The sequence below is a fragment of the Collinsella sp. AM13-34 genome (genome assembly GCF_003473055.1).
GTDB lineage: Bacteria > Actinomycetota > Coriobacteriia > Coriobacteriales > Coriobacteriaceae > Collinsella.
The window spans coordinates 55,640-110,260 of record NZ_QRLE01000009.1 but is presented as its reverse complement, the minus strand read 5'-3'; the positions used below and the strand labels follow the sequence as shown (position 1 = coordinate 110,260).

General features: G+C 61.2%; 43 protein-coding genes and 4 tRNA genes. 41 read left to right on the top strand and 6 right to left on the bottom strand.

What is annotated here, in order from left to right:
* Positions 1-151: 151 nt before the first annotated feature.
* Both DW151_RS05465 and DW151_RS05460 read left to right on the top strand, forming a co-directional pair.
* The gene (locus tag DW151_RS05465; RefSeq protein ID WP_117736408.1) at positions 152-730 is read left to right on the top strand and encodes a xanthine phosphoribosyltransferase; all 579 of its coding nucleotides are present in this window, start codon (positions 152-154) and stop codon (positions 728-730) included.
* 83 nt (positions 731-813) lie between these two features.
* On the top strand, positions 814-1,194 hold the full coding sequence (locus tag DW151_RS05460) for a peptide chain release factor-like protein (protein WP_369834930.1): 381 nt from the start codon (positions 814-816) through the stop codon (positions 1,192-1,194).
* Positions 1,195-1,215: 21 nt separating this feature from the next.
* Here DW151_RS05460 and DW151_RS05455 read toward each other — a convergent pair whose 3' ends face one another.
* Positions 1,216-2,178, bottom strand: a complete 963-nt coding sequence (locus tag DW151_RS05455; RefSeq protein ID WP_117736409.1) for a diacylglycerol kinase family protein — start codon at positions 2,176-2,178, stop codon at positions 1,216-1,218.
* Between the two features lie 86 nt (positions 2,179-2,264).
* The gene (locus DW151_RS05450) at positions 2,265-3,686 is read right to left on the bottom strand and encodes a chloride channel protein (RefSeq protein WP_199410995.1); all 1,422 of its coding nucleotides are present in this window, start codon (positions 3,684-3,686) and stop codon (positions 2,265-2,267) included.
* Between the two features lie 211 nt (positions 3,687-3,897).
* On the opposite strand from DW151_RS05450, the gene glp reads away from it, so the two are divergent.
* The 25 genes from glp to DW151_RS05330 all read left to right on the top strand — a co-directional run bounded on the left by glp (position 3,898) and on the right by DW151_RS05330 (position 33,218).
* A complete protein-coding gene (glp, locus tag DW151_RS05445) occupies positions 3,898-5,160 on the top strand; it encodes a gephyrin-like molybdotransferase Glp (RefSeq protein ID WP_118328548.1) in 1,263 nt (420 codons plus the stop codon).
* 10 nt (positions 5,161-5,170) lie between these two features.
* On the top strand, positions 5,171-5,650 hold the full coding sequence (locus tag DW151_RS05440; protein WP_117736410.1) for a molybdenum cofactor biosynthesis protein B: 480 nt from the start codon (positions 5,171-5,173) through the stop codon (positions 5,648-5,650).
* A gap of 202 nt (positions 5,651-5,852) precedes the next feature.
* The gene (gene modA, locus DW151_RS05435; RefSeq protein ID WP_117736411.1) at positions 5,853-6,725 is read left to right on the top strand and encodes a molybdate ABC transporter substrate-binding protein; all 873 of its coding nucleotides are present in this window, start codon (positions 5,853-5,855) and stop codon (positions 6,723-6,725) included.
* A 68-nt stretch (positions 6,726-6,793) separates the two neighbouring features.
* Entirely contained in the window at positions 6,794-8,236 is a 1,443-nt protein-coding gene (modB, locus tag DW151_RS05430; RefSeq protein ID WP_233540376.1) for a molybdate ABC transporter permease subunit, read from the top strand.
* A gap of 3 nt (positions 8,237-8,239) precedes the next feature.
* Positions 8,240-9,310: a sulfate/molybdate ABC transporter ATP-binding protein gene (locus DW151_RS05425; protein ID WP_117757034.1), complete on the top strand. Its 1,071-nt coding sequence runs from the start codon at positions 8,240-8,242 to the stop codon at positions 9,308-9,310.
* Positions 9,311-9,437: 127 nt separating this feature from the next.
* Positions 9,438-10,487, top strand: coding sequence for a selenide, water dikinase SelD (gene selD, locus DW151_RS05420; protein ID WP_118328458.1), 1,050 nt, complete (start codon positions 9,438-9,440; stop codon positions 10,485-10,487).
* A 59-nt stretch (positions 10,488-10,546) separates the two neighbouring features.
* Positions 10,547-11,173 (top strand): sulfurtransferase-like selenium metabolism protein YedF, encoded by a 627-nt coding sequence (gene yedF / locus DW151_RS05415; RefSeq protein ID WP_118206188.1) that lies wholly within the window; start codon positions 10,547-10,549, stop codon positions 11,171-11,173.
* 19 nt (positions 11,174-11,192) lie between these two features.
* Complete coding sequence (locus DW151_RS05410; protein ID WP_118206187.1) at positions 11,193-11,444, top strand: DUF3343 domain-containing protein; 252 nt, start codon at positions 11,193-11,195, stop codon at positions 11,442-11,444.
* Positions 11,441-12,580, top strand: coding sequence for an aminotransferase class V-fold PLP-dependent enzyme (locus DW151_RS05405; RefSeq protein WP_118206186.1), 1,140 nt, complete (start codon positions 11,441-11,443; stop codon positions 12,578-12,580). The genes DW151_RS05410 and DW151_RS05405 overlap by 4 nt, the downstream gene beginning before the upstream one ends.
* Before the next feature lie 67 nt (positions 12,581-12,647).
* The gene (gene brnQ / locus DW151_RS05400) at positions 12,648-14,006 is read left to right on the top strand and encodes a branched-chain amino acid transport system II carrier protein (RefSeq protein WP_118328459.1); all 1,359 of its coding nucleotides are present in this window, start codon (positions 12,648-12,650) and stop codon (positions 14,004-14,006) included.
* 91 nt (positions 14,007-14,097) lie between these two features.
* Positions 14,098-14,174 (top strand) — tRNA-Pro (locus DW151_RS05395).
* Positions 14,175-14,180: 6 nt separating this feature from the next.
* Positions 14,181-14,254: transfer RNA gene (locus tag DW151_RS05390), tRNA-Gly, on the top strand.
* 308 nt (positions 14,255-14,562) lie between these two features.
* A complete protein-coding gene (locus tag DW151_RS05385) occupies positions 14,563-15,399 on the top strand; it encodes a formate/nitrite transporter family protein (protein WP_117779326.1) in 837 nt (278 codons plus the stop codon).
* Between the two features lie 184 nt (positions 15,400-15,583).
* The gene (gene selA, locus DW151_RS05380; RefSeq protein WP_158571657.1) at positions 15,584-17,041 is read left to right on the top strand and encodes an L-seryl-tRNA(Sec) selenium transferase; all 1,458 of its coding nucleotides are present in this window, start codon (positions 15,584-15,586) and stop codon (positions 17,039-17,041) included.
* Positions 17,038-19,008 (top strand): selenocysteine-specific translation elongation factor, encoded by a 1,971-nt coding sequence (selB, locus tag DW151_RS05375; protein WP_118334807.1) that lies wholly within the window; start codon positions 17,038-17,040, stop codon positions 19,006-19,008. Before selA ends, selB begins: the two co-directional genes overlap by 4 nt.
* 214 nt (positions 19,009-19,222) lie before the next feature.
* Positions 19,223-19,319, top strand: a tRNA-Sec gene (locus DW151_RS10570).
* 262 nt (positions 19,320-19,581) lie between these two features.
* A complete protein-coding gene (gene gdhA / locus DW151_RS05370; RefSeq protein WP_118334805.1) occupies positions 19,582-20,937 on the top strand; it encodes an NADP-specific glutamate dehydrogenase in 1,356 nt (451 codons plus the stop codon).
* Positions 20,938-21,089: 152 nt separating this feature from the next.
* The gene (locus DW151_RS05365; protein ID WP_118334804.1) at positions 21,090-22,004 is read left to right on the top strand and encodes a xanthine dehydrogenase family protein subunit M; all 915 of its coding nucleotides are present in this window, start codon (positions 21,090-21,092) and stop codon (positions 22,002-22,004) included.
* Positions 22,004-24,835 carry a molybdopterin cofactor-binding domain-containing protein gene (locus tag DW151_RS05360; protein WP_118334802.1) on the top strand — a complete coding sequence of 944 codons (2,832 nt, stop codon included), beginning with the start codon at positions 22,004-22,006 and terminating at the stop codon, positions 24,833-24,835. The genes DW151_RS05365 and DW151_RS05360 overlap by 1 nt, the downstream gene beginning before the upstream one ends.
* Positions 24,836-24,975: 140 nt before the next feature.
* Positions 24,976-25,059: transfer RNA gene (locus DW151_RS05355), tRNA-Leu, on the top strand.
* A gap of 88 nt (positions 25,060-25,147) precedes the next feature.
* Positions 25,148-26,449 carry a trigger factor gene (gene tig / locus DW151_RS05350; protein WP_233543356.1) on the top strand — a complete coding sequence of 434 codons (1,302 nt, stop codon included), beginning with the start codon at positions 25,148-25,150 and terminating at the stop codon, positions 26,447-26,449.
* A gap of 162 nt (positions 26,450-26,611) precedes the next feature.
* Complete coding sequence (locus DW151_RS05345) at positions 26,612-27,232, top strand: ATP-dependent Clp protease proteolytic subunit (protein WP_022095182.1); 621 nt, start codon at positions 26,612-26,614, stop codon at positions 27,230-27,232.
* A gap of 1 nt (position 27,233) precedes the next feature.
* Positions 27,234-28,646, top strand: a complete 1,413-nt coding sequence (gene clpX, locus DW151_RS05340) for an ATP-dependent Clp protease ATP-binding subunit ClpX (RefSeq protein WP_118334799.1) — start codon at positions 27,234-27,236, stop codon at positions 28,644-28,646.
* A 284-nt stretch (positions 28,647-28,930) separates the two neighbouring features.
* Entirely contained in the window at positions 28,931-31,627 is a 2,697-nt protein-coding gene (locus tag DW151_RS05335) for a valine--tRNA ligase (protein ID WP_117736426.1), read from the top strand.
* A 247-nt stretch (positions 31,628-31,874) separates the two neighbouring features.
* Entirely contained in the window at positions 31,875-33,218 is a 1,344-nt protein-coding gene (locus DW151_RS05330) for a folylpolyglutamate synthase/dihydrofolate synthase family protein (RefSeq protein WP_118334798.1), read from the top strand.
* Between the two features lie 240 nt (positions 33,219-33,458).
* On the opposite strand, the gene DW151_RS05325 is transcribed toward DW151_RS05330, so the two are convergent.
* The 4 genes from DW151_RS05325 to DW151_RS05310 form a co-directional block, all read right to left on the bottom strand.
* Positions 33,459-34,547 (bottom strand): Xaa-Pro peptidase family protein, encoded by a 1,089-nt coding sequence (locus DW151_RS05325; protein ID WP_118334796.1) that lies wholly within the window; start codon positions 34,545-34,547, stop codon positions 33,459-33,461.
* 467 nt (positions 34,548-35,014) lie between these two features.
* Positions 35,015-35,413: a DUF1667 domain-containing protein gene (locus DW151_RS05320; protein WP_089571652.1), complete on the bottom strand. Its 399-nt coding sequence runs from the start codon at positions 35,411-35,413 to the stop codon at positions 35,015-35,017.
* 3 nt (positions 35,414-35,416) lie between these two features.
* Positions 35,417-36,754 carry an NAD(P)/FAD-dependent oxidoreductase gene (locus tag DW151_RS05315; protein WP_370448020.1) on the bottom strand — a complete coding sequence of 446 codons (1,338 nt, stop codon included), beginning with the start codon at positions 36,752-36,754 and terminating at the stop codon, positions 35,417-35,419.
* Positions 36,755-36,770: 16 nt separating this feature from the next.
* Complete coding sequence (locus DW151_RS05310) at positions 36,771-38,234, bottom strand: NAD(P)/FAD-dependent oxidoreductase (RefSeq protein ID WP_089571654.1); 1,464 nt, start codon at positions 38,232-38,234, stop codon at positions 36,771-36,773.
* 706 nt (positions 38,235-38,940) lie between these two features.
* On the opposite strand from DW151_RS05310, the gene DW151_RS05305 reads away from it, so the two are divergent.
* The 14 genes from DW151_RS05305 (at position 38,941) to DW151_RS05240 (ending at position 54,100) form a co-directional block, all read left to right on the top strand.
* The gene (locus DW151_RS05305; RefSeq protein WP_055251579.1) at positions 38,941-39,372 is read left to right on the top strand and encodes a zinc ribbon domain-containing protein; all 432 of its coding nucleotides are present in this window, start codon (positions 38,941-38,943) and stop codon (positions 39,370-39,372) included.
* 223 nt (positions 39,373-39,595) lie between these two features.
* A complete protein-coding gene (gene thrS / locus DW151_RS05300) occupies positions 39,596-41,359 on the top strand; it encodes a threonine--tRNA ligase (RefSeq protein ID WP_117757052.1) in 1,764 nt (587 codons plus the stop codon).
* A 323-nt stretch (positions 41,360-41,682) separates the two neighbouring features.
* On the top strand, positions 41,683-42,273 hold the full coding sequence (locus DW151_RS05295) for a hypothetical protein (protein WP_117847613.1): 591 nt from the start codon (positions 41,683-41,685) through the stop codon (positions 42,271-42,273).
* Between the two features lie 88 nt (positions 42,274-42,361).
* On the top strand, positions 42,362-43,162 hold the full coding sequence (locus DW151_RS05290; RefSeq protein ID WP_199410718.1) for a sugar transferase: 801 nt from the start codon (positions 42,362-42,364) through the stop codon (positions 43,160-43,162).
* A gap of 3 nt (positions 43,163-43,165) precedes the next feature.
* Positions 43,166-44,083, top strand: coding sequence for a glycosyltransferase family 2 protein (locus tag DW151_RS05285; RefSeq protein ID WP_117564578.1), 918 nt, complete (start codon positions 43,166-43,168; stop codon positions 44,081-44,083).
* Positions 44,084-44,126: 43 nt separating this feature from the next.
* Positions 44,127-45,398 (top strand): nucleotide sugar dehydrogenase, encoded by a 1,272-nt coding sequence (locus DW151_RS05280; protein ID WP_271807643.1) that lies wholly within the window; start codon positions 44,127-44,129, stop codon positions 45,396-45,398.
* A 5-nt stretch (positions 45,399-45,403) separates the two neighbouring features.
* A complete protein-coding gene (locus DW151_RS05275; protein ID WP_117638202.1) occupies positions 45,404-46,696 on the top strand; it encodes a glycosyltransferase in 1,293 nt (430 codons plus the stop codon).
* On the top strand, positions 46,693-47,643 hold the full coding sequence (locus DW151_RS05270) for a D-glucuronyl C5-epimerase family protein (protein ID WP_117855790.1): 951 nt from the start codon (positions 46,693-46,695) through the stop codon (positions 47,641-47,643). The genes DW151_RS05275 and DW151_RS05270 overlap by 4 nt, the downstream gene beginning before the upstream one ends.
* Positions 47,640-48,743 carry a glycosyltransferase family 1 protein gene (locus DW151_RS05265; protein WP_118334793.1) on the top strand — a complete coding sequence of 368 codons (1,104 nt, stop codon included), beginning with the start codon at positions 47,640-47,642 and terminating at the stop codon, positions 48,741-48,743. The genes DW151_RS05270 and DW151_RS05265 overlap by 4 nt, the downstream gene beginning before the upstream one ends.
* Positions 48,740-49,828, top strand: a complete 1,089-nt coding sequence (locus DW151_RS05260; protein WP_117638204.1) for an EpsG family protein — start codon at positions 48,740-48,742, stop codon at positions 49,826-49,828. Before DW151_RS05265 ends, DW151_RS05260 begins: the two co-directional genes overlap by 4 nt.
* 143 nt (positions 49,829-49,971) lie before the next feature.
* Complete coding sequence (locus DW151_RS05255; protein ID WP_117564573.1) at positions 49,972-50,919, top strand: ATP-grasp fold amidoligase family protein; 948 nt, start codon at positions 49,972-49,974, stop codon at positions 50,917-50,919.
* Positions 50,920-51,003: 84 nt separating this feature from the next.
* Positions 51,004-52,470, top strand: coding sequence for a lipopolysaccharide biosynthesis protein (locus tag DW151_RS05250; protein WP_117564572.1), 1,467 nt, complete (start codon positions 51,004-51,006; stop codon positions 52,468-52,470).
* Between the two features lie 66 nt (positions 52,471-52,536).
* Complete coding sequence (locus tag DW151_RS05245) at positions 52,537-53,577, top strand: NAD-dependent epimerase/dehydratase family protein (protein ID WP_117638206.1); 1,041 nt, start codon at positions 52,537-52,539, stop codon at positions 53,575-53,577.
* A 151-nt stretch (positions 53,578-53,728) separates the two neighbouring features.
* Complete coding sequence (locus DW151_RS05240; protein WP_117564570.1) at positions 53,729-54,100, top strand: serine O-acetyltransferase; 372 nt, start codon at positions 53,729-53,731, stop codon at positions 54,098-54,100.
* Positions 54,101-54,621 lie beyond the last annotated feature (521 nt).

Here is a 54,621-nt window from a genome sequence, read left to right as displayed (position 1 = left end):
GGAAGGGCCGCGTAGCGGTCCAAGAAATCGTCCGCAGTCCCGGTTTGTGGTGCGATGTGGCTTGTGGGACGGGCGGGGGTCGGTCCGTGGTAGACTATCGAACAACGTTTATTAATCGCGCGGTATCGTTGCCGCGAGAAGGGGTTGCGCCATGCAGGAGCTTGAGGATCGTATTCGCCATGACGGCATCGTAAAGGCCGGTAACGTCCTTAAGGTTGATGCCTTCCTCAACCACCAGTGCGACGTTGAGCTGTTCGACCATATGGGCGCCGAGTGGGCCCGTCTGTTCAAGGATGTCGAGATCAACAAGATCCTGACGATCGAGGCCTCGGGCATTGGCATGGCTTGCATTGCCGCTCAGCACTTTGGCGGCGTGCCGGTGGTCTTTGCCAAGAAGGCACAGTCCATCAACCTCGACGGCGAGCAGTACGCTACGACCATCTACTCCTTTACCAAGCAGAAGGAGTACCCCGTCATCGTGGGCAAGCGCTTCCTTTCCGAGGGCGATAAGGTCCTGATTATCGACGACTTCCTGGCCAACGGCTGTGCGCTCGAGGGTCTTATCAAGATCTGCGAGGCTGCGGGTGCCGAGGTGTCCGGCATTGGCATTGCGGTGGAGAAGGGCTTCCAGGGCGGTGGCGATAAGCTCCGCGAGCGCGGCTTCCGCGTTGAGAGCCTGGCCCGTATCGCCGATATGGACTGCGATAACGGCGAGATCACCTTCGCCTAAGCGCGCGACACAAGCGATTGGTATGCGATGTGACAAAGGGACTGTCCCTTTGTCACATTTTTTGTATGAGGGGAGGTGTTGATATGGACGAGAACAAGATGGGATGGCGCGAGTATACGCGCTATGCCGAGATGTCGGCCGAGGAGCTGGCGCGTGATTGCGAGGTCCAGGTGTTTCGCGCGACGGGTCCGGGCGGCCAGGGCGTGAACACGACGGACTCGGCGGTGCGCATGAAGCATATCCCTTCGGGGATTACCGTGACGGCGCGCGAGAGCCGCAGCCAGTTCCAGAATCGCGCGAGCTGCCTGCGCAAACTACGCGCCGAGCTCGAGCGTCGCGGGCGTCCACCGCGCCGACGCGTAAAGACCAAGGTGCCCCAGCGCTCCCGCCAGCGTAGACTCAACGACAAGCACTTCAACGCCATCAAAAAGGCCAACCGCCGCAAGCCGAGCAGTGACGAGTAGTCGATTGCCCCGCTGGCCTTGCTAGCGGGTAGGGTGCCAAACTTGGAGGGCGCTGCCGAGGACGTCGACCTCGATGCGCGAGGCGTCAACGGGCTCGCCGTCGGCCTGGATGGGGTAGTCGGGCTCCTCAAAAGTTAGCTCGGCATGGCGGCAGCGGCGCATGCGAACCGGTGGCAACTTGGTATGGTGGCCGTCCTTGGCCGAAAGGAACATAGGCAGGGCTACCGCGCGAGGGACGGGGCCGCAGGCGTAGCAGACGTCGAGCATGCCGTCGCAGGGGTCGGCATCGGGGCAGATGCGATAGCCCGAGCCATAGGTAGGACCAAGCTGAATCGCCATGATGATCGCCCTCACGCGCTCGGCGGGCGCGCCGTCAAAGCTGACTGTCATGGGGTAGTTGCGGTAGCGCAGGCCAAACTGCTCAAGTCCCGAAAGGGTGTAGAGCGGCGCGCCCGTCAAGCCGGTCTTTTTGCGCAGCTCAGTGGTGCCCAGGCCGATGGCGGCATCGATGCCGACCGAAAGCGTCTGGTCGTAGTACTCAACGGTAGCCTCGCCGCTGCCGCTCGCAGGGCTCCACGAGCGAATGCGCCCGATGTCCTGACGCTGCAGCTCGCAGGTGAGCAGCGCGCCATAATCCTTGCCGGAGAAATCGTTGATGCCGAGCGTCTGGGCAAAATCATTGCCGGAGCCCACGGGCAGGACGGCAAGAGCGGGGCGGGCGTCCTCCTTTTGCGTCATAAGCCCGTTGACGACCTCGTGAATCACGCCGTCGCCGCCGAGTGCGATAACGGTGCGATAGCCCTGAGCCTGTGCGGCCAGCTCCTTGGCGTGTCCCATACGCTCGGTCAACACCAGGTCAAACTGGGATGCGCGTGCAGTCATGTCCAAAAAGCGTTGCAGGCGCTCGGCAACTTCGCGTGCCGCACCCGACTGGGCGGCTGGGTTGGCGATGATGAGCGTGCGACCAAAATCAGTTGCGTGCATGGGGCGACTCCCGGCGTGTGACATGACAGTGCGGTCGCGCTCAGGTCGAATTAGCCCCGATTGTGGCTGCACGGCGATAATTACATCTACTCTATCAGGTCGTTGTGGCGCTCGATAGCATCCGCTACCGTACCTCCCTCATCCACAATAAGCGAGCGGCGCTTGGGTGAGATGATGCGCTGGGCGGGGTACACGCCGCGGTGTCCGCCGGTTAGGTAGCTGATAAAGGCCACGATGACAAAGAACCCGGCGGCCGTGCCGTGGAACAGGTCGATGGCCATCATGCAGGTGGTGATGGGCACGTTGAGGCCGGCGCAGAACACGCCGAGCATGCCGAGAGCCGCCATAAAGCTCGGGTCGAGTCCAGCGAGGCAGCCAATCCATCCGCCGAGCGCCGCACCGATGCCAAACAGGGGCGTGACCTCGCCGCCTTGGAAGCCCGCGCCCAGGGTAAGCGCTGTGACGACCAACTTGATGGCTGCGTCCGCCAGGGTGGTGTTGCCTGCAAATCCGGCGCCGGAAAGCCACGTGGAAAGGCCGGCGTAGTCCCAGGCGTCAAGGAGGGCATAGGCGGCCAAAACCACGAGTGCGCCCACGAGTGCGCGAGTAAGGTAATTGGTGATAAAGCGACCGTAAAGGCTTTTGACGGTTCGAACCGACCAGGCAAAGAGGCGTGCCGTCAGACCGAAGATAATTGCGCTGATAACAACGATGACAACCGTCCGCGGTGTCATGTTGGGAACGCTGGCGATGACATTCGCCTCGTACTCGGTTCCCAAGGCAAGTGACGTAAAGTAGCCGGTAAACGAGGCGACCAGGCAGTAGATGCCCGCGGTGTAGTCGATCTTGCCGATAAAGCACATCTCCATGCCAAAGAAAGCTCCAGCAAGGGGCGAGCCGAATACGGCGCCAAAGGCCGACGAGATGCCGGCGAGCATGAGGTCGTGGTGGTCATGTTTTTTGAGGTGGGCGAGGTTCGAGATGTTGCTGGCGATGGTGCCGCCAATCTGCACCGCGGCCCCCTCGCGACCGGCAGATCCGCCCGTTAGGTGCGTGAGCGTGGAGCAGACGAAGGTGAGAACGGCCATGCGCATATGGATGAGGCGTGTGCCCAGAGCGGAGTCGATGACCAGGTTGTTACCGCGTTTGGCGGCAAGGCCGTGGTTTTTGTACACCCATGCGGTGGCAACGCCCACAACGGGAAGCAAGGCGTAGACCCATGCATGGTGCTCGCGATAGTCGGTCGCGATATTCAGCGAGGTCAAAAACGCCCAGGCGGCAACGCCCATGGCGAGCGAGACGATGACGACGAGTGCGAGCAACTTGGCGCTCGCGAGTAGGTTGCGGGCGTTGCGGCGCGTGTCGGCAGCCAAGAGATGCTCGGAGCGGGTGAGCTGATGCCTGCCGGCCATGATGACGTCGTTAAGGGAGAAAAAGCCGCCGTCGTCGAGCGACTGGGAATGATCCTGCGCCTCGTTAGCGCTTTCGGGTTTGTCGGTAAAAGCCATACGTTCCTCTTCTTGATTGCAACACGAGCATTATAGAACGTGCCAAACGTGACAAACCGGCTGGTTGGTTTTGGTTCTGTTTCGCCGTCCGTTACCGACAGGTGTATTCGTGGGCACGGGCCGTGTCGCCGTCGTGCGGCGGGGGATTATACTGAGATAAACATAAAGAATCGGCGCCCGTGATGTGCGCCGTTGCATGCTAGAGGTGTATATGGCAGAGAAACTCATTCCGTTGGAGGACGCACAGGCGATCGTCTTGTCGCACGTGAATCGCACCGAAGTTGTCGAGATTCCCGTGTGGCAGGCTGCCGGTCTTCCCTTGGCAGAGGACGCGGTGGCCGATATCGACATCTCGCCGTTTGCTAACAGCGCTATGGACGGATATGCCGTGCGCTCGGCGGATTTGGCGCAGGGATCTGGCGAGGCGCCGGTGACGCTCGACGTTATCGGACACGAGGCCGCGGGCCATGTGTTTGAGGGCACAATTGGCGCGGGCGAGACGGTCCGCATCATGACGGGCGCACCGGTACCCGAAGGTGCCGATGCCGTGGTGAAGTATGAGATCGTCGATGTGCTCGTCGGTGACGGCAACGAGGGTTCGCGTGTGAGGTTCTCGGCGCCTGCCAAGGTAGGGGAGAACGTTCGCTCTGCCGCCGAGGAGGCCCATGCCGGCGATGTTGTGATGCACGCCGGCGAGGTCGTGGCTCCGGCGGGCGCCGGCTTGTTGGCGAGCGCCGGGTATGCGAGCGTGAAGGTCCATGCCGCTCCGCGCGTGGGCATTATCTCGCTGGGCACGGAGCTGGTCGCGCCGAGCGAGCTGCCGGCACGCGGGCAGATTCGCGATTCCAATTCCTCGGCGTTAATGGCCGAGGTGCTCGATGCTGGGGCCGACCCAGTGTTCTACGGCATTGCGCCCGACGACGAGCGGGCGATTGCCGAGCTGGTGCACCGCGCCGCGCAAGAGTGCGATTTTGTCATTACGAGCGGTGGCGCCTCGGCTGGCGACTATGACTACGTGACGGCGCTGGTTCGGCGCGAGGGCGAGGTGCTGTTCGATCGCATTTCGTTGCGTCCCGGCAAAGCCATTACGTTTGGCCTGCTCGGCGGCAAGCCCAATCTGGGGCTTTCGGGCAACCCCGCGGCGGCATACGTGGGCTTTGAGATGCTCGCCCGCCCGGCGATTCGCAAGATGCGCGGCTTTGCCGAGGGTGCGCGTCCCGTGCAGCAGGCGGTTCTTACCCACGGCGTGAAGAAGCGACAGGACCGACGCTTCTATGATCGCGCCACGGTTGCGCGCGATACGCAGACGGGTGAGCTTACGGTCACCGAGGCGCACAGCCAGAACTCGGCGCTGCTCGGAACCATGCAGCGTGCGAACTGCCTGTTGCGCATCAACGAGGGTCCGTGCGATCTTGAGCCGGGCGACGTCGTGGATGTCGTCCGTGTCGATCTGCCCGAGGGCGCCGTGCTGTAGGAGGAATGCTATGGAGTTGAAGATTTCGATCGTGACGTGCTCGGATACGCGCGATCTTGCCCAGGACGAAGCAGGCGCTGTGCTCGAGGAGCTCATCGCGGCGCAGGGCTGGATGGTTGCCTCGCATACGGTGGTGCATGACGATGTTGACGAGATCGGTGCTGCCATTGTGGCTGCGGCCGACGATTGCCAGGCCAACGTGGTCATCACCTGCGGCGGCACGGGGCTTTCGATGCGCGACGTGACGCCCGAGGCGACGCGTGCCGTCTGCGACCGCGATGTGCCGGGTATTGCCGAGGCGATCCGTGCATACTCTATGACCAAGACGCGCCGTGCCATGCTTTCGCGCGCCGTGTGCATGCAGCGTGGGGCTGCGCTTGTCATCAACTTTCCGGGATCCACGAAGGCGGCTCGCGAAAGCTGGGAGGCCGTGAGCGACCAGCTGGAGCACGCGGCCCACATGACGGCGGGCGGTGGACACGCTCGCTAAACTGCTTGCCTGTAGCGGAGTGACCTTATGGGTCGCTCCGCTTTTTTAAGCGGCGACAACGCGAGCGTCTTGCGGCTATCGGTATAAGAAATTATCAAACGATAATTTCTTATCACAAGCATTATTCGCGCTAAAGTATAATTCAATTACAGGATAAAGCCCGCGGCGGGGTGCCCGGGCGTAGCGCTCGAAAGGGTTGAACATGTTCGATATGGTTTCTCGCCGCGGATTCGTCTCGCTTTCTGCTGTCGCCGCTGCCGGCCTTGGCCTTGCTGGCTGCTCGGGCAACAAGACGTCTGAGCCGGCCGGCTCCGATGCGGGTTCTGCCAAGACTTCTTTCAAGAAGGCCGTCGGGCTGCAGGTGTTCGCCGCCAACTCGCTCGAGAAGGCTCTGCCCGAGGTTCAGAAGCTCTACACCGAGCAGACGGGTACCACCTTTGCCGACACGCAGTTTAAGGCGTCCGGCGACCTTGTCGAGCAGATGCGCGCCGGCGCCGCGGTTGACGTGCTCATCACGGCCTCCAAGGGCACTATGGACGACGCCGAGGCCGCCGAGCTCGTCGACGCCGACACGCGTGAGGACATGTTCGTCAACGACCTCGTGATTATTCGTGCCGAGGGCTCCGACACCAAGGTCGAGGCCATCGCCGACGTCGCGAACCTGGACGGCAAGATTGCCGTCGGCGACGCTAAGACCGTTCCCGCCGGCAAGTATGCCAACCAAGCGCTGGCTTCTGTTGGGCTCTACACCGGTACCGAGGGCGACGACGGCGAGTATGCACCCGAGCTCGCCGACAAGGTGGCCCTGGCCGACAAGGTCGGCACCGCCGCAGCTTACGTCTCTACGGGCGACTGCGTGGCCGGCTTTGTCTACAGCTCCGACATCTTCCGCTACGACGGCATCGAGGAGGCCTTCGTGTGCCCCGAGGATTCGCACAAGCCCATCGTGTATCCGGGTGCCGTTGCCGAGAGCTCCGAGCACGCCGACGAGGCCAAGGCGTTCATCGACTTCTGTCTGACCAACAAGAAGGCGCAGAAGATTTGGGCTAAGTACGGATTTGAGCTTTCCGCGTAGTGCGGCTTGGAGCGATAATCCCATCGTTTTGTCTTTTGCCCTGTCCTCGTCTTTCCTTGGAGCGTTTCGTGCGTAATAGATTTCGCATTCTTGTCGCCTGTGCTTTGACGCTCGCGCTTTGCTGGGTGCCGGGATGGGCGTTTGCCGGTGGTACTGAGGGCGGGGCCCAGGTTGCCGTGACCGCCAAGGGGCTTTCTTATGGGCTCGATGGTTTTGAACGGTTAGCCAAGGGGACCGCCCGTGTCATGGAGGGCCAGCCCGAGGGCTATCGGTTTCCCGTTGAAGGGGACACGGACCTCATAGTGGCGCCTGCTGCCGATCGCGTTGTGGTGTGGGTATCGCCCAAGGCGGTCGAGAAGTATGGATTGGATCCGCAGGACAACGAGTGCGCATCGGGTCTCAAGGCTCTCGTCTGCGAGCTTGACGGCGCAAACTGCATGGGAGGCGCACGGCTGGAAGACATGGATCTTCCTTGGTATGCCACGACGGAAGCGGCGTTTAATGTCGGTGGGTATACCTATGCCTTTGATGAGCGCGGTGCGAATGGGGACCGCTATGTGGTCATCGCATCAGCCTCGGGTGATGCCAAGGGCGGCGCGCGTTGGCTTGATAGCGCTCAAATCGTGGAAGCATCATCCGTTGTGATGCAAGATGAACAGGAGCCCTTGGCGTCCCTTGTCGCCTTTTTGACCGGCATCGACTATCGCCCGCTTTGGGTGTCTATCAAAACGAGTGGCCTTGCCCTGGTGATTGCCTTTGCGCTGGGCCTGTTTGCCGCATGGAAGACTATGGGCACGACGAGCCGCGTGAAGGGCCTGCTCGACTCGGCCTTTACCATCCCCATGGTGCTGCCTCCCACGGTGTGCGGCTTTCTGCTCCTCATGCTGTTTGGCCGCTCGACCGGGGTTGGCCAGTGGCTTATCGCGCACGGCATCTCGATCGTCTTTACCTGGCCAGCGGCGGTGATATCTGCCGTGGTGGTGTCGTTTCCCCTGGTCTACCGTACGGCGCTCGGCGCCTTTGAGAGCCTGGACACGCAGATGCTCGACGCCGCGCGAACCCTGGGGTGGTCCGAGCGCCGTATCTTTGCCAAGCTTATGATGCCACTCGGCTGGCCCTCGATCGCCGCCGGTACGGTGCTCGCCTTTGCCCGTGCGATGGGTGAGTTCGGTTGCACCCTCTTCTTTGCGGGTAACTATGCCGGTATTACGCAGACCATCCCCATCGCTATCTACTTTGAGTGGATGGGTGGCAACATCTCAGTTGCCCTCTTTTGGGTTGTCGTCGTGATTGCGTTTAGTTTCCTGGTCATCCTGTTTATCAACATGTACACCGCGCATTCGCAAAAGTATCGCGAGCGGGGCCTTTCCCGTGCGGAGCGCAAGCGGGCCAAAGAACTCGCCGATACGGCCGATTCGCTCGACCCGGTGGGCGGCGATGCCCTGCGTATCGATCGCGAGGCGCTGGCCGAGCTCATGCGCGATGATGCCACTCTGCAGGGAGGTCGATAGGCCATGTCGATCGTTCTGGATATCAAAAAGCGCTATCCCGGGTTTACGCTCGATATGCAGCTTGAGGCTGGAGAGGAGCGCGTGGCGCTGCTGGGCGCCTCGGGGTGCGGCAAGAGCTGTACGCTACGCTGCATTGCCGGTGTGGAGACGCCCGACGAGGGCAAGATCGTCGTCAACGGCGTGACCTTTTTTGATTCGGCGGCGGGCATCAACCTATCGCCCCAGGAGCGTAAATGCGCCCTGCTGTTCCAAAACTATCAGCTGTTTCCCAATATGACGGTGGCCGATAACGTGTGCGCCGGCGTACAGGATGCGGGTGACGTCGCTGCACGCAAAAAGCTCGCCGAGCGCTATCTGGGCATTTTTGGTCTGGCCGATTTTGCCGACCGCTATCCCGCACGCCTCTCGGGTGGTCAGCAGCAGCGCGTGGCGCTTGCGCGCATGGTGGCGGCACACCCGGGCATTTTTATGTTCGACGAGCCCATGAGCGCGCTCGATGCCTACCTTAAGAGCGCGCTCGAGCAGAACATGCTCGACCTGTTCGACGTGTGCAACCGCACCGTGCTCTACGTGAGCCACGATATCGACGAAGCGTGTCGCCTGTGCCAGCGCATTTGCGTGATGCATAACGGGCATGTGGAGGAGATCGGCTCCGTCGAAGATGTGGTCCGCCGGCCGCAAACCTTGGCCGCGCTGCGCTTGACGGGCTGCAAGAACACAAGCCGGGCGTGCAAGATCGGCGACGAAGAAGTTGAGGCTCTCGACTGGGGCATGACCTTTAATGTGGGTCGCGAGGTTCCTGATGATGTGGCGTACCTGGGGATTCGCGCAAGTTACTTCCATGTTGACAACCGTGCCGAGCGGGGTCGTAACAGCTACGACTTACACGTGGCCCGGGTGAGCGATTCGCGCTTTGAGCGGCTGGTGCTGTTGGACGTGCCACGTGTCGATGCACCCACGCGTCTGCAGTGGAAGGTCAACAAGGTGAGCGTGGCTTCCGACGAGCTGCCGCAGGCCGACGAGACCCTGCGCATGCACTTCGATGCCAAGAGAATTCATCTGGTTTGTCGATAAATGTGACAAGGGGACAGTCCCTTTGTCCCTTCTGCTGCGTCGCGTAGGGGTTGCGATACGCCGTCCGCTCGCGGCGCCACCATGCGTATACTGGGAGGAAAAGATTGACCTATGAGAGGAGGGATCGATGGCTGACGATTTCATCAAGCTCACGCAGATGACCGCTGCCTCTGGTTGAGCCGCTAAGTTGGCTCCTGGAGCCCTCGCCCAGGTCCTGGGCGACTTACCCAATGTGCATAACGACAACCTGCTCGTGGGGTTCGATACCTCCGACGATGCGAGCGTCTTTCGCGTTGGCGACAACTTGGGCCTCGTGCAGTCCATCGACTTCTTCCCGCCGATGGTCGATGACCCGTTTCTGTTTGGCCAGATCGCCGCGGCCAACTCGCTGTCGGACATCTACGCTATGGGCGGGCGGCCGAGTCATGCCATGAACCTGCTCTGCATACCCAGCTGCCTGGGTGTTGAGGCTGCTGGCCAGATTCTGGCGGGTGGCGCCGACAAGTGCGTCGAGGCTGGCTGCACCATCGCGGGCGGCCACACCATCAACGACGACGAGCCCAAGTACGGCCTGTCCGTGAGCGGCTTTGTCGCGCTCGATCGCATGCTCGCCAACAGCGGCGCGCACGTGGGCGATGTCCTGCTGCTGACCAAGGCGGTCGGCTCGGGCATCATCACCACGGCCATTAAGGGCGAGCTCATTGAGCAGGACGAGGCTAGCCCGATGTTTGACTCGATGCGCACCCTCAACGAGGCACCGATTCGTCTGGCCGAGGGGCTTGAGCTTCACGGTTGCACGGATGTCACAGGCTTTGGCCTGATTGGGCATGCGTGTGAGATGGCCGAGGGCTCGGGTGTGCAGATTGAGCTTGCGTCAGGGGCCGTACCGCTCTTTGACCAGGTGCTCGATATGGCGCGTCTGGGCATTATCCCTGCCGGCGCCTACCGCAACCAGGACTTCTTTGGCCCGCGCGTGGCGGCCGACGATGACCTGGAGCCGGGCATGCTGGATGCGCTGTACGATCCGCAGACCTCGGGCGGCCTGCTCATCGCAGCGCCTGCTGCCGATGTGGATGAGCTCGCCCGCCGCCTGCATGCCGAAGGTCGCGTTGCCGCCACAATCGGCCGCGTGTGCGAGGCGGTGCCGGGTGGTCCTGCCGTTCACGTTGTGCATTAAGGAAAACCGTTTATGCGACCGTCTACTGTTCTGGGCGGTCCCTTTTGAAAGGATTTGCTATGTCTACCAAAATTGAAGTCAATGCCATGGGCGATGCCTGCCCGCTGCCCGTCGTCAAGACGCTCAAAGCTCTGAAGCAGCTTGATGGCGAGGGTGCTGTGGTGACCTCGGTCGACAACGAGACCGCCGTCAAGAACATCTCCAAGATGGCGCAGGAGAAAGGCTGCACGGCCTCGGTCGAGAAGGTTTCTGACGCCGAGTGGCACGTGACCGTGGCGACCTCTGGCGCCGTTGCCGTGGCCGATCCCGAGCAGGATGGCGCTGCCTTCTGTGATGCCAGCGCCGGCAAGGGCAAGCTCGTCATTTCCGTCTACACCGACTGCATGGGCCGTGGCGACGACGTGCTGGGCCACAAGCTCATGAAGGCGTTTATCTTTGCCGTGACGCAGCAGGAGGAGCTGCCCGCGACCATGCTGTTCTACAACGGCGGCGCCAAGCTCACCGTCGAGGGCTCGCCGGTGCTCGACGACCTGAAGGGCCTGGCCGAGCAGGGTGTCGAGATTCTCACCTGCGGTACCTGCCTCGACCACTTTGGCATTAAGGACCAGCTCGCGGTGGGCGAGGTCACGAACATGTACGTGATCGTGGAGAAGATGGAGCAGGCCGTGCGCGTCGTGCGCCCGTAGCGTATTGGTTGGAGTTGCCATGAGGGAGAAGCGCCCGGCGCTTGTCATCACGTTTCCCACCACGGCGTCCGCCATGGGCTGCGAGTCCCTGTGCATTGAGCGCGGCCTTCCCGGGCGAACGATTCCCGTGCCCGGGGAGGTCGCTGCCGGCTGCGGTCTGGCGTGGAAGGCGTTGCCTGCCGATGAGGAACTGCTGCGCGGCGAACTCGCCGAGGCGGGTGTTCCCACCGAGGGCTATACCGTGATTGATATGTGGGAGGTCGTGCGATGATCTACCTGGATAACGCGGCGACGACCATGCATAAGCCGCAGACGGTCATCGATGCCGTGACGCAGGCGATGTGCTCGCTTGGCAATGCCGGGCGCGGCGCCACGTCGGGTGCCCTCGATGCCGCTCGTACGATTCATGGCTGCCGTGCCAAGCTCGCGCGCCTTTTGGGTTGCCCGAGGGCGGACCATGTGTGCTTTACGCCCAACTCCACGGCGGCGCTCAACACCGCCATCAATGGCGTAGTGCGCCCCGGCGACCGCGTGGTCACGACGGTACTCGAGCACAACTCCGTGCTGCGTCCGCTCAACCGCCTGTCGGCTGAGCAGGGCGTGACGGTTGAGCATGCGGGTTGCGACGTGAACGGCGCGCTCGATTACGACGAGCTCGAGCGGCTGGTCACGCCGAGCACACGTGCCGTGGTGGTGACGCACGCCTCCAATGTGACCGGCAACGCGGTCGACATCGCGCGCGTGGCGGCCATGGCCCATGCTGCCGGTGCGCTGGTGATCGTCGATGCCTCGCAATCTGCCGGCACGGCGCATATCGATATGCAGACCATGGGGCTCGACATGGTGTGCTTTACCGGCCACAAGGGGCTCATGGGACCTCAAGGCACCGGCGGCCTGGCCGTGGCGGAGGGCATTGATGTGGCTCCCTGGGCCATGGGCGGCACGGGCGTGCACAGCTTCGATGCGCTGCAGCCGCGGGAGTGGCCCACGCGCCTTGAGGCGGGCACGCTCAACGGTCACGGTATCGCCGGCCTTTCTGCCGGCCTCGACTTTATCGAGGCCCAGGGCGGGGTGGAGGCGATTTCGGCTCACGAGCGCGCGCTCGCCGAACGCTTCCTCGCCGGCGTTCGTGAGATTCCGGAAATCAAGCTCTACGGTGCCTTCGACCAGCCAGCACGCTCGGCGATCGTCTCGCTCAACGTGGGCGATATCGATTCGGCCGAGATCTCGGATGCGCTCATGCAAGGGTGGGGGATTGCGACGCGCCCCGGCGCCCACTGCGCTCCGCTCATGCACCGCGCGTTGGGGACCGAGCGCCAGGGTGTCGTTCGCTTCTCGTTTGGGTATTTCAACACAGACGAGGAAGTTGACGCCGCGATTGAAGCTTTGCGCGATTTAGCTTGCTAAAGCGTATATACTTGCGGGACGGGTCTTTTGCCCGTCCCGTTTTTGTTTTGACTCGAAAGGTGGTCCCATGGCTTCATCCGCTCCGCGCGGTCTGCGCTCCGACCATGTCGTCACCGTCGGCATCGCTCTGTTCTCGATGCTCTTTGGCGCCGGCAACCTCATTATTCCGCCGCTGCTGGCGCTGCAGGCAGGTTCCGCCACGCCGGTCGCCATGTTCGGCTTTCTAATTGCCGCCATCGGCCTGCCCGTCATGGGCTTTATCGCCGTGGCGCTTGCCGGAACGGCGCGCGAGCTTGCTGGCCGCGTGCACCCCAAGTTTGGCGAGTTCTTTGTCGCGGCGGTGTATCTGGCCATTGGCCCGTGCCTGGCCATTCCGCGTACGAGTTCCACGGCCTTCGAGATGCTGGTGCCGCTGTTGCCCGAGGGCGTCTCGCTCGGCACGGCGCGCCTGGTGTTTGCCGTCGGCTTCTTCGTCGTCGCGTTTGCGCTCACGCTGCGCCCGGGCGTCATCACACGCGTGCTCGGCCGCATTACGGGCCCCGCGCTCATTGCCCTTATCGTATTGGTCGTGGGTGCCGCCATGGTCTCGCCGCTGGGCCCCGCCGCCGCGCCGCAGGCTCCCTATGATGCCGGTGCTGCCGTGCAGGGCTTTTTGACCGGCTACCAGACCATGGACCTGCTCGCGTCGCTCGCCTTTGGCATCATCATCGCCGAGACCATCCACGAGCTGGGCGTTACCGATGACAAGCGCGTGGCCTTCGAGATTTCGCGCTCCGGCGTGATCGCCGGCGTGCTCATGGCCATCATCTACTGCGGCTTGGGACTTGCCGGTATGCAGCTCGGCACCGTGATGCCCGACGCTACCAACGGCGCCGCCATCCTCGCCCGTTCGGCCTCCATGCATTTTGGGCTTGCCGGCACGGTCGTGGTCTTCGCCATCTTCTTCCTCGCCTGCATGAACGTGTGCATCGGCCTCATCAGCTGCTGCTCGCGTTACTTCTGCGAGACGTATGTGGTCGAAGGGGGAGCGGAGGCCTCTGAGGAGGCCATGCGCCGTCCCTTTGCGGTTCTCGCCTTTGTGTTCGCAGCGTTTTCGTGCGTGCTCTCCAACGTGGGCCTCGACGTGATTCTTATGTTCTCGGTGCCCATGCTCAACGCCTTGTATCCCGTTGCCATCGTGCTGGTACTGATGGGCCTGGTGCACGGCTTTTGCGACGCGCATCCGCAGGTGTGGGTTTGGGTCGGCGGCGTTGTCGCGGTGCAGAGCGTGATCACCTCGGTTCGCGACGCGTTCTTTGCGGGTGCGTGGCTGCCGTTCGATGCGCTGCCGCTGGCTGATATTGGAGCCTCGTGGGCGCCGGTTGCCGTTGTGGCGCTTGCGATCGGCCTGCTCCATAGCCGGTTTGTCGCACATTCGAGGAGCTAGGGTATCGTCGCTTGCACAGGCGGGGAGTCTCCCCTATAATTTCCTTAGCTTTGGGACACGCAAGGTTTAGACCTTAGCTGCTCAACACCTTCGGGACGTGGCGCAGTTTGGTAGCGCGCCTGCTTTGGGAGCAGGATGTCGCAGGTTCAAATCCTGTCGTCCCGACCATATCTTGCGGGCGTAGTTCAATGGTAGAACCCCAGCCTTCCAAGCTGATGACGCGGGTTCGATTCCCGTCGCCCGCTCCATAAGAATTGTTTTAACAGCTTTGGTTTCCTTTGGGGATCAGAGCTGTTTTCGTTTACGCGCCGGGCGACGGGAATCGAACCCGCCAGGGTGCGGTGCTGAGAAAATGCGTGAGCATTTTCCAGCGCAGCACGCAAGGGCCGAAGGCCCGCAGCGAAGCAAATCCTTGGACTTCCCGTCGCCCGCTCCAAGCTATATAATCGCAGGCCAATATGCTAATTTGGCTCGCGTTTATTTTTATACCGTCCGACCTCGCAGGGCAAATGAACCAGGAGCGTTTGTCCCGAATCGTAAGAAAGAAGTGATTTCCATGGCACAGAGTAAGGCAGAATACCCCACCTCCGATTGCCTGGCGCCCGCCGCGATCGAGGCGAAGACCGAGGCCGCAGGCGTTACCAAGGCCAACCTGCCGGTCTCGAAGGCCTTTTTGCTCGCCATGTTCGCCGGCGCGTTCATCGCCTTCGGCGGCCTGTTCTTCACGGTCTTTCTGAGCGATCCCACGCTTTGCTGGGGCGCCCAGCGCTTCGTGGGCGGTCTTGCTTTTTGCCTGGGACTGGTGCTCGTGCTCATTTGCGGCGCGGAACTGTTTACCGGCAACTCGCTTATGGTCTGCGCGCTTAAGAGCAAAAAGATCACGCTCGTCCAGATGCTCAAGGCTTGGGCTATTGTGTGGATCGGCAACTTTGCCGGCGCCCTGTTCGTTGTCTTTTTGATTTACATGGCAGCCATTTACAAACTCAACGGCGAGGCCGTCGCCAACACCATGGTGAGTGTCGCCGCCGGTAAGGTTACGATCGGCGCCGTCACCATCTTCTTCCGCGGCATTCTGTGCAACATCTTTGTGTGCCTGGCCGTATGGATCGGTACCGCCGGCAAGACCGTGGTCGATAAGGTCGTGGGCATTCTGCTGCCCATTGCCGCCTTTGTGGCCTGCGGTTTTGAGCACTGCGTTGCCAACATGTACTTTTTGCCTATGGGCATTTTGATGCACTCCTGCGGCTATGGAGCCGATGTCGCCGGCGCCGATGCCCTCAATGCTGCCGGGTTGGCGCTCAACCTTACGGTCGCCACGCTGGGCAATATCGTGGGTGGCGCCCTGATCGTGGCGCTGGGCTACTGGTTTATCTACGCCAACAGGGAGGCCTAAGGACCCAAGCCATAACCGACCAAAGAGGGACAGGTTTATTTGGCAGGTTTTGGACGAGGCGCTTCGACGTCTTGTCACGAGCTGCCATAATGGACCTGTCCCTTTTGCGTGCGCGCCGGTATTTTTTTGCCCGATGACGATCGCGGGGGACCAGCTTTTTATTGAACATGTCGAAAGGCTTTTCATGAGCGACTGCGAATCCATGTCTGCCGAGGTGCGCGGCCGCCTGCGTTCCATTCCCGCCGTTCACGAGCTGCTTGCCGAGTGGCCGGTCATGAAGGCTGCTGGCGATGCAGGCGACACGATGGTACGCGAGGCGATTGACGCCGAGCTCGATGCCGAGCGCGCGGCGATTCGCTCCGGCGCCCCTGCAAGGAACGAGCGCGAGCTCGCCTTGGCAATTGAGCAGCGGACCCATCGCCTGTCGCTGCCGACCCTGCGCCCTGCCGTCAACGCGACGGGCGTTGTGATTCACACCAATCTGGGCCGCGCTCCGCTCGCTCCCGCGGCGGTGCAGGCGGTGACCGATGTCGCCCGAGGCTACAGCACGCTTGAGTATGACGTCTCAACCTGCGCTCGCGGGGGCCGCAAAGAGCATGCCGCGCGTCTGCTGCGCACGCTCACGGGGGCGCAGGACGCCTTAGTTGTCAACAACAATGCCGCCGCGGTGCTGTTGGTGCTTGCCGCGCACGCGGCTGGCAAAGAGGTCATCGTGAGCCGCGGCGAGCTTGTCGAGGTGGGCGGCAGCTTCCGCATCCCCGACATCATGGCGGCTTCGGGTGCCAAGCTTGTCGAGGTTGGCTCTACCAACCGCACACATCTGGACGATTATCGAAGCGCCATTACGCCCAACACGGCGATGATCTTGAAAGTTCATCCTTCTAATTACCGTATCGAGGGCTTCCACGAGGAGGTTTCCGCGGCGGAGCTTTCCGCGCTGGCGCATGAGCACGGGCTGTTGCTGTACGAGGATCAGGGCTCGGGCGCTTTGCTTGCAGACGGGGTGCTCGCCGATGCGGGGGAGAAGCCCACGTCCGCCTCGCTTTGCGCCGGCGTTGACGTCGTCTCGTGCTCGGGTGACAAGCTGCTCGGTGCCTCGCAGGCAGGCATTATTCTCGGCAGCGCCCAGGCAATCGCCGCCTGTGCCTCGCATCCTCTTATGCGCGCGCTTCGCCCTGGCAAGCTCACGCTCGCGGCGCTCGAGGCCACTTTGCGACTGTATGTGACCGGTCCCGATGCGGCGCATCGGGAGATCCCGGTACTCAACATGCTTTCCGGCGCGCCGGCTCCGCTCGAGCGCCAGGCCAAGCGCCTGCACGACCGCATGCTGCGCAAGCTTCGCGAGGCTCAGTGCGAGGAGGCCGTGGAGCTGCAGGTTGTCGAGGGCGCCTCTACTCCCGGCGGCGGATCGCTGCCGACTGTCGAGCTCCCTACATTTTGCGTTGCCGTCTGTCCCGTCGATGGGCGTCTATCCGCCGATGGCCTAAAGCGCGCTATGGTACAGGAGCCCGATACGCCGGTTGTGACGCGCGTGCGGCACGACCAGGTGCTTTTTGACGTTCGCACGCTTTTGCGCGACACCGACCTTGACCTGTGTGCGTCTGCGTTGGCGGATGCCGTGCGGGCAGGTTTGCGTCGATGACTGCGCGTGAGCTTGTCGAATGTCCCGTTGTCGTTGGAACAGCAGGACACGTCGACCACGGAAAGTCGGCCCTTATCGAGGCGCTGACCGGCAAAAATCCCGACCGTCTGGAGGTCGAACGCCGCCGAGGCATGACTACGGAGCTCGGCTTTGGCGAGCTCGAGCTTCCCAGCGGCAAGCTTGTCGGCCTGGTCGACGTGCCCGGGCATGCGCACTACCTGCGCGCGATGGTACAGGGTGCCACCGGCGTGGGCGTTGCGTTGCTGGTGGTTTCTGCCGTTGAGGGCGTGATGCCGCAGACGCGAGAGCACGTGTACGTGTTGGAGCTGTTGGGCGTGAGGCACCTCGTGGTGGCGCTCACGATGCGCGATCTGGCCGATGACGAGACGGCGGAGCTCGCCGAGCTCGACGTGATGGACTTCCTCAGCGATACCGTCTTTGCCGATGCGCCCGTGGTGCCTGTTTCCTCGCGCACGGGCGTGGGCATCGAGGACGTTCGCCTTGCCCTCGATGCCGCCATCGACTCTTTCCTGGCCGATACCGCATCCCGCCCGGTGCGCCCCGGTCTGGCCCCGCGCCTGCCCATCGACCGCTGCTTCACCATCAAGGGATCCGGGACGGTCGTCACGGGCACGCTTCACGATGCCCCCGTAGCGGTGGGCGACGAGCTCGTCTCATGTCCCGCGGGCGTGCGCTGCCGCGTGCGCGCGATTCAGGTGCATGGTGATACTCCTCGGGCGTTGCCCGGACAGCGCGCGGCGCTCAACATCGTGGGCGACGGTGCGGGCGACCTTCCGCGTGGCGAGGTCCTCTGCGGGTCTGGTGCCGAGGGCTTGACGCTCAGACTCATCGCCCGCTTCACGTATCTGGGGCGCGAGGGCACCAAGCCCGCGCCCTTCGAGTCCGGTACGCGCGTTCATGTGATGGCGGGTACGGCGGAGGTCCTTGGCCGTGTCATGCTCATGGAGGGTGAGGGACCCATTGAGGCTGGCGAGACCCGCATCGTGCAGGTCCGTCTGGAGGAGCGCCTTCCCGTGCGATCAGGCGACGGCCTCATTGTGCTCGCGTTCTCGCCGGTGGTGCTTATCGGCGGCGGTCGTGTTCTTCTTTCGCGGTGCCGCCGCTCGCGCGTCCTCTCCGCGGGCGAGTGCGCGCTGCTCGGGGCCCTGGATGCCGACGACCGCGCCGCCGCCGTTGCCGCATGGTTGGGGCTGCAGCGCCTGCCTGTGCCTGCCGCGGCCGCAGCCCGTGCTCTCGATCTTTCGGGTGCCGAGGCGGCTGCGCTCCTGCACGGGGCGGTTTCCTCGGGTGACGCCGTGGCGCTTCATGCCGAGCGCTCGACCGAGGAGCTCTATGCCGCCCCCGCTGTGCTCGATGCCGCCCTCGCCACGCTCTCCGTCACGTTGGCCGCCATGCACGGGGCCGCGCCCAAGCAGACGGGTTTCACGCCGGGCGAGGTCGCGCATGCCGCCTGGCCGACAGCGGGCGAAGACATTGCGTCCGCGCTCGTTCTCGAGGGCTGTGCGCGCGGCGTGTGCACCGTCGACGGTGCCGAGGTGTTCGACCCGCACTCTGCCGCTGCGGCGATACGTGTGGTGCGCGAGGCGAGCCAGCGCATCGTGGCCGCCCTCGACGAGGCGGGTCTCGGTGCGGCGACACTGCCCGAGGTGGGTGAGCGTCTGCAGCTCGATCGCGACACCATGACGCGTGCCCTGCGCGAGCTTTCGCTCAACCGCGCGATCGTTAAGATCGAACGCGACGTTGCCTTGTCTGCCGCCGCCGAGGCCCATGCACGTGAGGTCGTCGCCGCGGCTATCGAGGCTGCTGGCGGCGTTGCCACGACGAGTGTGCTGCGCGAGGCCTTAGGCGTGTCGCGCAAACGAGCCATTAGCATCTTGGAGCACCTGGATGCGGTGCGTTTTACGACGCTCAACAAGGAGGCCGGCGGTCTCAGATCCCTGCGCTAGGGCTCCGAATCGCCGCTCGCCACAAAACCGGCCTATCTACTACGTTTAAGTGACTACCCTCGACCATTTCAAAAACCGCAAAAACAAAACCGCAGGTAGATGACTTGCCGATGTTACGAAAAAGTGGGTATGGTTTACCCTTGCTGGTTAAACGTAGTAGATGGGCCGTTTTCGTGGCGCGACACTGCGCGTTTGGTAAAATACCGCCACGTTTGGGAACGGATGGGCTCCGGTGGGCCCCGCGGTCCTCAAAACCGTTGTGAGGCGTGCAAAACGTCTTGGATGTGTTCGATTCACATACGTTCCCGCCAACGCATCCTGCCAACCGCCACAAAGGTGCCTGTCCTCTTTGTGGTGGTATGGACCACGTGGACGAAACAGCTTCGAAACACGCAATTTGTACGTCAGCTGTTCAAAAACGCTTCTACCTGCATCGTAATCAAAATGAAACATCCGCCCGCGGTCTTATTCGTAACTTTGCCGCAACAGTGCGATATTATCCATACTCGATAAAGCTCACGGCGCATGGGGCGCCGCGAACGACACCTTTCTTTTCCATCAATTGGAGGAAGCATGAGCTACACGCAGAAAGTTCTCGACGAGCTCAAGGCCCGCTATCCCGAGCAGCCTGAGTTCATCCAGGCCGCGACCGAGATCCTCGGCACCATCCAGCCGGCGCTCGACGCCCATCCCGAGTACGAGGAGGCCGCCCTGCTTGAGCGCCTCGTCGAGCCCGAGCGCATCGTTATGTTCCGTGTCCCCTGGGTCGATGACCAGGGCAAGGTTCAGGTCAACCGCGGCTATCGTGTCGAGTTCAACTCTGCCATTGGACCCTACAAGGGCGGCCTGCGCTTTAACCCGACGGTCACCCTGGGCATGCTCAAGTTCCTGGGCCTGGAGCAGATCCTCAAGAACAGCCTGACCACCCTTCCCATGGGCGGCGGCAAGGGCGGCTCCGACTTTGACCCCAAGGGCAAGTCCAACAACGAGATCATGCACTTCTGCCAGTCCTTCATGACCGAGCTCTATCGCCACATCGGCCCCAACACCGACGTTCCCGCCGGCGACCTGGGCGTTGGCGGCCGTGAGGTTGCCTACATGTTCGGTCAGTACAAGCGCCTGACCAACGAGTGGACCGGCGTCCTCACCGGCAAGGGCCTCTCCTTTGGCGGCTCGCTCGCCCGTACCGAGGCCACCGGCTACGGCCTGGTCTACTTTGTGGACGAGTACCTCAAGAGCCGCGGCGACTCCTTCGAGGGCAAGAACGTCGTCGTTCACGGTTCCGGCAACGTCGCTATCTACGCGGTCCAGAAGGTCGCCCAGCTCGGCGGCAAGGTGCTTGCCTGCTCCGATACCCACGGCTGGGTCGAGGATCCCGACGGCATCGACTACTCCGTGCTCGAGCACGTCTACAACCAGAAGCGCTCCGGCCACGACAAGGGCGTCACGCTCGCCATGTACGTTGACGAGAAGCCCAACGCCGTGTGGCACGAGGGCGACGGCCGCGGCGTGTGGGAGCTGCCCTGCGACATCGCGCTGCCCTGCGCTCGCGAGAACACGCTGCTGCTCGAGGACGCCCAGGCGCTCGTCGCCAACGGCTGCAAGGTGGTCGGCGAGGGCGCGAACATGCCTACGACCATCGAGGCCACGACCTACTTCCAGGAGAACGGCGTCGCCTTTATGCCCGGCAAGGCTGCCAACGCCGGTGGCGTGCTCGTGTCCGGCCTGGAGATGAGCCAGAACGCCGAGCACCTGTCCTGGACCTTCGAGGAGGTCGACGGCAAGCTCGAGCAGCTCATGCGCGGCATGTTCCACAACGTGGACGACACCGCCAAGGAGTACGGCGAGGAGGGCAACTTCGTCATGGGCGCAAACATCGCCGGCTTCCTGAAGGTCGCCGATGCCATGCTCGCCCAGGGTGTCTGCTAAATCTTGCCTGACATAGCATGTAATGAGGCTCTCGGCTCAACGCCGGGAGCCTTTTTTGATCCGCATGCGACGGAGGAAAATGGTTCATTTTGTCCCGACACGAGCTATGCCCCCTCGTTTGGTACACTTAAAGGTACTGGACAAGTGAAGAGATGGGGGAGAACGTGCTCAAGTTCGGTACCTACGTCCGTGTTGGAAACGCGGCCGAAGCCTATGAGCTCTTGCAGAAGAACCGCAACAACAAGATTGTGGGCGGCGGCATCTGGATGCGCCTGGGTTCGCGTCGTGTGGCGACGGCGATTGACCTTTCGGCCTGCGGACTCGATCAGATCGAGGAGACCGAGACCGAGTTTCGCATCGGTGCCATGTGCACCCTGCGCCAGCTCGAGCGCCATGCCGAGCTCAACGCGCTTGTCAACAATGTCTTCGAGTTCGCCGTTCACGATATCGTGGGCGTGCAGCTGCGCAATACCGCCACGGTGGGCGGCAGCATCTACGGCCGCTTTGGCTTCTCGGACGTGCTCTCGGCTTTCCTGGCGCTCGATTCCTATGTTGAGCTGACGGGCGCCGGCCGCGTACCGCTTGCCGAGTTCGTGGATATGGGCTACGTGCGCGACGTGATCGAGCACGTCGTGGTCGTCAAGCACGACTACCGCGCGAGCTACGAGGCCGTGCGCAAGGCCGCGACCGACTTCCCATCCCTAAACGTTACCGCCGCCTGGTGGGATAACAGCTGGCATGTCACCGTGGGCGCCCGCCCGCTGCGCGCAACCTTGCTGCAGGGCGAGGCGTGTGGCCTCACCAGCGAGCAGCCTTCCGAGGACGAGCTGCGCGCCCTGGCCGCGTCCGTACGCGCGCTGAGCTATGGCACCAACCTGTGGGGTTCGGCCGACTACCGCCGCCGCATCTCGGCCCCGCTTGCCGTCCAGGCTGTGCGTCGCGCCGCCGGCATCGAGCTTTCGGCCGCGCTTGCCCACGAGCTCGAGGGCGTGCAGATTCCTAAGTTTGCCACGGACGAGTATTCCTGCCGCCGCGTGCCCGGCGTCGATTCTAGCGAGGTGCGCTAATGGCTGCCAAATTTATCGATCTTTCCTTTACGCTCAACGGCCGCAAGGTCAAGGTTCAGATTGCCCCCGATACCATGCTCTTTTCGCTTTTGCGTGAGCAGGGTTGCGCGTCGGTGCGCTGCGCCTGCGAGACCACCAACTGCGGCCTGTGCACGGTGTGGCTCGACGGCTACCCGGTGCTGAGCTGCTCGGTTCCCGCCGCGCGCGTCGAGGGCCATACCATCACCACGCTCGAGGGTCTCAAGGCTGAGTCCGAGGCGCTTGCCCGCGCGATGGCTGCCGAAGGCGCCGAGCAGTGCGGTTTTTGCGCCCCCGGCCTTATCATGAACGTGCTGGCGCTTGCCCGCGCCGCCAAGGAGGACCCGAGCCTCGTCGCCACGCGCGAGGAGCTGTCGCGCCAGCTCGCCGGCAACCTCTGCCGTTGCAGCGGCTACGAGAGCCAGCTGCGCGCCATCGTGCGCTTCTTCAACGAGTCCGGCGTGCAGGTGGGCTTTGAGATGCCCGAACTGCCGGTCAACGACACCAGCTGCGACGGTGTCTCGTACAAGCAGATCACCCATAAGCAGCCCAAGAAGGACTCGAAGGCGCTGCTCGAGGGCCGTCCCGTCTACACGGGCGATATGGTGCCCGCCGGCGCCCTGATCGTCAAACTCAAGCGCAGCCCCTATGCCCGCGCCAAGATCCGCTCCATCGATACGTCGCGCGCCCTGAAGGTACCGGGCGTCGTGGGCGTCTACACTTACGAGGACGTGCCCAAGCGCCGCTTTACTATCGCCGGTCAGAGCTATCCGCAGCCGAGCCCCTACGACCGCCTGATTCTCGAGAACCTCGTCCGCTACCAAAACGAAGAGGTGGCGATCGTCGCCGCCGAGACCGAGGAGGCCGCCGATAAGGCGCTCAAGCTCATCAAGGTCGACTACGAGGTGCTCGAGCCCCTGCTCGACTTTACCCAGGCGCTCGATAACGACATCGTGGTCCACCCCGAGGGCGACGTGACCTTTATGTTCCCGCAGGGCGGCGACGTTGCTCGCAACCTGGTGTGCAGCGGTACCAGCGATTATGGCGACCTTGACGAGGCGTTTGCCCAGAGCGACATCGTCTTCACCCGCACCTACACTAGCCAGGCCACGCAGACTGCGCCCATGGAGACCTTCCGTGCCTTCGCGACGACCGACGCATTCGGCCGCATCTCGGTGACCACCTCTACGCAGGTGCCCTTCCACGTGCGCCGCATGGTTGCGCAGTCGCTCGACATTCCGCAGTCGCAGGTGCAGGTTATTAAGCCCCGCATCGGCGGCGGCTTTGGCTCCAAGCAGACGGGCTGCTGCGAGATCTTCGTGGCGTTCGTCACCCAGCAGACCGGCCGTCCGAGCTACTGCTGCTACACCCGCGAGGAGACCATCACTGCGGGCAACTCGCGTCACCAGATGCAGATGACCGTCAAGCTGGGTGCCATGAACGACGGCACCATCACGGCCATCGACCTGCACACGTTGTCCAACGCCGGCGCGTACGGCGAGCACGCCACCACGACGATCGGCCTTTCGGGCCATAAGAGCCTGCCCATCTACAACCATGTGAAGGCGAGCCGTTTTAGCTGGGACGCCGTCTACACCAACACCAACCGCGGCGGCGCGTATCGCGGCTACGGTGCCACCCAGGGCCAGTTTGCCGTGGAGAGTGCCGTCAACGAGCTCGCCGACATGCTGCACATGGACCCCGCCGACCTGCGCCTTAAGAACATCGTGCGCGAGGGCGAGGTCATGCCGCAGTACTACAACGAAAAGCTCAACGCCTGCGCGCTCGACCGCTGCCTGCTGCGCGCGATGGACATGATCGGTTGGCGCGACAAGCCGCTGGCCGTGGACCTGGGCGACCGCGTGCGCGCCCTGGGCTGCGCGCTCACCATGCAGGGCTCGGGTATTTCCAACGTGGACATCGCCGGCATCGACATGCGCCTGGAAGAGGACGGCTTCATTACCATCGGTACCGGCGCCACCGATAACGGCATGGGCGTCGACACGATCTTGGCGCAGATTGCCGCCGAGGAGCTGGGTGTGGAGAGCTCTCTCATTGTGGTTCGTGGCGTGGATACCGATGTATCGCCCTTCGACGCCGGCTCGTACGCGAGCTCGGGTACGTACGTGACGGGCCTGGCCGCCAAGAATGCCGCGACCGAGCTGCGCAAGAAGATTTGCGCCAAGGCCGCCCAGATGTGGGACGTGGATGCCGCCGATGTGGTCTTTGATGGCCAGTACGTGCGCCTGTCCGACGAGCGCGCCGCCCGCGAGCGCGGTCGCTACCTCACGCTGCGCGACTTTGCCAACCTGTGCGTTAAGAACATCGAGGGCGGCGACGCGCTGACCTCGCATGCCTCTGCCAGCCTGCCCGTTTCGCCCCCGCCGTTTATGGCCGGCATTGCCGAGGTCGAGGTCGACAAGGCAACCGGCAAGGTGACCGTGGTGGATTACGCCGCGGCCGTCGACTGCGGCACCGTGATCAACGAGGCGCTCGCGCGCGTCCAGGCCGAGGGCGGCATTGCCCAGGGTATCGGTCACGCGCTCTACGAGATTGTCGAGCACGACGACCGCGGCCGTCTGCGTACCGGCAACTTTATGAGCTACAAGCTGCCCACGCGCCTGGATATCGGCAGCATCCGCGTGGCCTTTGAGCCGAGCTATGAGCCGACGGGCCCGTTTGGCGCCAAATCGATCGGCGAGGTCGTCATCAACACGCCGCTCGCCGCCGTGGCCTCGGCCGTGGCACACGCCACCGGCCACCAGGTCCGCTCGCTGCCCATCACGCCCGAGAAGGCCCTGCTGGGGGAGTAGCGGGTCAGCGAATAAGTCGTAATTGGCGGGGTGGGGCAACTCGCCCCGCCTTTTGCACTCGTGGTGAGGTCGTGAGCCTGTAAAAGGTGTGCGTGCGCTTGCCGTTCGTATCTGCTATCATTCCTAGTCTGTGCGCTCATGCGGGCGTGGCGGAATTGGTAGACGCGCCAGATTTAGGTTCTGGTGGGATTCCCGTGAAGGTTCGAGTCCTTTCGCCCGCACCAACGCATCTGCGTCGGCTCCCGCCGTCGCGACTCTTTGTTGCATAAAGGTACCAGCACCTCAGATAAGCTGGGCAGTATGAGGAGGAACGTGTTGAACATCACCGCTTCTGACGTCAAGGACGCCAAGCTCACCGCTACGGTCACCATCCCGGCCGCCGACGTCGACGCCGCGATCAAGAAGGCCTACAAGGACACCGCCAAGAAGTACCGCTTCCCGGGCTTCCGCGCCGGTAAGGCTCCCCGTCCGGTCATCGACTCCGCTCTTGGCGCCGAGGCAACCCTCGCTCAGGCCACCAACGACCTGATCGCCGCCAACGAGCCCGCCGTCCTCAACGAGCTGGACATCGTCCCCACCAAGAGCGGTGACTACAAGGAGCTCGACCTCGCCAAGGATCACGAGGACTACACCTACACCGTCGAGTTCTCCCTGCGTCCCGCCGCTGAGCTCTCCTCCTTCGACGCTGTCGAGATTGAGATGCCTCCCGCGGAGGTCACCGAGTCCGAGATCAACAACCAGGTCGAGATGCTCCTCAACTACCGCGCTACCTTCGAGGACGTCGAGGGTCGCGCCGTCGAGGCTGAGGACTACGTCACCGTCGACCTCAAGGCCGTCGAGAACGCCGACAACTTCGCCGCCGAGGGCCGCATGCTCATCGCCGGTAGCGACAGCAACCCCAAGGAGTTCAACGAGGCCCTGATCGGTGCCAACGTTGACGACGTCAAGACCGTCACCTGGACCGACGAGGTCGAGGAGGGCGAGGAGGCCGAGACCCACACCGTCGAGGTCACCGTCAAGGGCATCAAGGTCCGCAACACCCCCGAGCTCACCGACGAGCTCGTCAAGTCCGACTTTGGCTTCGACAGCATCGAGGCCATGCGCGACGCTATCAAGATCGAGATCGAGCAGGACAAGGCTTCCCGCCTCCCGGCCGAGAAGGAGAACCGTTGCGTCTCCGCTCTCGCCGAGCGCCTGCAGCTCGAGGAGATGGACGCCGACTACGAGCAGTCCGTCTTTGAGGAGCTTGGCCAGAACTTCCTGTCCAACCTCGCTGCCCGCGGCATGACGCTGGACACCTGGCTGCCCGCTTCCGGTCTGACCATGGAGCAGTTCATCGGCGACCTGCACAAGCAGGCTAACGACGTTGCCCGTGAGTCCCTGGCGCTCGACGCCCTTGCCCGCGAGCTCAAGATCGAGGTCACCGAGGACGACATCAACGCCGAGTTCGAGAAGGCCGGCGTCAAGGACGTCGAGGCTTCCAAGGCCGAGTTCATCGCCGATGGCCGCATGCCCGCCGTCCGCGAGTCCATCCGTCGCTCCAAGGCCGTCGACCACCTGGTCGAGAACGCCAAGGTGACCGAGGTCGACGAGACCGCCAAGGACGCCGAGTAATTCTCGCCACCTTGCCCGCGAGCGCTTGCGTGCGCCCGTGATGGGGTAAAGTTATACACCGGTTATCCGGTTGCTTCGTACGGTGCCAGCCAATGCATAGCATGCGGGCACCGTACGTTTGTCTAGAACCACTATTGGTCCGTAAGAGAAATGGAGATGCGTATGATCGCTAAGTTCGATTCCGCCCTCGTGCCATACGTTATCGAGCAGACGCCGCGCGGCGAGCGCAGCTACGATATCTATTCGCGCCTGCTCAACGACCGCATCATCTTCTTGGGCGAGGAGATCAACTCCGTCAGCGCCAACCTGGTCGTTGCCCAGCTGCTGCATCTTGAGAGCCAGGATGCCGAGAAGGATATCTCGCTCTACATCAATTCGCCTGGTGGCGAGGTCTACTCCGGCCTGGCGATTCTGGACACCATGAACTTCATTAAGCCGCAGGTTTCCACCATCTGTGTAGGCATGGCTGCGTCCATGGCCGCCGTGCTGCTTTCGGCCGGCGCCAAGGGCAAGCGCTTCTGCCTGCCGCACTCCAAGGTCATGATTCACCAGCCCAGCGGCGGTGCCCAGGGTCAGCAGACCGAGATCGAGATCGTGGCCGAGGAGATCAAGAAGACTCGCCGCGAGCTCAACCAGATCCTGTCCGACGCCTCGGGCCAGCCCATCGAGAAGGTCCAGGCCGATACCGAGCGCGACAACTACCTGACCGCTGCCGAGGCCCTCGACTACGGCCTGATCGACCGTATCGTCACCTCGCGCGATCTCGCCGCGAAGGACGCCTAGGATGGCCGGTAACATGCAGGACAACTTTGACGAGAACGGCAACCCCATCCGCTGCTCCTTCTGCGGAAAAGAGCAGGGTCAGGTCCGTCGTCTCGTAAAGGGCCCGACCAACATCTTTATCTGCGACGAGTGCGTCGCCGCCTGCTCCGAGATTCTTGAGGAGTCGCTGGCTTCGGACTTTATGGACGCCGCCCGCAACGGCAATCTTCCGGGTTTCCTCAACGATCACGGCCAGGCTGCGTCCCAGCCTGCCATGGATCCCGAGGCCGAGGGCTTTGAGCTTGAGGACGACCGTCAGGTCATCACGCACGTGCCGACGCCGCACGAGATCTATGACGAGCTTTCGGCCTATGTCATGGGCCAGGAAGACGCCAAGCGCGCCATGTCGGTTGCCGTGTACAACCACTATCGCCGCGTGATCGAGGGCGGCGCCGCGGTGTCCGCCTTTAACGAGGCCTCGGGTATGGGCGGCCAGTTTGACGACGATATGGACGAGGTGGAGCTTGCCAAGTCCAATATTCTGCTGCTCGGCCCCACCGGTACCGGTAAGACGCTGCTGGCCCAGACGCTCGCACGCATCCTCGAGGTGCCGTTTGCTATCGCCGACGCCACCGCGCTCACCGAGGCTGGTTACGTGGGCGAGGACGTGGAGAACATCCTGCTCAAGCTTATCAATGCTGCCGATGGCGACATTGAGCGCGCTCAGGTTGGCATTATCTACGTGGACGAGATCGACAAGATCGCCCGCAAGGCCGAGAACCTCTCCATCACCCGCGATGTCTCGGGCGAGGGCGTTCAGCAGGCATTGCTTAAGATTCTTGAGGGCACGGTGGCAAGCGTTCCGCCCACCGGCGGCCGCAAGCATCCCCAGCAGGAGCTGCTGCAGATCGACACGACCAACATCCTGTTCATCTGCGGCGGTGCCTTTGTGGGCCTGGATAAGATCATCGCCGACCGTGTTGGCAACAAGGGCGTGGGCTTTAACTCAGAGATCGCTGGCCCCACCTCGGTCGACGAGAACGACCTGCTGCGCCAGGTGCTCCCGCAGGATCTCAACGCCTTTGGTATGATCCCCGAGTTTGTGGGACGTACGCCCGTCGTCACCCAGACGCAGGCGCTCGACGAGGACGACCTGGTGTCGATCCTGACTGAGCCCAAGAACGCCGTGGTGCGCCAGTACCGCAAAATGTTCCAGCTGGAGGACGTGGACCTGGAGTTTGAGGACGCCGCCCTGCACGAGATCGCCCGCATGGCGCTTGCCCGCAAGACCGGCGCCCGCGGCTTGCGTTCCATCTGCGAGGACGTGCTACAGCAGACGATGTTCGACCTGCCCAGCGAGGAGGGCGTTTCCAAGGTCGTTGTGACCGAAGCCTCCGTAAAGGGCGAAGAGCAGCCCCAACGCATCTACGGGTAAACCTGCCAAAAACGTGCTTGCAAATAGCCTCCGACCATCCGCGGTCGGAGGCTATTTTATATATACGCAAAACACCCAACTACCTGTGTTATTCTGTGTGTTTGTTTAAGCCTCAGCGAAGTCATATCAGACTGAAGTAATCGATACCTAAGGCGCGTCCGCCTGCTTGGTTTTCGTAGATTCCGCACGAGCCGAAGAGCACTTAATGTGCTCTTCGTGCGAGCCAGGACCTGACTGAGCGAAAACCAAGCAGGCGGACACGCCGGCGGGACAGGGAGAGATATATGGAAGAGATGCCCAAGAACTACGATCCGTCGACCAACGAGCCGGCGATCCTGCAGAAGTGGCTTGACGGCGGCTACTACAAGCGCCGTGAGGGCGTGGGCGACTGCACCGTCACCATTCCGCCTCCCAACGTGACCGGCAAGCTCCACATGGGTCACGCCACCGACGACTCCATCCAGGACGCCATCATCCGCATGGCCCGCATGCGCGGCAAGTCCACGCGCTGGGTGCTGGGCACCGACCACGCCGGTATCGCCACGCAGACCAAGGTCGACAAGAAGCTCAAGAGCGAGGGCATTAGCCGCCTGGAGATCGGTCGCGACAAGTTTGTCGACGCCTGCTGGGACTGGACCCACGAGTACGGTGGTATCATCGTCGAGCAGATTAAGCGCATGGGCTGCTCCGTTGACTTCGACAACGAGCGCTTCACCATGGACGAGGACTATGCCCAGGCCGTGCGTAAGGTCTTTTGCGACTGGTACCACGACGGCCTGATCTATCGTGGCAAGCGCATCGTCAACTGGTGCCCCAACTGCACCACCGCTATCTCGGACGACGAGGCCGAGTACAAGGACGAGAAGGGCCACCTGTGGCACCTGCGCTACCCGCTGACCGAGCCGGTCAACGGCCAGGACTACATCGTCGTCGCCACCACGCGCCCCGAGACCATGCTCGGCGACACGGGCGTCGCCGTCTCCCCGAAGGATCCCGAGAAGGCCGCCTTCGTGGGTAAGACCGTCAAGCTCCCCATCGTCGACCGCGAGATTCCCATCTTTGAGGATTGGCATGTCGACGCCAACTTTGGCTCCGGCTTCGTCAAGGTCACCCCTGCCCACGACCCCAACGACTACGCCATGGGTCAGGCTCACGACCTGCCGCAGATCAACATCTTCGACGAGCACGCGGTGGTCGTCGAGGGCTACGGCGAGTTTACCGGCATGAACCGCGATGAGTGCCGCGAGGCTGTCGTCAAGTGGTTCGACGAGCACGGTCTGCTCGACCACGTCGAAGAGCTCGACCACTCCGTCATGCACTGCTACCGTTGCGACTCCGCCCTGGAGCCGTGGCTGTCCGAGCAGTGGTTTGTGGCCGTCGACAAGCTCAAGGGGCCGGCGCTCGACGCCGTCAACTCCGGCAAGGTCACCTTCCACCCCGCGCGCTGGACGCAGACCTACACCACCTGGATGGAGAACCTTAAGGACTGGTGCATCAGCCGTCAGCTGTGGTGGGGCCACCGCATCCCCGTGTTCTACTGCGAGGACTGTGGCTGGGAGGACGCCCTCACCGAGGACACCGACGTGTGCCCCAAGTGTGGCGGCCATCACGTGCATCAGGACGAGAACGTGCTGGACACTTGGTTCAGCTCGCAGCTGTGGACCTTCGCCACGCAGGGCTGGCCGCAAAAGCCGGAGCTGCTCGAGGGCCATCACCCCACGACGGCGCTCGTCACCGCACGCGACATCATCGCGCTGTGGGTCGCCCGCATGGTCATGAGTTCGCTGTATTTCTTGGACGAGGTGCCGTTTAAGGACGTCGTCATCTACCCGACGATTCTGGCCAAGGACGGCAGCCGCATGTCCAAGTCCAAGGGCAACGGTGTCGATCCCATGGACCTCATTGGCATGTACGGCGCCGACGCCATGCGCTTCAACCTGCTCACGCTGTGCACCAACAACCAGGACGTCAAGTTTGACGCGAACATCGACAAGAAGACCAAGAAGCTCATCGACAGCCCGCGTACCGACCAGGCCAAGAGCTTTGTGACCAAGATCTGGAACGCCAGCCGCTTCCTGCTCATGAACATGGAGGGCTACACGCCCGGCGAGCCCGTCGTGGAGACGCCGGCCGACGCCTGGATGTTCAGCCGCCTGGCCAAGGCCGTGAAGATGGTCACCGAGGGCATCGAGAACTACACCTTTGGCGACATGGCCCGCGGCGTGCAGCAGTTCTTCTGGAACGAGGTCTGCGACTGGTACGTCGAGGTCACCAAGGCCCGCCTGAAGGGCGAGGGCCGTCTACAGGCGCAGCGCAACCTGATCTTTGTGCTCGATACCTCCATTCGCCTGATGCACCCGCTCATGCCGTTTGTCACCGAGGAGATTTGGGACAACATGCCGGCGAGCGTGCTCGATCTGGACGCCGAGGGCAACGTGAACCGCGCCGAGGCGCTCATGATCGCCAAGTGGCCCGAGCCCGCCGACTACGCCAAGTACGTCGACGAGCCCGCCGAGCGCGCGTTTGAGCTGTGCCGTGCCGTCGTGTCTGCCGCCCGTGCCACCCGTTCGCGCTATCGCTTGAGCCCCAAGGCGGAGCTCGACGTTGTCGTGCGCGCCGGCGCCGAGGATATCGAGAAGCTCGAGAGCCTGCGCTCGACCATCGAGCCGCTGGCGAACACCGCTTCGCTGGTTATGGGTACCGACGTTGAGAAGCCGGCTGCGAGCATTGCCGTGGTCGACAGCGGCGTCGAGGTCTTTGTGGTTCTCGAGGGCAAGGTTGACCTTTCGGCCGAGAAGGCACGCCTGGAGAAAGAGATTGCCGCGGCCCAGAAGGAGCTTGCCGGCTGCGAGAAGACGCTCGCCAACGAGGGCTTTGTGGCTAAGGCCGCGCCCGCGGTGGTCCAGAAGAAGAGGGACCGTGCAGCTGAGCTCAAGGAGATCCTGGCGGCGCTGACTGCTCAGGTTGCTGACTTCTCGTAAGGTTTACTCGGGGGACGCGGTTTGGGGCATTGCTCGCTACTGCGGACACCTATTCCGCCGTTCTAACGAACGGCGGCTGACTCGACGCTGCAAACGCCTCTGATGGCCAATCTGCCGTTCAACTTCGGGCGCATGGGCATAAGCCCTATGCGCCCTTGTTTCACGGCACCTTGGCTTATCAGAGGCGTTTTCGCTGACTATCCTCAACCTATACTGTTTTATTTTTCTATGAATGGCGGTTCTAAAAATGCCTAAGCGTTCTGGCTTGTATACCGTTCCTTTTGAGTTTGATTTGCTTTCGTTTGATGAGGCTGTGGGGCTTGCTGCCGACACGGGGCGGATTTCTGGGGATGCTGGGCCTCTGCTTGAGACGGTTGTCGATATGCTCGATGAGCTGGGGCGTCCGGATGAGTATTTCGATTGCATTCAGGTTGCCGGTACCAATGGTAAGACTTCGACCACGCGTTTTTCGGCTGCCATCCTTCGTGGCGAGGGGTTAAAGACCGCGCTGTATACGTCGCCGCAGCTTGTACGCTATCCCGAGCGTATGGAGGTCGATGGGCGCGTTGTGAGCGATGAGGCGTTTGCCCGCGGCGTTTCTGCCGCCGTCGAGTCGGGGCATCGCGTGAATACTCGTCGTGTGGCGGCGGGGGAGCGCGCCTACACCATCACGCCGTTTGACCTGCTGACGGCTGCCGCGCTTGTCGTGTTTGCCGAGGCCGCGGTGGACATTGCCGTGCTCGAGGTTGGCATGGGCGGCCGTTGGGACGCCACGAGTGCGACCGATCCCGTCGCCGTTGCCATTACGGGCATCGGGCTCGACCACACGCGCATCCTGGGTGACACGCTCGAGGCCATTGCGGGGGAGAAGGCTGCGGTCATTAAGCCCGGACGCCTGGTTGTGCTGGGCGAGGGCACGCACGAGGCGAGCGTTCAGCGCGTGATGGATGCCCGTTGCCGCGAGTGCGGCGTCGTGCCGCTCGTGGTGAGCCACGCCACGACCAAGGTGCCGGCGCATGTGGGCGATACGGTTGAGTTTAGCTGCACCACGCCGCGCGCGATTTATACGTCGAGCATGGTCAAGCCGGCCTATCAGCCGCAGAATGCTGCGTGCGCGATTATGCTGTGCGAGGGCTATCTGGGCCGCGAGCTCGACCATGAAAAGCTCGATGCTTCGCTTATGGGCTGTCCCACGCCGGGTCGCTTTGATGTGCTGGGAACCGATCCACTCAAGCTGATTGATGCCTGCCATAACCCTCAGAGCTGCGAGAACTTTGTGAGCGCACTGGATGAGATCGACCCGTGCGTGGAGAATCGCCCCACGCTGCTGTGCGCCGCGCTGGCCGACAAGGACGTGGCGGGTATCGTTGACGTGCTGATTCCGGCCTTCCCGCGTGTAGTCGTAACGCAGACCGATTCCGATCGCGCCCTGGCGGCAGAGGAGCTCGCTGGTCTTGTGGACGCCGATAAGCTCGCAGGTGTGTACCCTAGTGTATCCGAGGCTCTCGCCGCCTTCGATGCCGCGGGCGAGCCCTTCGTAGCGGCAGGCACCATCACCCTAGCCGGCGAAGTGGCAGGCTTGCTGCGCTAACCCACTCGAGGGGCAGCTAATTTGGGCTGTTCGCCAGGAAATGGGCCTATTTACTACGTTTAATCGACTGCCCCCGACCACACCGAGAATTGCGAAATCAAAACCGCAGGTAGAAGGCTTGCCAATTTTCAAAAAAGACCCGCATGGTCGACCCATGCGGGTTAAACGTAGTAGATAGTCCTTTTTCGTGGTGCAGCGTTGGTGGGATGCGGCAAAGGGACAGCGCCTTTGCCGCATTGCCTAGTCCAGACGGACCGGATCGTGTGGGTAGGCGTTGAGAATCTCGACGCCGGTCTCGGTGACCAGGGCAAGGTCCTCGATGCGGACGCCGGTGTGGCCGGGGAGGTAGATGCCCGGCTCGATAGAGAACGTCATGCCCGGCTCTACGACCTGCTCGTTGACAAGTGAAACGTCGCCTGGCTCGTGGTCCTGCAGGCCGATCGAGTGGCCCAGGCGATGCGTGAAGTACTTGCCGTAGCCAGCGTCCTCAATCACGTCGCGCGCGGCACGGTCCAGATCGCACATGCGCACGCCCGGCGCGATGAGCGCCTCGGCGGCCTCGTTGGCGCGGCGCACGATGTCGTAGATGCGTGCCGTCTCTTCGTCCGGCTCGCCCCAAAAGAACGTGCGCGTCATGTCCGAGCAGTAGTTGCGACGACGTCCGCCAATGTCGAACAGCACCACGTCACCGCGCTTGAGTACGGTGTCGTCGGGCTCGTGATGCGGGTCTCCGGCGTTGGCGCCAAAGCTCACGATGGGCGGAAAGCTAAAGCCCTCGCAGTCGTGCTTGCGGTACAGGCCGAGCATCTGGTCGGCAATTTCGCGCTCCGTCACGCCCTCGTGGACGAGCTTGATGGCGTCGGCCATCACAGCGTCGTTTGCGGCCGAGGACACGCGCATGAGCTCCTGCTCGGCTTCGTCCTTGTGGGTGCGTGCGGCGGTGACGGCAAAGTCGCCCAGGAAGAACTCGCTCGCGGCGCGACGATCCATGAGCGGCATCAAAAAGCCGGAACGCATGACGGTGTCGATGCCGAGCGGTTTGGTCGGATCGACCTCGCGAGCGATGGCGTCGCCCACGATGTCGGTATCGGTGTGATAGGCGACGCGGGCATTATCGTACTCGGGCAGCTGGTGCAGGGCGTTGACTAGGATCACCGGCTCGGCATCGCGCGCGAGCAGCACGCCGCAAAAACGCTCGAACATATCGGCATAAAAGCCGGTCAGGTAATAGATCGACCACGGGTCGTTTACGAGCAGCTGCGCGCCGGGGTGCTGAGCCTCGAGCGCATCGAGCACGCGCGCCACACGCTGGTCATCGACATGTGCCATGAAACATCCTTTCGCTAGGGTGTCACCATGGTATCCCCAACGCCAGGGTAGTCAATTTGGGACGGGGCTATTTTAGCTGTGTCAAACATGCGGAATGATAGGTAAAAGTAGTCATAAGAGGGTCGTCCCGAATTAGCTGCTTTCAAAACTATGGCGGATTACGGGGCTGGACCTGTATTACTTGACCATTGGAAAAATTGCGAAATTAAAACCGCAGGTAGACGGCTTATCAAAAATCGAAAAATGCCGGTATGGATGGGGGTCTCCGAATCAGCCCCGTAATCCGGCATAGTTTTGAAATGGCACTAAAGTAGGCACAATCTAAATATCGATCCCAAGGCAAGTTGCGGTGGAATAGTTCCTGGATGCCGGGGTTTTGGCGGAAATCAGGAACTATTTCACCGCAATTGAGGAGGGGCGGGGTGGATGGCGGGGTAGCTAAAAGAGCCCCGTCCCAAATTAACTGCTTAGGCAGGGTCGATGTCCATGCTGGCGATGAGGTCGGTACCGGTGTCTAGGAGGTTGGGGAGGACTACATCGCTCATGCGGATGGGGGCTTTGACCTCTAGGCCGCGGATGAGGTCCATCGCCTGGGCGTGGAGTTCGAGCGGGATGGTTTCGGCCGTGCGCACGGGCAGCAGCGCCTCGTCGCCGCCGGATACGGCCACGGTCGTGGTAAGCACGCGCATGGGACAGGTGAGCTCCTGATGTGCAAACTTATCACCGCGCGGGCAGCTGTTGCCGGTTACGGAGCGTACCTCTACCACGGCGCCGTCTGCGCTGCGCTCGACCTCCACGGTCAGGAGGCACTCGGATGGGCAAGTGGTGCAGTTGAACTGCAGCGTCTCGATTGCATTCGTGCTCATAGTCTATGCCTCCTCGACGGGATCGACGGATAGGACAATCTCGCTGGCACCCAGGTCGAGCGCTTGTTTGATGACCTTTGCCGGCAGCGGGAAGCTTTCCATAACGCTCGGCATAAACGCGCGGACCTTGCCTGCAAGCAGTTCCTCGTCGCCTGCCAGAATACGCACGCGGGCGGCGTCGATCGGTCGGCGCACGCGGAAGTTCAGCTTGGTGAGCGCCGCAGCCGTAATGCGTCCCGGCAGTGCGTATCCCGCAATGCCAGCAGGGGAGACGGTGAGCTCGCAGTCCGGAACGGCGCCCGCGCCGGTTCCCAGCGCGTACGCCGCCGCAGCTGCGCCAGCTCTCTCGGACTCACACGTTACGTTGTCGGCCAGGTCGTGCACGTGCAGCACGTTGCCGCAGGCAAAGATGCCCGGCACGCCCGTCTGCAAGCTCTGGTCCACCACGGCGCCGCGCGTACGTGGGTCCAGCTCCACGCCTGCGGCAACCGAAAGCTCGTTCTCGGGAATCAGCCCCACCGAAAGCAGCAGTGTGTCGCACGGAACGATGCGCTCGGTCCCGGGAATGGGTGCAAGATGCTCGTCGACTTGGCTCACCTCGACAGCCTCCACGCGATCGTGTCCAATCACGCGCGTGACCGTGGTCGACAGATGCAGCGGAATGCCAAAGTCGTCCAGGCAGTTCTTGACGTTGCGGCGCAGGCCGTTGGCGTACGGCATGAGCTCGTACACGCCCTCGACCGAAATCCCCTCGAGCGTGCAACGGCGCGCCATGATCAGCCCGATGTCACCCGAGCCCAAAATGACGGCGCGCGAGCCGGGTTTAAGGTTTTCGATATTGATGTATCGCTGCGCCAGGCCCGCCGTAAACACACCGGCGGGACGACTGCCGGGGATCTTGATCTCGCTGCGGGTGCGCTCACGGCAACCCATGGCAAGGACGACCGCGCGCCCGGTGAGCTGCAACATGCCGGCGGGGCTCATGAGCGTGACGGTATGGACCTCGGTGTCTTCTGCAGGCTCGCCTGAATCAATCCCAAGCACCATGCTGCCCAAGAACAGCGCAATGTCGGTTGCGTGCACCTGGTCGATAAAGCGCTGCGCGTACTCGGGACCGGTGAGCTCCTGTTTAAAGTGCGACAGGCCAAAGCCGGGGTGGATGCACTGGCGGAGGATTCCGCCCAGGTGCTGTTCGCGCTCCACGATGGCCACGCGTGCTCCGGCCTTATGCGCGGCCAGCGCTGCAGCCATGCCGGCGGGGCCTCCTCCGATGACGACCACGTCGAAGGTCTGCGTTGCTACCGACGCTATGGTTCCGGCCTCTGCGCGTTTGTTGCGCATATCAAACGTCGCCATTCTAGCGCACCCCCTTCAGTGGTCCCTCGACCAGCCAAGATCCAGCATCTTCCAACAGCACTTCGCTGGGGTCGCAGCCCAGCTCGCGGGCAAGGATCGCAACCACGCGGCTCTGGCAAAAGCCGCTCTGGCACCGACCCATGCCCGCACGGCAGCGCCGCTTGACGCCCTCGACCGAAACCGCACCCGGGCGGCGTCGAATCGCGGCCACGATCTCGGCCTCGGGCACTGTCTCGCAGCGGCAGACGATCTGCCCCCATGCAGGGTCGGACTCAATGAGCTCCTCCTTGCGTGCAAGCGGCGTACGGTCGAAGTCGTCCGGCGCGTGTCGAATCGGATCCCAATCGGCCCGTTCGCGCAAAGCAACGCCCGCCTCGCGCATCACGTGCTCCATGCGCTCGGCAATGGCCGGCGCGCTCGCCACGCCTGGCGACTGAATGCCCGCCGCCTGGAACAGGCCTGGCACCACGGCGGACTGCCCAATAAAGAAGTCGTTTGTTCCCTGAATGACCGGACGCCCGCCGGCAAACGCGCGCACCACGCGGCGCGTGTCCAGATCGGGCACCAGCTTGCGTGCTCCCGTCAGCAGCGCGTTCACATCGCTTGCGTAGGTCTGCGTGTCGCCCGGCTCGCGCACGGCAGCCGTCGCGGTGATCACGGTGTTGCCGTGGACCGTGCCCGTGACGATTACGCCCTTGGACACTGGCGTGGGCACGGGGTAGAGCGGCATGAGCGCGCGCGGCTCCTTGTCCAGCACCACGATGTTGCCCTGGCGCCAGACCATCTGGAACTCCTCGGCGCCCGCCATATGCGAGATGTCCGCTGCACCGTTGCCCGCGGCGTTGATCAGATAGCGGCAGCGCACATCGCCGACAGGCGTCACCAGCGTAAAGCGCGCAGCCCCGTCGGTAGCCTCGCCGCCGGCAACCTCAATTGCTTCCACCGGAGCCGACCGAATAAACGTCACGCCGTTGGCCACGGCGTTCTCCAGCGCAGCGATGGCGACCTCAAACGGATCCACAAAGCCAGTGGAGGGACACCACAGCGCGCACGTCGCCTCGGCACTCGCGCGTGGTTCCAGCTCGCGGATGCGCTCGGGGCCGATAATCGACAGTTCGGGCACGCCGTTGGCCACGCCATTCTGGCGCAGCTTCTCCAGGTGTGCGCGGTCTTCGTCGTTAAACCCCAGCACCATCGAACCGGTGCGGCAAAACAAAAAGCCGAGCTCCTGGGCCCACGTGCCATATAGCTCGCAGCCGCGGGCGTTGACCTGCGCCTTTACGGTGCCCGGCGCCGGATCGTAGCCGGCGTGTACCAGGCCGCCGTTGGCCTTCGATGCGCCTAGGGCGACATCGTTGGCCGCCTCGACCACGCAAATGGTCAGGTCATAGCGCGCGAGTTGCCGCGCAATGGCACACCCGGTGATGCCCGCGCCCACAACCGCGATATCAAACGTTTCTGTCACAGTGCCTCCCAGACAAGTTGACAGGCTGTCAATAAGACTATCCTACGGTCTGCAGACCCCCAGTGCAGCGGCAATGCGGCGAACAGCCCCACTGCATCCGCCAACGGCAGGCGTGGGCCGGCTCAGCACGGATGCCGGCCACGTTAGAACGCGAGATCTTCCCGCCCAACCTCGCGGTCTGCGCCGTTACCTGTTACAGATTGAGATGTTGAGTCCACAGGCGCACGATCTTCTCGATCTGTAACAGTAAGAACTGTTTTTGGGTTCCAGATGTTACAGTTCGAGATTTAAGTCGGGGAGAGAATGGTTTGTCTAAATCTGTAACATCTGGGACTGTATTTGCCGAGTAGCTGTTACAGATTGAGACATTCGGTGTGGACGGTTCTCTTTGTCTCGATCTGTAACAGTTAGCTGAGGATTTGGGTTCTAGATGTTACAGATCGAGACAAACCTTCCGACGGATTTTGAATGTCTCGATCTGTAACATTTGGACCCGATTTTGTCGAGTAACTGTTACAGATCGAGATTGAAGTCGGGGAGGGACCCCTGTGTCTCGATCTGTAACATCTAGACCCGGATTTCGCCTCCACCTGTTACAGATTGAGATGTTTGTGTCCGCGCCAGCCCAGCGTCTAGCCGTGGTCCCATATAAACAAACCCCGTGGTAAACTTGACCGGACTGTTAATATTCCGAAAGGTACCCGTAATGTCCAAGTACATCTCCGAGCTCATGTCGCCGCAGCTTATGGGCGTCGTCTATGCCTTCGTTGGCTTTATCATCGCCCTGTATGTGCTGTCGGTCGTCTATGTGTTCATCGACGCTCGCCGCCGCGGCGCCAGCGCCTACGTGGCATGGGGCATCATCGCCCTTATCCCGTTTGTGGGTCTCATTGCCTACCTGGTCCTGCGCCCGCACTCCTACGCGTCCGACCGCGAGGAGCAGGAGCTGGACATGGCCCTGCGTGAGCGCCAGCTTGCCCAGTATGGCACCTGCCCGCAGTGCGGCGCGCCCATCGAGAAGGACTTCGTCGTCTGCCCGGTGTGCGACACCCAGGTTCGCAACGTATGCCCCAGCTGCCATCGCCCGCTCGATGCGCACTGGAAGGTCTGCCCCTACTGCCGAACTCGCATCCAGTAACGCATCCATCGTCGGGTCGGCCGCAAGCCACGGGCGCCGCAAGCCACGCGCGCCCCACACTCCGCCCCCACACGATGAAGCATGCGTAGAAAATCGCCCGCCGTGCCATTAAGGTGCGGCGGGCGCTTGTATACCAAGGCAACCTGCCTATAATGATGCAAGTTAAAACGCCGAGCGCATCGCACGCACTTGCATCAGGCATCCGAGAGGAGAAAACATACCCATGAAGGCACTCTACAATGACGGTTCGGTGGCCGAGCTCCCACAGGACGAGGTCACGCACGTCATCCGCCACTCCGCCGCGCACATCATGGCGCAGGCCATCAAGCGCCTGTACCCCGAGGCCGACTTTGCCTACGGTCCCGCGACCGACAACGGCTTCTACTACGACGTCGACCTGCCCGAGGGCGTCAAGATCAGCGAGGACGACTTCCCCGCGATCGAGGCCGAGATGAAAAAGATCGTCAAGGAGAACCTCAAGTTCTCCGTGTACGAGAAGCCCCGCGCCGAGGCCATCGCCCTTATGGAGGAGCGCGGCGAGAAGTACAAGGTCGAGCACATCGGCGACCTGGACGACGACGCCCGCATCACCTTCTACCAGCAGGGCGACTACATCGACATGTGCGTCGGCCCCCACATCTGCTATACCAAGGCGCTCAAGGCCTTTAAGCTCACTGGCGTCTCGGGCGCCTACTGGAAGGGCGACAAGGACAACAAGATGCTCACCCGCATCAACGGCGTCGCCTTTGCCACCAAGGAAGAGCTCGACGAGCACATGCACATGCTGGAGGAGGCCAAGAAGCGCGACCACCGCAAGATCGGCCGCGAGATGGACCTCTTTATGATGCGCGACGAGGCCCCCGGCTTCCCGTTCTTCCTGCCCAACGGCATGATCCTTAAGAACACGCTGCTGGACTACTGGCGCGAGATTCACCACAAGGCCGGCTACGTGGAGATCTCCACGCCGCTCATCATGAACAAGCAGCTGTGGAAGACCTCGGGCCACTGGGACCACTACAAGGACAACATGTACTCCACCGTCATCGACGACGAGGAGTACTGCATTAAGCCCATGAACTGCCCGGGCGGCGTGCTGGTGTACGCCTCCAAGCCGCACTCCTACCGCGAGCTGCCCATCCGCGCCGGCGAGATTGGCCTGGTGCACCGCCACGAGCTGCGCGGCGCCCTGCACGGCCTGTTCCGCGTGCGCTGCTTTAACCAGGACGACGCCCACCTGTTTGTGCGTCCCGACCAGCTGACCGACGAGATCGTGGGCGTGGTCAACCTCATCGACTCCGTGTACCAAAAGTTTGGCTTTAAGTACCACGTTGAGCTTTCTACCCGCCCCGAGGACTCCATGGGTTCCGACGAGGACTGGGCGCGCGCCGAGGAGGGCCTGCGCACCGCTCTGGAGCAGCTGCATATGGACTATGAGGTCAACGAGGGCGACGGCGCCTTCTACGGCCCCAAGATCGACTTCCACCTGGAGGACTCGCTCGGCCGCACTTGGCAGTGCGGTACCGTCCAGCTCGACTTCCAGATGCCGCTCAACTTTGACCTGGAGTACGTAGACGCCGACGGCACCAAGAAGCGCCCCATCATGCTGCACCGCGTGTGCTTTGGCTCCATCGAGCGCTTCATCGGTATTCTGATTGAGCACTTTGCTGGCAAGTTCCCCACCTGGCTGGCCCCCGTGCAGGTCAAGGCGCTTCCGGTTTCCGAGAAGAGCCGCGACTACGCCCACGAGGTGTGCGCCAAGCTGGAGGAGGCCGGCATCCGCGTGGTCTGCGACGACCGTGACGAGAAGATTGGCTACAAGATCCGCGAGGCCCGCAGCATCGACCGCGTGCCCTACATGCTTATCCTGGGCGAGAAGGAGGTCGAGGCCGGCAACATCTCCGTCCGCGATCGCTCCAACGAGACCGTTCAGATGAGCGTTGACGAGTTTGTTGCCAAGGTACTCGAGGAGATTAAAACCCGCGCCTAAGGCAACCCAACAGAAACAACGAAAGGCGACCGTCCACAAAGGGCGGTCGCCTTTTTTAATGCCAAAACGAGAAAAAGCCGCTGGTAGAGCGCCTTTTTTGTTGTGCAAAAAGGTACAGGTTTTTGTAGAGGGCTATGGAGATGTGTCCTTTCGCGCCGCAATTTGTGCAATCTGGGAAAACAGTCCGAATTAACTTGTATAATGGCTCGCGTCGAAAGATACAAAAACCTGTACTTTTGCGACTGCGCCTAGCTGCGAGCGAGAAGATGTTCTAAACGCCCCGGTATTTGCGTGCGTCGCAAAGCCAGAAAAGGGGGCGAGAGATGGAGCAGACAACGCGGCGCCAAGAGCAACTGCCGGGCGCATTCAACGGCGCAACTACCAACAGCCAGCATGGCCGCGTCCGCTGGTATCTGGTCCACACCCCCAACGGTAAAGAGCGCGAGACCTGCGAAAAGGTCCGCCGTATTATCCCGCACGATCTGATGCAGGACGCTTTTGTGATGCAAAAGGAGTTCTGGTTTAAGCGGGACGGCGCCTGGTCGCTCCAAACCAAACCCATGTACAAGGAATATTTCTTCGTCGCCACGCACGATGCCGCAGCGCTCGATAGGGCTTTGGCTCAACTGAGCTTTGGCTGCCGCATTGCCGGCAGCAGGGAGCGGGCCTATGCGCCTATGCCGGACGATGCGCAGGAGTGGTACCGCAGCGTGCTGGACGACGACGGAGTGGTGCGCAACAGCGTGGCGCGCATAGAAGATGGCGTGCTGCACATAGAGCAGGGTCCACTTGTGGGGCAAGAGGCCCGCGTTAAAAAGGTCGACCGTCATAAGCGCTGGTGCCTGGTGGACGTGGGCGAAGGCGTCTCCGCTTTTAGGGAGCTGCTTCCGCTGGACGTTCCCAGCAAAACGTAAGGGATACGTTGCACCGGCAATTTATTTGGTTTTTGAATTTGTGGATTTGGGGGGGGGGGTTCCTGGGGACAGGAACGAAAGTTTTATTGTGACTGCTAAAGAAGTAACAGAGAATAATGCGCCCGTGGGGGCGACGCTCATTGCTCGGGCCATGGACCGGCGCAAGGGCACGGCGGGTGCTGGGGTCGGCTCCGCTGCAAACACGGGTGCGGTGAGCCTCCCGGGCTCGCCCGAGTTCGCTGCAGAGTCCCGTGCGCTCGACACGCGATCGCTTGGCTACCGCTTCGTGAAGCGCACGTTCGACATCGCGTTCAGTGCGTGCGTCTGCGTCGTGGCTCTTATCCCTGGCACGGTTCTTTGCGCGTTCATTGCGGCCGACACCAAGGGTGCTCCCATCTATGCGCACGAGCGGGCTGGGCGCTTCGGTCGCCCCATCCGCGTGCTCAAGTTCCGCTCCATGGTCGCCGACGCCAACGACGTGGAGAAGTACCTCAGCCCCGAGCAGATCGAGGAGTGGCACCGCGAGCGGAAGGTCACAAACGATCCCCGCATCACCAAGCTAGGCCGCGTCCTGCGCAAGACTTCCCTGGACGAGCTGCCCCAGTTCTTCAACGTGCTCGCGGGCCAGCTCTCCGTCATCGGCCCTCGCGCCATCACCTACGAGGAGCTCGGGAACTTTACGCACGAGCAACAGGTGCAGGTGCTTGCCGTCCCGCAGGGCATTACCGGTGCCTGGCAGTCGGGCCCGCGCAACCTCGCGACCTTCGAGAACGGCCTGCGCCAGGAGTTCGAGCTTGCCTACGCGAAGGGTGCCAGCCTCAAGGCAGACTGGAAGGTCTTCTTCAAGACCTTTGGCGTCATGTTCGGCAAGAAGAAGACGGGGAGGTAGCGCATGAGTGCTGACAAACCCCTCGTCTCGATCGTGGTGCCGACCTACAAGCGCTCTGACAGGATTCGCGTGGCCCTGGACTCAATCGCCGCGCAGGACTACGGCGCGGAGAACATCGAACTGATTGTAGTGAGCGACAATCGGCCGGAGTGGCCGGAAAGCGCCGAGACCGACGCGGCGGTCGCCCCCTATGCCGCGAGCCTTCCGCACTTTAGGCTGCTGCACACCTCCGGCCAGACCGGCGGCGGGGCGGCGCGCAACTACGCCTGCCGCCAGGCGACGGGCGAGTACCTCACGTTCCTCGACGATGACGACGAGTTCCTGCCTGACAAGGTGTCCACCCAGGTCGCCTTCATGCAGGAAAACTCCCTCGACATGAGCTGGCAGGATGTCTCGTGGTATGACGAACGTGGCCGGCTTGTGGAGCACCGCAGGCTCGACCATTGCGAGGACTTCTCCACCGAGGGTCTGCTGCGCGCGCACCTCCTAACGCCGATAAGCCCAACGGCCATCTATATGCTCAGGCGCGACCTGTTCGACCGCACTGAGGGTTTCGGCGAGGTGGCGACCGGCCAAGACTGGTGGCTGATGCTGCGCTGCATAGAGGCTGGCGCCCACATGGGCTACATGCCCGAGGTGCACGTGAGGCAGTACCTCCATTCCGGCGAGAGGCTCTCGCTTGGCAAGAACAAGGTAAACGGCGAGGTCGCAAGGCACGAGGTGGTGCGCGGCTACTACCCGCGCCTCAGCAAGAAGGATGTGCGCTACATCGAATTTCGCCACAACGCCGTGCTCGCCTTCGCTATGAAGCGCAGCAACCAGCCAGGCCAAGCTGTGATTTACGCCTTAAAGGCCATTGCCTCATCGCCCGCCGCCTGCGTCTCTGAGGCGCTGAAGTTCTTCGGCAAGGCGAAATCCTAACTATTTCATATGTGTGCCTGCTCTTAACGAAAGGTTGAATGATATGTCCGAAAAAATGAAGATAGCAGTCGCCGGCACCGGCTATGTGGGGCTCTCGTTGGCCGTTCTGCTCTCGCAGCACAACGAGGTGCGCGCGCTCGACATCGTCTCCGAGAAGGTAGAGAAGATTAACGCTTTTCAGTCGCCCATCCAGGACGACGAGATTGAGCTCTTCCTGGCCGAGGCTAAGGCGGGCACGAGGAAGCTCGACCTGCATGCAACCGTGGACGTCGCCGAGGCCTATACAGGCGCGGATTTCGCCATCGTGGCCACGCCAACGAACTACGACTCGGACCGCAACTTTTTCGACACCTCGTCTGTTGAAGCCGCAATTTCGGCAATCCGCTCGGTGAACCCGACGGCCTGGATTGTCATCAAGTCGACCATCCCTGTGGGTTACACTTCGTCGCTTCGCGAGACGCTTGGCGACAGCCGCATCATCTTCAGCCCCGAGTTCCTTCGAGAGAGCAAGGCGCTCTACGATAATTTGCACCCTAGCCGCATCGTTGTGGGCGCGCCCAAGGACGACGAGGAAGCTGTGAAGGCCGCAAAGACGTTTGCTGGGCTGCTCGCCCAAGGCGTCGGCCCCGCCGAGCTTGAGCGCACCAACCCTGATGGCACGACGGGCATCCCGCAGCTCGTTCTTGGTACCACCGAGGCGGAGGCCGTGAAGCTGTTCGCCAACACCTACCTGGCACTTCGCGTGGCGTACTTCAATGAGCTGGACACTTACTGCGAGATGAGGGGACTCAACACCAAGGACGTCATCGATGGCGTGTGCCTAGAGCCCCGCATTGGCTCCCACTACAACAACCCCTCCTTCGGCTACGGCGGCTACTGCCTGCCCAAGGACACCAAGCAGTTGCTGGCCAACTATAAGGACGTGCCTCAGAACCTTATCGAGGCCATCGTCGATGCCAACCGCACTCGCAAGGACTACATTGCAGACGAGGTACTGCAACTGCTGTGGGACAAGGTATACGAAGGCAAGGAGAAGCCCGTGGCGGGCGTGTACCGCCTGACCATGAAGTCGAACTCCGACAATTTCCGCGCCAGTTCCATCCAGGGCGTTATGAAGCGCGTGAAGGCCAAGGGAGTGCCGGTCGTTGTCTACGAGCCAACGCTGGACGCGCCGGAATTCTTCGGTTCCGAGGTGACGCATGACCTTGAGAAGTTCAAGGCCGAGTGCGACGTGATCATTGCCAACCGGTGGAGCGACGATCTGGCCGATGTTGCCGGCAAGGTGTATACCCGCGACCTATTCAAGAGGGATTAGTATTTGTGGCGATTACTGCTGATAAAAAAAAGAGACGGCTGCTCCTTCTGACGAGGAGGTTCCCCTTTAACCGCGGCGAGGTCGCCGCTGAGTCCTATCTCGAGAACGAGATAGGCGTTCTTTCGACCTATTTCGACGAGGTGCTCGCCGTGGGGACCGAGGCGCAGCCGGGTGACGCGCCCACCTGCGCGCTGCCGGGCAATGTGACGCCCCTGGCCTTGGGTTGCGGTAATACCTCCAAGGACAAGGCTTTGCTTGCAGTCAAAGGGATCGCGTTTCCCCTTTTGGGCGGTGCGGACGTTCGTGAGGCCTATGCCACAGAATCCGTTCATGGAATCGGAAAGCGCGTGTTTCGGGGCTACTTTGCCGCGAGGGCGAAGGCAAAGGCGGACGTGCTTGCGGAGGAACTGGTCCGCTTTGGCTTTGAGCCCACGCACATATACAGCTTTTGGCTTTACGACACCGCTTTGGTCGCTGCTTGGCTGACCGGCACGTACCCATGTGCACGCGCCGTTGCGCGTGCACATGGGTACGATCTGTATGCAGATCGTACCGATGTGCATTATTTGCCCTTCCGGGGATACCTCCTATCCAAGCTTTCCGGAGTGCTTCCCTGCTCGAAAGACGGGGAGGAATACATAAACGCGAACTGGCCGGGCCATGAGGGCAAGGTGACGACCTCCTATCTCGGAACGCGGGAGATGCCAGACAAGTCCGGCGAGCCGTTGACCTGCCCGTTGCGGGTCGTCTCGTGCTCGCGTATTGTCGACGTTAAGCGCGTGCCTCTTCTTGCTAAGGCTGTCACCCTTCTTGATGCCGAAGGGCTTCGCGTCGAATGGACCCATTACGGCGACGGCCCACAGCTCGAGGAGGCGAGGGCCGCCTGCTCGTTGCTGACGCACTCCACCGCGAAGTTCGCGGGGGCTTTGCCGAACGACGCGCTTTTGGGGGAGTACGCAGCGAAGCATTTCGACGTCTTCGTGAACGTCTCGTCAAGCGAGGGCCTGCCGCTTTCGATCATGGAGGCCTGCGGATTCGGCATTCCCGTCATCGCCACGGACGTTGGCGGAACCCACGAGATAGTAAGCGATGGCGTCAACGGCTTTCTCCTACCTAGCGACTGTGGACCGGAAGATGTCGCCGCGGCCATAAAGCGATTCGTCTTTTTGGGCAAGGCCGAAGGGTCTTCTATGAGGCGCGCTGCAAGGGCCGTTTGGGAGAGGGACTTCCGTTTGGAGGCCAACGTGGAGGGGCTTGTGCGCTCGCTCGGAGTCGATTACAGAAACGAAGGTGAATGATGGGCCAGATTGCGCAGAAGATGACCATGCTCAAAAGGTGGAGCAAAATGCTCACTGGCAAGACGGCTGTGGCCGTAGAGCAGAGCATGGGCAGGGCCTATAATGTCGGACAGTTGTCCGGGTACTACAACGATTTGACCGGCAAGGTCACTGGCAGTACTCTGCTCGACGAGGGCGGTGTCCCTGTTAGCGTCATCGCCGGTGGGGCGCGGGTGCATTTCCCCATCGCCATTTTCCAATACGGTTTGGGCTGTTACGACTTGAGCATTCTCAGGTCGGATGAAGTTGAGCGCTTTCTCGACGCACTAAGGGTATGCTCGGATTGGGCGATCGGCGCCCAGCGGGATGACGGCTCTTGGGACGCATTTGGTCCGATAGGCAGCGCTAAGTACTCCGTCTCCTCGATGGCCCAAGGCGAGGGGTGCTCGATGCTGCTGAGGGCCCATGCGGCTTTCGGGGACGAGTGCTATAGAGTTGCGGCGCTGAAAGCTGCCGAGTTCATGCTTATCGACATGGACAATGGCGGCGTGTCGTCGCATGACGGGGGAGAACTGTTCCTGGAGGAGTACCCTCAACGCCCCAGGCGCAGTGTCATGAACGGTTGGGTGTTTAGCCTTTTCGGTCTCTATGACGCATCGTTGGTCGACGCGCGCTTCGCCGGGCCATTCAAGCACTCTGCGGAGACGTTGGCTTGCCATTTGGATGACTACGACGCCGGCTTCTGGTCTTATTACGACATGGAAAAGCGTATCGCCTCTCCCGCCTACCATCATCTACATATAGCGCAGCTCCGCGCAATGGCGGATCTTTCAGGCGACGCAAGGTTCGCGGTGAAGGCCGAGGTATACGAGCGCTATCAGGAATCTCCGGCCAACCGCAGGAAGGCGATTGCTAAAAAGGCGCTGCAGAAGCTGATCGAGAAATCCGATGCGGTGATCGTCCAATGAAGAAGGCCCTCTATATCGTGACCTCGATGGACACCGGCGGGGCCGAGACGGTATTCATGAAGTATTACCGGGCTTTGGACAAGTCGCGCTATCAGCTCGACTTCTGTGTGTCGTCCGACGTGCCGGGCTTTTACGACGCCGAAATCGAGTCGATGGGCGGCAGAATTGTGCACACAGTCAAGAAGACCGAGGCCGGGCCGGTCGCTTCGTTCAAGCGGCTCATGCAGATAGCCCGGGACGGCGGTTATTGCTGTGCTGTCAGGTCGTCTCAGCACAGTCTTTCCTGTCTTGATTTGCTCGCCATGAGATTCGGAGGCGTGTCCAGAACCATATTCAGGTCAAGCAACACGGGTACAGTTTCGAACAGCAAAAAGGAGACCCTGCTGCACAATCTTTTCAAGCCCCTTGTCAGGGTTGCGGCGACCGACTTCGCCGCCCCGTCTACCGAGGCGGGCGTCTACATGTTCGGCAAGGCGGGGGTATCGGGGCCGCGTTTCCATCTCATGAAGAACGCGCTCAACCTCGAGGACTACGCCTATGACGCTTCGACACGGGACGATGTTAAGCGCGAACTGGGCGTTCCTGCCGAGTCCTATGTCGTCGGGCACGTCGGGAGGTTCAGTGAGCAGAAGAACCACCTCTTCCTTGTCGATGTTTTTGCTGAAATCGCCCGGAGAAGGCCAGACGCCGTCCTCATTCTCGTCGGCAAAGGCGAGACACGCACGGCCGTTGAGAGGCGCGTTGCCGAGCTCGGATTGACCGATAGGGTGCTGTTTGCCGGGGTTAGGAGCGATGTCCGCCGTCTCTATTCGGCTATGGACGTCTTCATCTTCCCCTCTGTCTACGAAGGCCTGCCGAACGTCGTCGTCGAGGCGCAGGCAAACGGACTCCCTTGCGTGATTAGCGACTCCATCACGCGGGAGGTTGGCATTTGCGAGAACGTCGTTTACAAAAGTCTGGGCGACGCTCTGGACGAATGGGCCGACGCCGCGCTCTCCGCGGATCGCATAGGGTCAAGCGCCAGTGCGAGGGATTTGAAAGGCTCGGGCTATGAAATCAATTCGGAGCTTCCCGGTTTCGTGAGGCTGGTATTCGGATGAACTTTATCGAAACATCGCTTTTCTACTTTCTTGTCGTTTTGCTTTCAGCGGCGCTTGCGCGCATGTCGGAAAACGGCAAAAGTAAGGCTGGGCTGGTCGCTGCCGTGGTTCTTCTTACCGCCGTCGGGGGCTTGAGGTCGTATGCGGTTGGGCAGGATACCCTGGGTTATAAAGAGGGAATCGAGTACTTCTACGCGTATGGGACCACGATGTGGAACCATACGTTCAGCGTTCCGTACGGTGTCTTCACAAGTGCGGTGCTCCATATCTGTAACAATTACTCGTTCTTGCTCGTCGTCGAGTCGCTGATCACCAACGCCTTTTTTGCTTTCAGGCTTTGGGATTTTAGACGAACGGCATCGCTCTCGTTTGCGATGTTCGTCTATACGGCAACGGTGTTCCCGCTGTCTATGTGTCTGACGTGCCAGATGATTGCAGTCTCGCTGGTTTTCTACGCAACCAGGTTTTTAGAACAGAATAAGCCGTTGCTTTTTTGCGCTTGGTGGGCTGTTGGCGCTCTTTTGCACGCGTCCGCCCTGATAGGGGTCCTATTCCTCATCTACTACCTATTTTCCAACAAAAGCAAGAGCCGATCGCAGTTCGCCGCGAAGATGCTTGCATCGGTTGCCCTGCTGTTCCTGGCAGCTTATGCGGGCTCTAAGCTCGTCGACCGGTATGCGCGTTACTCCGTGAACGAATCGAGCATCGGGTTGATGGTTTTTGCGCAGGCGACCGTCCTCGCGATCGCATATTTCGTCAGCCGCGAAACTGCGAATGTTGCCCCGGTTGAGAGCGACGGAACGTCGCGGCTCAAAGCCAACCGGATGCCGCTCGTGTTTTACGCTTTAGGCATTTTGGCTTCGGCGTCCTCTTATGTGATTGCCAACGCCGGCCGCATAGCCTATTACTTCACCGTATTAGGCCCCGTGATTTTCGGAGGCTTCGTGAAGGACGCTCGGAAAATAAAAGCCCGTTTTTGTCTTGGCTGTTTTCTAGTTGTCTGGTTCCTTTTCTACGCCTTTTATGCCTACCTGCTTCATACCGGGCTTGGTATCGAGTCTTATTCGTTCGTCTGGATGGGGTAAATAGTGCCCGAAACCGTTTCGGGCATATACGAGCAAAGTCTACGTTGGTGGTTTGCATACGCCCAGGGCTTGTTCCATGTGTAGCGCAGAGAATTAAAAAGTAAAACGCTTTGTTTAAGCTCGGACTTAAGGAAATTGTATATATGGAAAGCAAAATTAAAAAATACCTAAGTGACCCGTGGATGGCCTACTGTGCCTTTACGTCGAAGGGTCTAACGAAATGGGTTTCCGACAGGACGCACCTTCGATTGATGCATCGCGCCAAGTTGGGCATGTGGCCTAGCATAGACTCGCCGGTGACCTTCACTGAGAAGATGCAGTGGCTGAAGCTTAACGATCACAACCCTGCGTACACGACCATGGTCGACAAGTACCGCGCTAAGGACCTCATTGCCTCGCGTGTGGGCTCCGAGCACGTGGTCAAGACGTTGGGCGCCTGGAATTCCGCTGATGACATCGATGTGAGTGGGCTACCGGAGAAGTTCGTACTCAAAACGAATCACGACTGCGGCGGCGTGCTCATCTGCACTGACAAGGGACACTTCGATCTCAACAGTGCCAAGGACTTTTTTCGGGGTCATTTGAAGCAGAATTATTTTTACGGGTGCAGGGAATGGCCTTACAAGAACGTGAAGCCCGTCGTGTTCGCCGAGGAGTTCTTGGAGAGCGAGGGCGATAATGCCCGTGATGAAGACGATAACTGGGAAGGCATCGACGAGTTCGACTTCTTCTGCTTTGACGGGGAACCCCGGCTGATTTCTTATTGCCACGGGGACAAGAACGATTCTGAGAAGAGGTACAACGATTTCTACGACACTGAGTGGAATCTGCTGCCTTTGGCGATGGGATACGCGAGTTCCGAAGAGACGATCCCTGCCCCGGAGCAGCTCAGCGAGATGCTCGAGCTATCAAGGAAACTGAGTGACGGTGTACCTTTCTTGAGGGTCGACCTCTTCATCTGCAAGGGGCGCGTTCTCGTCGGCGAGCTGACTTTCTACCCGTGGGGCGGGTTTACGCCTTTCAGCCCCGCTGAGGCGGAGAGGACGTTGGGGCAAATGGTTTCTTTGCCCCAACGTGAAAACGAGGAATGATGGCAAACGAAAGCTGCATTCAGTGCGTGCGCATGGATAATCAGCCAGTAAGCGCGCTCCGGCGTTTCTTCATGGAGGTTTAGTATGTCCGACACAAAAGACCTCCGGGCGAGGTCGGCAAGCGCGGCAAAGTGGTCTCTGGCAACCGAGATTATCGCCAAAATCATCTCGCCTATCTCGCAGCTCGTCTTAGCGAGGCTGCTGGCGCCAGAGGCGTTTGGCATGGTGGCGACCGTCACCATGGTAGTGAGCTTTGCCGACATGTTCGCGGACGCCGGGTTCCAGAAGTACCTGGTGCAACACAGCTTCCGAGACAAAAAAGACCTGCATGCCAACGCTAACGTGGCCTTTTGGACGAACTTCGGCATATCGGTGGTCCTGTGGTGTCTCATTGCCATATTCAACGATCCGGTGGCCACCTTCGTGGGCAATCCGTCGCTGGGCTTTCCCTTGGCCGTGGCCTGCCTCTCTCTCCCGTTGACGTCGTTTTCGAGCATTCAGATGGCGTTGTTCCACCGTAATCTCGATTTCAAGTCGCTTATGCCGGTGAGACTGACGTCGACCTTACTTAACTTCGGCTCGACGCTTGTACTGGCGTTTATGGGATTTGGTTACTGGTCACTTATCGTTGGCACTTTGGCGGCGAATATTGTAAATGCAGTGGGGCTGACTCTGCTGTCTGAGTGGAAGCCGCGTTTTTTCTACTCCTTCAACATGCTGAAGGCTATGTTCTCATTCAGCGGATGGACGCTTTTGGAGTCGTTCACCATATGGCTTTCCTCTTGGGCGGGCACCTTTATCGTGGGGCATTTCCTGGGTGCGGCTGAGTTGGGATATTACAAGACGCCAGTCACCTTTGTGAGCGGGTGCTTCGGGATTATCACGAACGCTACGACGCCCATCTTGTTCTCGTCACTTTCGCGCCTTCAGTTTGATCGGGAAGAATACGTTGCTTATCTGCGACGCTTCCAGTTCATGGTGGCATTGTTCCTGTTGCCGTTGTCTGCGGGTATCTTCGTATTCCGCGAGCCTTTGGTGGCCCTGTTGCTCGGCGATCAGTGGGGCGAGGCGACGCTCATGTTCGGGTTGTATGGGCTGGTGCAGGGGCCGATGGTGCTGCTCTCATACTACAGCAGCGAGATGTATCGCTCTCTTGGTAAACCGCGCGTGTCTACGCTTGTGCAGGTGATGTACCTCGTGTTGATGACGCCGCTTATGACCGTGGCGGCTATGCAAGGGTTCGATGCCGTCGTGTGGGCTGATGCGGGATTGAGAATCCTTTTGATTGCTATCAACCAAGTGGTCACATATTTCGTGGTTGGCCTTTCGTTTGGGCGCACTATGTTGTCGCTCAAGGAGCCCATTTTCTGCACATCGATGATGTGCGCATTTGCATGGGTGACGTATGGACTCGCATCTAGCAACTGGCTTGGCGTCGGGTTGGACATTGTAGGGTGCGTCGTTGTCTATTTCGCGATTTGCTTTGCTTTGCCCAAGAGTAGGAGGGTGCTGCTGAAGCTGGTCAAGGGCGGCGGCTTTAAAACGTTTTGAGGTCTGTAATTAACTTGTTGGGAGTTCCATCTCAGGACTTCCTTAAAACGAAAGAGTGGGGTATATATGCAGGATAGAAAAGTCCTCGTCACTGGCGCCGCCGGCTTCATCGGGGCGTTTCTGGTGAAGCGGCTGCTCGAAACCACCGACGACGCGATCATCGGTCTGGACAACGTGAACAGCTACTACGACCCTGGCATCAAGGAGGCTCGCCTGCGAATGCTGGCGGAGGTGGACAAGGCGGGGCGTTTCGCCTTCGTGCGCGGCGACCTGTGCGATGCCGCGTTGATAGAGCGCCTGTTCGCTGAGAACGGCTTCGACGTTGTGGTGAACTTGGCCGCCCAGGCCGGTGTGCGATACTCCATCGAGAACCCCAAGGCCTACATAGACAGCAACCTGGTAGGGTTCTTCAATATATTGGAGGCTTGCAGGCGCCACCCGGTGAAGCATCTTGTCTACGCGAGCTCTTCCTCCGTCTACGGCGGCAACGAGAAAGTGCCTTTCTCGGAGGACGACCGTGTAGACTCTCCGGTGAGCCTGTACGCCGCCACAAAGAAGTCCAACGAGCTAATGGCCGCGGCCTACTCCAAGCTTTACTCCATCCCAGCCACGGGCCTGCGCTTCTTTACGGTGTATGGGCCCATGGGAAGGCCCGACATGGCATACTTCGGCTTCACCGAGAAGTTGCGTCGTGGCGATACGATTAAGATTTTCAACATGGGCGATTGTAAACGCGACTTTACGTACGTGGACGATATTGTGGAGGGCGTGCGCAGGGTCATGGACGGCGCTCCTGAGGTCAAGATCGGTGTTGATGGTTTGCCAATGGCCGCTCATCGCGTGTATAACATCGGCAATTCGAATCCCGAGAACTTGCTGATCTTCGTTGATACGCTGCAGCGTGTGCTGGTTGAGGAGGGCGTGCTCCCCGCCGATTACGATTTCGAGGCGCATAAGCAGCTCGTTCCTATGCAGCCTGGTGACGTGCCTGTAACCTATGCGGATACTGGCGCCTTGGAGCGCGATTTTGGTTACAAACCCGCAACGCCGCTCGAGGACGGTCTTCGTGAATTCGCGAAGTGGTATCGCGAGTTCTACGGGAATTAGCTGGGTGATAGCAATGTCGAATGTATACAGCAGTGACCGTATTCGCTTTGGGGGGGGGTCTATTCTCTCAAACCATGCTTTGAGGTTTGTTTGGCTACTTCGAAAGTGCCAGAATTCGCACAATCCTTTATGGCATCTTTTTCGAAAGAGGATGGCTTGCAAATATGGTCTCGAGATCGCGCCTGCCACCTCGATTGGCGAAGGCTTGTATCTGGGTCACGCTTTTGGCATTACGGTAAACCCGAATGCCGTTATCGGTCGCAACTGCAATATGCACAAAGGTGTGACAATTGGTCGGGAAAACCGCGGCAAACGAAAAGGTGCGCCTGTTCTTGGCGATTGCGTTTGGCTTGGTGTCAACTCAACTATTGTTGGTGGCGTTCGTTTAGGCAACGACGTTCTCGTTGCACCGAACACTTATGTTAACTGCGACGTACCAAGCCATTCGATTGTGATTGGGCACCCATGCAAAATCATTTCTCGAGATGGGGCAACAGACGAATATATAAACAACAGGGTCTGAATAATATAATCGGTTTTACATGTCTTATCCAGGATAGAGGGGGGGGGATCGTCTTCGCTAATTACAGCGAGTTAGCGACTCAGTGAGCTTTGGCGCGCTCTGATGCGAGCGGAAGGTGAAGCAAACTGGAACGGGTAGTAGATTCCCAGAAGCTATATGCAACGTGAGTGTCAAAGATAGCGCGTCTTAACGCATAACCCTGCATTCCTCCTTTCACCGACTGGCAAAACGATTTACACCTAATTGTCGACATTACCCACGCGATTTATCTTTGCCCCCGCATCGATCTCGCTAAACTAATAACTGCTGATACCAGGGCATTTTCTGGTGCACATTCTATTGGCTCCTGCGAAGATCGGAGCGGGTATGTTTGCTGCCAAGTCCCACACCAGCCGTCATCACATCGCGATCGCTGCCATGGCCTGCCTATGCGTTTTGCTGGGCGGGCCTTCTTATGCCGCGGGCGCGGAGAGCCTCATCATCGCGGGCGCGACGTACTGCGAGCCGGGCGCGTCGGGCCC

What these genes read in the sequence shown, in the direction of transcription:
- DW151_RS05330 (WP_118334798.1), top strand. Translation starts at nt 31,875, where the DNA reads ATGCCTAAGCGTTCTGGCTTGTATACCGTTCCTTTTGAGTTTGATTTG.
- DW151_RS05325 (WP_118334796.1), bottom strand. Translation starts at nt 34,547, where the DNA reads ATGGCACATGTCGATGACCAGCGTGTGGCGCGCGTGCTCGATGCGCTC.
- DW151_RS05250 (WP_117564572.1), top strand. Translation starts at nt 51,004, where the DNA reads ATGTCCGACACAAAAGACCTCCGGGCGAGGTCGGCAAGCGCGGCAAAG.
- DW151_RS05320 (WP_089571652.1), bottom strand. Translation starts at nt 35,413, where the DNA reads ATGAGCACGAATGCAATCGAGACGCTGCAGTTCAACTGCACCACTTGC.
- clpX (WP_118334799.1), top strand. Translation starts at nt 27,234, where the DNA reads ATGGCCGGTAACATGCAGGACAACTTTGACGAGAACGGCAACCCCATC.
- DW151_RS05345 (WP_022095182.1), top strand. Translation starts at nt 26,612, where the DNA reads ATGATCGCTAAGTTCGATTCCGCCCTCGTGCCATACGTTATCGAGCAG.
- DW151_RS05360 (WP_118334802.1), top strand. Translation starts at nt 22,004, where the DNA reads ATGGCTGCCAAATTTATCGATCTTTCCTTTACGCTCAACGGCCGCAAG.
- modA (WP_117736411.1), top strand. Translation starts at nt 5,853, where the DNA reads ATGTTCGATATGGTTTCTCGCCGCGGATTCGTCTCGCTTTCTGCTGTC.
- DW151_RS05405 (WP_118206186.1), top strand. Translation starts at nt 11,441, where the DNA reads ATGATCTACCTGGATAACGCGGCGACGACCATGCATAAGCCGCAGACG.
- brnQ (WP_118328459.1), top strand. Translation starts at nt 12,648, where the DNA reads ATGGCTTCATCCGCTCCGCGCGGTCTGCGCTCCGACCATGTCGTCACC.
- DW151_RS05245 (WP_117638206.1), top strand. Translation starts at nt 52,537, where the DNA reads ATGCAGGATAGAAAAGTCCTCGTCACTGGCGCCGCCGGCTTCATCGGG.
- DW151_RS05270 (WP_117855790.1), top strand. Translation starts at nt 46,693, where the DNA reads ATGATGGGCCAGATTGCGCAGAAGATGACCATGCTCAAAAGGTGGAGC.
- yedF (WP_118206188.1), top strand. Translation starts at nt 10,547, where the DNA reads ATGTCTACCAAAATTGAAGTCAATGCCATGGGCGATGCCTGCCCGCTG.
- DW151_RS05450 (WP_199410995.1), bottom strand. Translation starts at nt 3,686, where the DNA reads ATGGCTTTTACCGACAAACCCGAAAGCGCTAACGAGGCGCAGGATCAT.
- DW151_RS05240 (WP_117564570.1), top strand. Translation starts at nt 53,729, where the DNA reads ATGGCTTGCAAATATGGTCTCGAGATCGCGCCTGCCACCTCGATTGGC.
- thrS (WP_117757052.1), top strand. Translation starts at nt 39,596, where the DNA reads ATGAAGGCACTCTACAATGACGGTTCGGTGGCCGAGCTCCCACAGGAC.
- DW151_RS05285 (WP_117564578.1), top strand. Translation starts at nt 43,166, where the DNA reads ATGAGTGCTGACAAACCCCTCGTCTCGATCGTGGTGCCGACCTACAAG.
- glp (WP_118328548.1), top strand. Translation starts at nt 3,898, where the DNA reads ATGGCAGAGAAACTCATTCCGTTGGAGGACGCACAGGCGATCGTCTTG.
- DW151_RS05385 (WP_117779326.1), top strand. Translation starts at nt 14,563, where the DNA reads ATGGCACAGAGTAAGGCAGAATACCCCACCTCCGATTGCCTGGCGCCC.
- selB (WP_118334807.1), top strand. Translation starts at nt 17,038, where the DNA reads ATGACTGCGCGTGAGCTTGTCGAATGTCCCGTTGTCGTTGGAACAGCA.
- DW151_RS05305 (WP_055251579.1), top strand. Translation starts at nt 38,941, where the DNA reads ATGTCCAAGTACATCTCCGAGCTCATGTCGCCGCAGCTTATGGGCGTC.
- DW151_RS05265 (WP_118334793.1), top strand. Translation starts at nt 47,640, where the DNA reads ATGAAGAAGGCCCTCTATATCGTGACCTCGATGGACACCGGCGGGGCC.
- DW151_RS05315 (WP_370448020.1), bottom strand. Translation starts at nt 36,754, where the DNA reads ATGCGCAACAAACGCGCAGAGGCCGGAACCATAGCGTCGGTAGCAACG.
- DW151_RS05440 (WP_117736410.1), top strand. Translation starts at nt 5,171, where the DNA reads ATGGAGTTGAAGATTTCGATCGTGACGTGCTCGGATACGCGCGATCTT.
- selA (WP_158571657.1), top strand. Translation starts at nt 15,584, where the DNA reads ATGAGCGACTGCGAATCCATGTCTGCCGAGGTGCGCGGCCGCCTGCGT.
- DW151_RS05465 (WP_117736408.1), top strand. Translation starts at nt 152, where the DNA reads ATGCAGGAGCTTGAGGATCGTATTCGCCATGACGGCATCGTAAAGGCC.
- DW151_RS05295 (WP_117847613.1), top strand. Translation starts at nt 41,683, where the DNA reads ATGGAGCAGACAACGCGGCGCCAAGAGCAACTGCCGGGCGCATTCAAC.
- DW151_RS05410 (WP_118206187.1), top strand. Translation starts at nt 11,193, where the DNA reads ATGAGGGAGAAGCGCCCGGCGCTTGTCATCACGTTTCCCACCACGGCG.
- DW151_RS05455 (WP_117736409.1), bottom strand. Translation starts at nt 2,178, where the DNA reads ATGCACGCAACTGATTTTGGTCGCACGCTCATCATCGCCAACCCAGCC.
- DW151_RS05260 (WP_117638204.1), top strand. Translation starts at nt 48,740, where the DNA reads ATGAACTTTATCGAAACATCGCTTTTCTACTTTCTTGTCGTTTTGCTT.
- DW151_RS05280 (WP_271807643.1), top strand. Translation starts at nt 44,127, where the DNA reads ATGTCCGAAAAAATGAAGATAGCAGTCGCCGGCACCGGCTATGTGGGG.
- DW151_RS05335 (WP_117736426.1), top strand. Translation starts at nt 28,931, where the DNA reads ATGGAAGAGATGCCCAAGAACTACGATCCGTCGACCAACGAGCCGGCG.
- DW151_RS05460 (WP_369834930.1), top strand. Translation starts at nt 814, where the DNA reads ATGGACGAGAACAAGATGGGATGGCGCGAGTATACGCGCTATGCCGAG.
- gdhA (WP_118334805.1), top strand. Translation starts at nt 19,582, where the DNA reads ATGAGCTACACGCAGAAAGTTCTCGACGAGCTCAAGGCCCGCTATCCC.
- DW151_RS05255 (WP_117564573.1), top strand. Translation starts at nt 49,972, where the DNA reads ATGGAAAGCAAAATTAAAAAATACCTAAGTGACCCGTGGATGGCCTAC.
- DW151_RS05425 (WP_117757034.1), top strand. Translation starts at nt 8,240, where the DNA reads ATGTCGATCGTTCTGGATATCAAAAAGCGCTATCCCGGGTTTACGCTC.
- DW151_RS05365 (WP_118334804.1), top strand. Translation starts at nt 21,090, where the DNA reads ATGGGGGAGAACGTGCTCAAGTTCGGTACCTACGTCCGTGTTGGAAAC.